Annotated in this window: 59 protein-coding genes; 46 read left to right on the top strand and 13 right to left on the bottom strand. The window is 40.8% G+C overall.

Translation table 11 applies throughout. The annotated features are described in order from the left end of the window. The first annotated feature begins 63 nt into the window (after window positions 1-63). The 3 genes from FTU35_RS03320 (at window position 64) to FTU35_RS03310 (ending at window position 3,557) form a co-directional block, all read left to right on the top strand. A complete protein-coding gene (locus tag FTU35_RS03320; RefSeq protein WP_179991320.1) occupies window positions 64-1,047 on the top strand; it encodes an ion transporter in 984 nt (327 codons plus the stop codon). A gap of 283 nt (window positions 1,048-1,330) precedes the next feature. Then, window positions 1,331-2,251, top strand: coding sequence for a LysR family transcriptional regulator (locus tag FTU35_RS03315; RefSeq protein ID WP_131261626.1), 921 nt, complete (start codon window positions 1,331-1,333; stop codon window positions 2,249-2,251). A gap of 130 nt (window positions 2,252-2,381) precedes the next feature. Then, the gene (locus FTU35_RS03310) at window positions 2,382-3,557 is read left to right on the top strand and encodes a CynX/NimT family MFS transporter (protein ID WP_154320808.1); all 1,176 of its coding nucleotides are present in this window, start codon (window positions 2,382-2,384) and stop codon (window positions 3,555-3,557) included. An 85-nt stretch (window positions 3,558-3,642) separates the two neighbouring features. On the opposite strand, the gene FTU35_RS03305 is transcribed toward FTU35_RS03310, so the two are convergent. Then, window positions 3,643-4,098, bottom strand: coding sequence for a DUF441 domain-containing protein (locus tag FTU35_RS03305; protein ID WP_004976854.1), 456 nt, complete (start codon window positions 4,096-4,098; stop codon window positions 3,643-3,645). Between the two features lie 159 nt (window positions 4,099-4,257). On the opposite strand from FTU35_RS03305, the gene FTU35_RS03300 reads away from it, so the two are divergent. Continuing rightward, window positions 4,258-4,980: a pseudouridine synthase gene (locus FTU35_RS03300; protein ID WP_131261624.1), complete on the top strand. Its 723-nt coding sequence runs from the start codon at window positions 4,258-4,260 to the stop codon at window positions 4,978-4,980. Between the two features lie 101 nt (window positions 4,981-5,081). On the opposite strand, the gene FTU35_RS03295 is transcribed toward FTU35_RS03300, so the two are convergent. The 3 genes from FTU35_RS03295 to FTU35_RS03285 all read right to left on the bottom strand — a co-directional run bounded on the left by FTU35_RS03295 (window position 5,082) and on the right by FTU35_RS03285 (window position 7,000). After that, window positions 5,082-5,525, bottom strand: a complete 444-nt coding sequence (locus FTU35_RS03295) for a GNAT family N-acetyltransferase (RefSeq protein WP_004976850.1) — start codon at window positions 5,523-5,525, stop codon at window positions 5,082-5,084. Between the two features lie 93 nt (window positions 5,526-5,618). Next, complete coding sequence (locus FTU35_RS03290; RefSeq protein WP_004976848.1) at window positions 5,619-5,975, bottom strand: type II toxin-antitoxin system RelB/DinJ family antitoxin; 357 nt, start codon at window positions 5,973-5,975, stop codon at window positions 5,619-5,621. 110 nt (window positions 5,976-6,085) lie between these two features. Then, entirely contained in the window at window positions 6,086-7,000 is a 915-nt protein-coding gene (locus tag FTU35_RS03285; RefSeq protein ID WP_154320807.1) for a pseudouridine synthase, read from the bottom strand. 216 nt (window positions 7,001-7,216) lie between these two features. On the opposite strand from FTU35_RS03285, the gene tsaE reads away from it, so the two are divergent. The 4 genes from tsaE (at window position 7,217) to hfq (ending at window position 11,230) form a co-directional block, all read left to right on the top strand. Further along, window positions 7,217-7,693, top strand: coding sequence for a tRNA (adenosine(37)-N6)-threonylcarbamoyltransferase complex ATPase subunit type 1 TsaE (gene tsaE, locus FTU35_RS03280; RefSeq protein WP_096901184.1), 477 nt, complete (start codon window positions 7,217-7,219; stop codon window positions 7,691-7,693). Further along, complete coding sequence (gene mutL, locus FTU35_RS03275) at window positions 7,686-9,668, top strand: DNA mismatch repair endonuclease MutL (RefSeq protein ID WP_154320806.1); 1,983 nt, start codon at window positions 7,686-7,688, stop codon at window positions 9,666-9,668. The genes tsaE and mutL overlap by 8 nt, the downstream gene beginning before the upstream one ends. Before the next feature lie 6 nt (window positions 9,669-9,674). Continuing rightward, entirely contained in the window at window positions 9,675-10,619 is a 945-nt protein-coding gene (gene miaA, locus FTU35_RS03270) for a tRNA (adenosine(37)-N6)-dimethylallyltransferase MiaA (RefSeq protein WP_154320805.1), read from the top strand. 92 nt (window positions 10,620-10,711) lie between these two features. After that, window positions 10,712-11,230 carry an RNA chaperone Hfq gene (gene hfq / locus FTU35_RS03265; protein ID WP_154320804.1) on the top strand — a complete coding sequence of 173 codons (519 nt, stop codon included), beginning with the start codon at window positions 10,712-10,714 and terminating at the stop codon, window positions 11,228-11,230. Between the two features lie 169 nt (window positions 11,231-11,399). On the opposite strand, the gene FTU35_RS03260 is transcribed toward hfq, so the two are convergent. Further along, window positions 11,400-12,698: a peptidylprolyl isomerase gene (locus tag FTU35_RS03260; RefSeq protein ID WP_104851883.1), complete on the bottom strand. Its 1,299-nt coding sequence runs from the start codon at window positions 12,696-12,698 to the stop codon at window positions 11,400-11,402. Continuing rightward, window positions 12,698-15,142 (bottom strand): LPS-assembly protein LptD, encoded by a 2,445-nt coding sequence (locus tag FTU35_RS03255; protein WP_180064501.1) that lies wholly within the window; start codon window positions 15,140-15,142, stop codon window positions 12,698-12,700. The genes FTU35_RS03260 and FTU35_RS03255 overlap by 1 nt, the downstream gene beginning before the upstream one ends. Window positions 15,143-15,262: 120 nt before the next feature. Between FTU35_RS03255 and FTU35_RS03250 the strand changes: the two genes are divergently transcribed. From FTU35_RS03250 to pyrF, 28 genes are all read left to right on the top strand, one after another. Then, window positions 15,263-16,276: an aminoglycoside phosphotransferase family protein gene (locus tag FTU35_RS03250; RefSeq protein WP_180064500.1), complete on the top strand. Its 1,014-nt coding sequence runs from the start codon at window positions 15,263-15,265 to the stop codon at window positions 16,274-16,276. Further along, complete coding sequence (gene murU, locus FTU35_RS03245; RefSeq protein WP_131261486.1) at window positions 16,277-16,966, top strand: N-acetylmuramate alpha-1-phosphate uridylyltransferase MurU; 690 nt, start codon at window positions 16,277-16,279, stop codon at window positions 16,964-16,966. 84 nt (window positions 16,967-17,050) lie between these two features. Continuing rightward, window positions 17,051-17,683, top strand: coding sequence for a 16S rRNA (guanine(527)-N(7))-methyltransferase RsmG (rsmG, locus tag FTU35_RS03240; RefSeq protein WP_131261485.1), 633 nt, complete (start codon window positions 17,051-17,053; stop codon window positions 17,681-17,683). Window positions 17,684-17,705: 22 nt separating this feature from the next. Further along, window positions 17,706-18,488: a ParA family protein gene (locus FTU35_RS03235; protein ID WP_096901175.1), complete on the top strand. Its 783-nt coding sequence runs from the start codon at window positions 17,706-17,708 to the stop codon at window positions 18,486-18,488. After that, the gene (locus FTU35_RS03230; protein ID WP_180044047.1) at window positions 18,485-19,372 is read left to right on the top strand and encodes a ParB/RepB/Spo0J family partition protein; all 888 of its coding nucleotides are present in this window, start codon (window positions 18,485-18,487) and stop codon (window positions 19,370-19,372) included. Before FTU35_RS03235 ends, FTU35_RS03230 begins: the two co-directional genes overlap by 4 nt. A 31-nt stretch (window positions 19,373-19,403) precedes the next feature. Further along, a complete protein-coding gene (locus tag FTU35_RS03225) occupies window positions 19,404-20,051 on the top strand; it encodes a MotA/TolQ/ExbB proton channel family protein (protein ID WP_004976814.1) in 648 nt (215 codons plus the stop codon). Between the two features lie 9 nt (window positions 20,052-20,060). Then, window positions 20,061-20,483, top strand: a complete 423-nt coding sequence (locus tag FTU35_RS03220) for a biopolymer transporter ExbD (protein ID WP_004976812.1) — start codon at window positions 20,061-20,063, stop codon at window positions 20,481-20,483. Beyond that, window positions 20,483-22,210 (top strand): lipid A export permease/ATP-binding protein MsbA, encoded by a 1,728-nt coding sequence (gene msbA, locus FTU35_RS03215; RefSeq protein WP_096901171.1) that lies wholly within the window; start codon window positions 20,483-20,485, stop codon window positions 22,208-22,210. Before FTU35_RS03220 ends, msbA begins: the two co-directional genes overlap by 1 nt. Window positions 22,211-22,213: 3 nt before the next feature. Next, a complete protein-coding gene (gene lpxK, locus FTU35_RS03210; protein ID WP_180064499.1) occupies window positions 22,214-23,227 on the top strand; it encodes a tetraacyldisaccharide 4'-kinase in 1,014 nt (337 codons plus the stop codon). Window positions 23,228-23,238: 11 nt separating this feature from the next. Then, the gene (kdsB, locus tag FTU35_RS03205) at window positions 23,239-24,000 is read left to right on the top strand and encodes a 3-deoxy-manno-octulosonate cytidylyltransferase (RefSeq protein ID WP_004976805.1); all 762 of its coding nucleotides are present in this window, start codon (window positions 23,239-23,241) and stop codon (window positions 23,998-24,000) included. 14 nt (window positions 24,001-24,014) lie between these two features. Next, entirely contained in the window at window positions 24,015-25,004 is a 990-nt protein-coding gene (locus tag FTU35_RS03200; protein ID WP_004976804.1) for a DNA polymerase III subunit delta' C-terminal domain-containing protein, read from the top strand. A gap of 10 nt (window positions 25,005-25,014) precedes the next feature. Then, entirely contained in the window at window positions 25,015-25,356 is a 342-nt protein-coding gene (locus tag FTU35_RS03195; protein ID WP_168419015.1) for a PilZ domain-containing protein, read from the top strand. Window positions 25,357-25,380: 24 nt separating this feature from the next. After that, window positions 25,381-26,154, top strand: a complete 774-nt coding sequence (locus tag FTU35_RS03190) for a TatD family hydrolase (protein ID WP_180064498.1) — start codon at window positions 25,381-25,383, stop codon at window positions 26,152-26,154. A 97-nt stretch (window positions 26,155-26,251) separates the two neighbouring features. After that, a complete protein-coding gene (locus FTU35_RS03185) occupies window positions 26,252-26,866 on the top strand; it encodes a TetR/AcrR family transcriptional regulator (RefSeq protein ID WP_168419013.1) in 615 nt (204 codons plus the stop codon). Between the two features lie 7 nt (window positions 26,867-26,873). Further along, complete coding sequence (locus FTU35_RS03180; RefSeq protein ID WP_180064497.1) at window positions 26,874-27,425, top strand: prepilin-type N-terminal cleavage/methylation domain-containing protein; 552 nt, start codon at window positions 26,874-26,876, stop codon at window positions 27,423-27,425. Continuing rightward, window positions 27,415-27,795 carry a type II secretion system minor pseudopilin GspI gene (gspI, locus tag FTU35_RS03175; protein ID WP_180064496.1) on the top strand — a complete coding sequence of 127 codons (381 nt, stop codon included), beginning with the start codon at window positions 27,415-27,417 and terminating at the stop codon, window positions 27,793-27,795. The genes FTU35_RS03180 and gspI overlap by 11 nt, the downstream gene beginning before the upstream one ends. Continuing rightward, window positions 27,792-28,421 (top strand): type II secretion system minor pseudopilin GspJ, encoded by a 630-nt coding sequence (gene gspJ, locus FTU35_RS03170; protein WP_180064495.1) that lies wholly within the window; start codon window positions 27,792-27,794, stop codon window positions 28,419-28,421. The genes gspI and gspJ overlap by 4 nt, the downstream gene beginning before the upstream one ends. A gap of 15 nt (window positions 28,422-28,436) precedes the next feature. Beyond that, window positions 28,437-29,417, top strand: a complete 981-nt coding sequence (gene gspK / locus FTU35_RS03165) for a type II secretion system minor pseudopilin GspK (RefSeq protein WP_180064494.1) — start codon at window positions 28,437-28,439, stop codon at window positions 29,415-29,417. Window positions 29,418-29,595: 178 nt separating this feature from the next. Continuing rightward, window positions 29,596-30,192 (top strand): 6-carboxytetrahydropterin synthase, encoded by a 597-nt coding sequence (locus FTU35_RS03160; RefSeq protein WP_168419009.1) that lies wholly within the window; start codon window positions 29,596-29,598, stop codon window positions 30,190-30,192. Window positions 30,193-30,229: 37 nt separating this feature from the next. Further along, window positions 30,230-30,943, top strand: coding sequence for a uracil-DNA glycosylase (gene ung / locus FTU35_RS03155; protein ID WP_168419008.1), 714 nt, complete (start codon window positions 30,230-30,232; stop codon window positions 30,941-30,943). Continuing rightward, window positions 30,940-32,061 carry an enoyl-CoA hydratase/isomerase family protein gene (locus FTU35_RS03150; protein ID WP_180064493.1) on the top strand — a complete coding sequence of 374 codons (1,122 nt, stop codon included), beginning with the start codon at window positions 30,940-30,942 and terminating at the stop codon, window positions 32,059-32,061. The genes ung and FTU35_RS03150 overlap by 4 nt, the downstream gene beginning before the upstream one ends. 28 nt (window positions 32,062-32,089) lie before the next feature. Then, a complete protein-coding gene (gene tadA / locus FTU35_RS03145) occupies window positions 32,090-32,617 on the top strand; it encodes a tRNA adenosine(34) deaminase TadA (protein WP_180064492.1) in 528 nt (175 codons plus the stop codon). A 66-nt stretch (window positions 32,618-32,683) separates the two neighbouring features. Then, window positions 32,684-33,115, top strand: coding sequence for an SRPBCC family protein (locus FTU35_RS03140; protein ID WP_168542463.1), 432 nt, complete (start codon window positions 32,684-32,686; stop codon window positions 33,113-33,115). 17 nt (window positions 33,116-33,132) lie between these two features. Beyond that, window positions 33,133-33,825 carry a (d)CMP kinase gene (cmk, locus tag FTU35_RS03135; RefSeq protein ID WP_180064491.1) on the top strand — a complete coding sequence of 231 codons (693 nt, stop codon included), beginning with the start codon at window positions 33,133-33,135 and terminating at the stop codon, window positions 33,823-33,825. A gap of 119 nt (window positions 33,826-33,944) precedes the next feature. Further along, window positions 33,945-35,621: a 30S ribosomal protein S1 gene (gene rpsA, locus FTU35_RS03130; protein ID WP_004976774.1), complete on the top strand. Its 1,677-nt coding sequence runs from the start codon at window positions 33,945-33,947 to the stop codon at window positions 35,619-35,621. 159 nt (window positions 35,622-35,780) lie between these two features. Beyond that, window positions 35,781-36,086, top strand: coding sequence for an integration host factor subunit beta (locus FTU35_RS03125; RefSeq protein WP_004976773.1), 306 nt, complete (start codon window positions 35,781-35,783; stop codon window positions 36,084-36,086). Between the two features lie 17 nt (window positions 36,087-36,103). Continuing rightward, complete coding sequence (locus FTU35_RS03120) at window positions 36,104-36,469, top strand: lipopolysaccharide assembly protein LapA domain-containing protein (RefSeq protein ID WP_004976771.1); 366 nt, start codon at window positions 36,104-36,106, stop codon at window positions 36,467-36,469. 182 nt (window positions 36,470-36,651) lie between these two features. After that, window positions 36,652-37,332 carry an orotidine-5'-phosphate decarboxylase gene (gene pyrF, locus FTU35_RS03115; RefSeq protein ID WP_019836519.1) on the top strand — a complete coding sequence of 227 codons (681 nt, stop codon included), beginning with the start codon at window positions 36,652-36,654 and terminating at the stop codon, window positions 37,330-37,332. A gap of 121 nt (window positions 37,333-37,453) precedes the next feature. On the opposite strand, the gene FTU35_RS03110 is transcribed toward pyrF, so the two are convergent. Continuing rightward, window positions 37,454-38,359, bottom strand: coding sequence for a lysine exporter LysO family protein (locus FTU35_RS03110; protein ID WP_004976767.1), 906 nt, complete (start codon window positions 38,357-38,359; stop codon window positions 37,454-37,456). A 67-nt stretch (window positions 38,360-38,426) separates the two neighbouring features. Beyond that, window positions 38,427-39,905 (bottom strand): NAD(P)/FAD-dependent oxidoreductase, encoded by a 1,479-nt coding sequence (locus FTU35_RS03105; RefSeq protein WP_154320792.1) that lies wholly within the window; start codon window positions 39,903-39,905, stop codon window positions 38,427-38,429. 169 nt (window positions 39,906-40,074) lie between these two features. Between FTU35_RS03105 and FTU35_RS03100 the strand changes: the two genes are divergently transcribed. From FTU35_RS03100 to FTU35_RS03080, 5 genes are all read left to right on the top strand, one after another. Further along, a complete protein-coding gene (locus FTU35_RS03100) occupies window positions 40,075-41,082 on the top strand; it encodes an AraC family transcriptional regulator (protein ID WP_171501106.1) in 1,008 nt (335 codons plus the stop codon). 89 nt (window positions 41,083-41,171) lie between these two features. Beyond that, the gene (gene zapE / locus FTU35_RS03095) at window positions 41,172-42,326 is read left to right on the top strand and encodes a cell division protein ZapE (protein ID WP_004976758.1); all 1,155 of its coding nucleotides are present in this window, start codon (window positions 41,172-41,174) and stop codon (window positions 42,324-42,326) included. Between the two features lie 358 nt (window positions 42,327-42,684). Next, window positions 42,685-44,850, top strand: a complete 2,166-nt coding sequence (locus FTU35_RS03090) for a malate synthase G (RefSeq protein ID WP_154320790.1) — start codon at window positions 42,685-42,687, stop codon at window positions 44,848-44,850. A 199-nt stretch (window positions 44,851-45,049) separates the two neighbouring features. Continuing rightward, complete coding sequence (locus FTU35_RS03085; protein ID WP_131261472.1) at window positions 45,050-46,492, top strand: aldehyde dehydrogenase family protein; 1,443 nt, start codon at window positions 45,050-45,052, stop codon at window positions 46,490-46,492. 115 nt (window positions 46,493-46,607) lie between these two features. Then, entirely contained in the window at window positions 46,608-47,285 is a 678-nt protein-coding gene (locus FTU35_RS03080) for an SOS response-associated peptidase family protein (RefSeq protein WP_154320789.1), read from the top strand. A 54-nt stretch (window positions 47,286-47,339) separates the two neighbouring features. On the opposite strand, the gene FTU35_RS03075 is transcribed toward FTU35_RS03080, so the two are convergent. Continuing rightward, window positions 47,340-47,804: a MarR family winged helix-turn-helix transcriptional regulator gene (locus tag FTU35_RS03075; RefSeq protein ID WP_004976754.1), complete on the bottom strand. Its 465-nt coding sequence runs from the start codon at window positions 47,802-47,804 to the stop codon at window positions 47,340-47,342. Window positions 47,805-48,581: 777 nt separating this feature from the next. Here FTU35_RS03075 and FTU35_RS03070 point away from each other — a divergent pair. After that, the gene (locus FTU35_RS03070) at window positions 48,582-50,105 is read left to right on the top strand and encodes a TerC family protein (protein ID WP_004976753.1); all 1,524 of its coding nucleotides are present in this window, start codon (window positions 48,582-48,584) and stop codon (window positions 50,103-50,105) included. A 267-nt stretch (window positions 50,106-50,372) separates the two neighbouring features. Here FTU35_RS03070 and FTU35_RS03065 read toward each other — a convergent pair whose 3' ends face one another. Next, a complete protein-coding gene (locus tag FTU35_RS03065; protein ID WP_179991324.1) occupies window positions 50,373-51,233 on the bottom strand; it encodes an alpha/beta fold hydrolase in 861 nt (286 codons plus the stop codon). Window positions 51,234-51,373: 140 nt separating this feature from the next. Between FTU35_RS03065 and FTU35_RS03060 the strand changes: the two genes are divergently transcribed. After that, window positions 51,374-51,826: a hypothetical protein gene (locus tag FTU35_RS03060; RefSeq protein WP_179991325.1), complete on the top strand. Its 453-nt coding sequence runs from the start codon at window positions 51,374-51,376 to the stop codon at window positions 51,824-51,826. A 173-nt stretch (window positions 51,827-51,999) separates the two neighbouring features. Here the strand turns inward: FTU35_RS03060 and FTU35_RS03055 are convergent, their stop codons facing one another. Beyond that, complete coding sequence (locus FTU35_RS03055; protein WP_004976747.1) at window positions 52,000-52,236, bottom strand: hypothetical protein; 237 nt, start codon at window positions 52,234-52,236, stop codon at window positions 52,000-52,002. A gap of 572 nt (window positions 52,237-52,808) precedes the next feature. Further along, window positions 52,809-54,101, bottom strand: coding sequence for a branched-chain amino acid transport system II carrier protein (gene brnQ, locus FTU35_RS03050; protein ID WP_154320787.1), 1,293 nt, complete (start codon window positions 54,099-54,101; stop codon window positions 52,809-52,811). 366 nt (window positions 54,102-54,467) lie between these two features. Here brnQ and FTU35_RS03045 point away from each other — a divergent pair, with 366 nt between their 5' ends. The 3 genes from FTU35_RS03045 to map all read left to right on the top strand — a co-directional run bounded on the left by FTU35_RS03045 (window position 54,468) and on the right by map (window position 57,209). Beyond that, window positions 54,468-55,082: an IS607 family transposase gene (locus FTU35_RS03045; RefSeq protein ID WP_004976741.1), complete on the top strand. Its 615-nt coding sequence runs from the start codon at window positions 54,468-54,470 to the stop codon at window positions 55,080-55,082. Further along, the gene (locus FTU35_RS03040) at window positions 55,079-56,236 is read left to right on the top strand and encodes an RNA-guided endonuclease TnpB family protein (protein ID WP_154320786.1); all 1,158 of its coding nucleotides are present in this window, start codon (window positions 55,079-55,081) and stop codon (window positions 56,234-56,236) included. The genes FTU35_RS03045 and FTU35_RS03040 overlap by 4 nt, the downstream gene beginning before the upstream one ends. 178 nt (window positions 56,237-56,414) lie before the next feature. Continuing rightward, complete coding sequence (gene map / locus FTU35_RS03035) at window positions 56,415-57,209, top strand: type I methionyl aminopeptidase (RefSeq protein WP_004976729.1); 795 nt, start codon at window positions 56,415-56,417, stop codon at window positions 57,207-57,209. A 266-nt stretch (window positions 57,210-57,475) separates the two neighbouring features. Here the strand turns inward: map and FTU35_RS03030 are convergent. Then, window positions 57,476-57,671, bottom strand: a 196-nt coding sequence (locus FTU35_RS03030; protein WP_031971408.1) for a transposase domain-containing protein, incomplete at its 5' end; no start/stop codon positions are given.

Raw genomic sequence — 57,671 nt, 5'->3', positions numbered from 1 at the left:
TCGTTTTGAGAAAAACTTCGGTTAAACTGCCATCACTGTAAGCCTTAAAATATAATATTCGGTATGGCATTTACACCGTGGTACACATTTCGAAAATTTGTCTATAACAACTTACACGACGATGACTATGAAACATGGTTTAGTCGTTGCATTAACTATTTTTTAATTTTACTGATTTTAGGCAATGCCAGTGCGGTTATTTTAGAGTCGGTGAATGATGTCTATCTTGCCTATCAGGTATTTTTTGACCATTTTGAAAACTTTTCCATCGCAGTGTTTACGCTTGAATATTTGCTGCGGATTTGGAGTATTGCCGAAAAAGACCCGTTTATTTCGCCGTGGAAACAGCGTGTAAAATGGCTTACCAGCGGTGGGGCAATTATAGATTTGTTGGCGATTCTACCTGCTTATATTAACTTCTTTGTGCATCTAGATTTACGGTTCCTAAGAATTTTACGTTTGCTGCGTTTGTTAAAACTGACACGTTACTTTGTATCATTGCAAATTTTATTAAGAGTGATCAAACGGGAAAAAGGATCATTTCAGGCAGTCATTTTTATTCTCTCTATTATGATTGTGATGTCTGCCGCAGGTGTGTATGTGGTGGAAAGCAAGGCACAGCCTGAAGCCTTTAGCTCAATTCCCGCTTCGATGTGGTGGGCAGTGGTGACTTTAACCACAGTCGGTTATGGCGATGTCACACCAATTACCCCTTGGGGCAGAATTTTAGGTGCGTTAATTACGGTATTGGGTGTCGGCTTGGCAGCATTGCCTGCAGGTATTTTAGCCACAGGTTTAGCCAACGAACTTGAACAACGTAAGCAGCATTTAGGGTTGAAATTTAGAGAGCTATTGCAAAATAGTGAGATTGATCTGTTAAATGATCAAGAAAAAATTGAAGATTTACGCAAACAAGTCGGTTTAACCATTGAGCAAACCCAAGATATTTTATTGCAGTTAATTCGTGAGCGTCGTGAAGAAGAGCTGCGTTTAGAACAGGAGCCTTATAAATACTGCCCACATTGTGGAGAGAAGTTGTCGGAGTAAGCGAGGCTTGGGTTAAGAATTTCAATTCTAGTTTGGCTCTGCACGTTGGAAGCCTAAAACATGCTTGCTGAAAGCCATATTATTTTTATGGAATTGTATTGATTTCGTAGTAAATATCATCGAATAAAAACTAAGATGAAGAAAACTCATTATTTACATGCTAAGATTAAATTAATTCATTATTAAATTGAATCATGTTTGGCTTTGTTTCTTATTTTGCAAAATAAAAATGCGACCTAGGTCTAAACATGCAGTCAATAACTTGAAAAACTAGGAACAAGCAATGCTTGAAATTCGCCACTTAAAAACGCTATCAGCCCTGCGTGAACATGGTTCTTTGGTTGCTGCCGCCAATGATTTATGTCTGACGCCATCTGCCATTTCTCATCAACTCAAAGAACTAGATCATTGGTATGGCGTAGAAGTGGTGAACCGTCGTAGTCGCCCTGTGACATTTTCCAATGTCGGACAGCGTTTATTGAAACTGGCGGATGATGTCCTGCCACAAATTCAAATCACCCAAACTGATATTACCCGCATTGTGCATGGTCAAACGGGGCGAATTATTTTTTCTTCGGAATGTCATAGTTGCTTTGACTGGTTGATGCCGCTGCTGAATCAATATCGTCAGCAATACCCTGATGTAGATTTAGATTTTGCTTCAGGTTTTGAAGCCAATCCGCATGAATTATTGCAAAACGCAGAATTTGATTTATTGATTACCGCAGACCCGATTGCCTTAAAAGGTATCGAATATTTTCCAATTTTTGAATATGAATCGCGTTTGGTGTTGTCAAATACTCATCCTTTAGTACGTGCCGAGCGCATTACCGTACAGGAGTTGGCAGAAGAAACCCTGATTACCTATCCTGTCGATAAACACCGTTTAGATATTATGTCTAAGCTATTCATTCCAGCCAATATTCAGCCAAAAGCTATTCGTACTACAGATTTAACCCAAATGTTGATTCAACTGGTGGCGAGTGGGCGAGGGATTGGCGCATTGCCAGATTGGGTGGTGAATGAATATGAGCAAAAAGGCTGGGTAACTTCACGTCGTTTAGACTGCGTTGCTGCGGGAGGATTACGCCGTACCTTGTATGCGGGTTATCGTAGCGAAGAAAAAGAAAAGTGCTATTTTGAAGGCTTTTTGAAGCAATTAGAGAAATTTTCCCAAAAACGCACGCAGTATTATTCAAGTTAAAAATCGTACGATCAGCATCGTAAAGAGAATGCTAATTTATCGCTAAAAACACTAAGCTCATCTAAATCTCCACTAAAAACAGTGAGATGTTCTTGCTAAGCTTGCCTTGCGAAAATTAAGGGAGAGCGCAGTGAGTTCGGTACGTTGGCTGACAAAGGATTTGTGGATTGTTGCTGCGGGTTTTATGGCAGCAATGCATATTGGCAAGTTGCCACCGACTGTACCCATCCTACAAGCTGAACTCGGAATTAGTTTGGTTCAGGCAGGTTTTTTGCTGTCTTTGGTACAAGCTGCGGGCATGTCTTTGGCGTTGTTGCTAGGCAGTTATACTGCAAAAATTGGCTTAAAACGCTGTGTACTTTTGGGTTTGTCTTTATTGGCAGGTGCAAGTTTTGTTGGTGGTTTTGTACATAGCTTTTCCGCACTATTAAGTCTGCGTGTAATTGAAGGTTTTGGCTTTTTACTGATTACACTCAGCGGCCCTGCATTTATTCGTCAACTGGTTGCAGTGGAGCAGTTGCCTGCCAAAATGGGGCTGTGGAGTGCCTATATGGGCGGTGGGATGGGTATTGGTTTACTAAGTACGCCGTTTTTACTGCCCATCTTGGATTGGCAAGGCGTGTGGATGTGTTTGGGATTGTTATCCTTTGCGCTCGCAATCATCATTTATAAAGCCGTACCAAGTGTGCAGATCAGCACGCAAGCCATTGCCATCTTTGAACTGATTAAAAGCACTTTGAGCCATCCACCCGCATGGATATTGGCTTTGGTTTTTGGTGTTTATGCAGGGCAGTGGTTCAGTTTGGTGGGTTTTTTGCCGACCATTTATCAGCAATATCAAATATCTTTACAAACCGCAGGTGTGCTCACAGCTATGGTTGCAATGGCAAATGCGGTGGGTACATTTGTATGTGGGTTGTTATTACAGCGTGGGCTGAGAGCGCAAGTGTTGATGCAAATGGGTTTTGCGGTATTGATGCTATGCGCACTGAGTTTTTATATTTTGCGTGATGTTTTACCATTCATTGTGCAGTTTTTATTGGTCATCCATTTCTCTTTATTTGGTGGTTTAGTCGCAGCTGTGGTATTTGCGCAAGTACTTAATTTTGCACCACAACCGATTGCGATTAGTACCACCGTAGGTTTGGTGTTGCAGTGCTCGGCAATTTCACAATTTTTATTGCCGCCTGTGGTCGCAGCTATCGTATCTGCCACAGGAACATGGCTTTGGGTTGGTATTTTAATGGCCGTTTTATCTGCAATGGGAATGATATTAACATCTATCTTGTTTCGCAAAGTGGCTTAGATTTGGATGGTTTTTATTGAAATTGGTTGATACAAGACGATGAATTCAAGCAAAACCATCTAAACCAAGCGTCCCTAAATCTATGTTAAGAATAGCCAATAAACAAGGTGAGAATTCCTGCTGCAATCAGTGGTCCCACAGGCACGCCACGTAGCACAGCAACACCTGCGACTGTACCAATCAATAAGCCTGCGACCACATCAGGCTGATTGGTCATGAGCTTGACACCACGCCCGCCTAACCATGCCACAAAAACACCAATTGCAATCGCAAGTAAAGATTTCCAACTCAGGAAAGATTTTAGAATTGCTTCGCCTGGAAGTTTGCCACTGGCAATGGGTGTCAGTACGCCAATGGTGAGAATGATAATGCCCAGATTTAAGCCATGCTGCTGCAATAGTGGGAAAAATTCACTTAGCGGCGTAATTCTAAAAACAATCAGTACTGCTGCGGCAATGGTCACAGCCGTATTTTGGCTAAAAATACCGCATGCGAGTAGAACGATCAGCACCATCAGGTTAAGGTCTAATTGAGAGAGCATGGTGATCCATAAAAGGGGAAATAAATTGGAAAAGTGCAGTTATTGTAACTGTTTTGCACTACAAGCGGGCAAGGTACGCAATGTGTTCAGAATTTACGGTGTATTTGGTTTAGAATAGCAGCAAATATATTTATACTTTTTATCATTAGGTCGCTCATCATGTTGTTGGAAAAAATGTTGCAATCACAAGGCTTTGGATCACGTAAACATTGCCAACAACTCATTAAAAATGGTGCAGTCACCATTATGGGCGAAACCCAGACCAATCCTAAATTCGCGATAAAAATTGCGCCTGAAACGGTTTTGCAATTTTCGGTGTATGGGGAAAATTATCAATATCGTGAAAAGGTCTATATCGCCTTACATAAACCACAAGGCTATGAGTGTTCGCATCAGGCGACCCATCATTTTAGTGTGTTTGACTTGTTTGATGATGTATTGCTGAATCGTGGTTTGCAGTGTGTTGGACGCTTAGATCAGGACACCACAGGGCTGTTATTGCTGACGGATGATGGACAGTTTTTACAAGCATTGACCCATCCTAAAAAGCATGTGGCAAAAGTGTATGCTATGCACACCGCAGACCCGATTAATGCAACACAAATCCAGCAACTTGAGCAGGGTGTCGCATTGCGCAATGAATCAGGGACATTTGCTGCAACAGAGGTACAACAGCTTGCTGAACATGAATTGCAGATGACCATTCATCAAGGTGTTTATCACCAAGTTAAACGTATGCTGGCAGCAGTGGGCAATAAAGTAGAACAATTACATCGTCAGCAAGTTGGTGCATTAAACTTGACTGATTTGGCTTTAGATGTGGGTGAATGGATGTATTTAAGCCCTGAACATGTCGAGTTGGCAAAAAGCCGTATGGAATAACATGAGTTTAGCTGAGCTTTCATCAATAGCTTATGAGCAATGGCTTGGGCTAGGTTAAATTTAAATCCATTGTCTAACTCTGCAATCGTCAGATCAGATGACTATTTTAAAAAGCAGTGATAGGTTTGAAATTCATCATCTTTGACAAAACCCATCTTTTCATACAATTGGTGGGATTGGTAATTACTTTTCTGTGTTTCAAGGCTAATCCGTAGCGCATTTTCATGTCGTGCAAATAAAATTGCAGTATCAATGAGCTGTTTGGCCGAACCTTGTCGTCTAAAAACAGGGGTGACATAAACGTCATCTAAAATATAGTAGGTCGAGCAGGCAACCGAAGAAAAGCCTAAATAAAGTAATACAAATCCAGTGATTTTTTGATCTTTGATATGAATGAAAATCACACTTTCCTGATTTTCAAAACGCTGTTTTAAGAATGCTGCTGAAAGGCTTAAATTCGAGGATGCACCATAAAACTGACGATACTCATCGAACAATACAGCAAGCTGGTCTAAGTCTTCTAAAGTGGCACGTCTTACAATCATTACGATACTCCATGCTTTTTTATTGTCCTTGCATGAAGCATAGCTAAGTTTTTAAAGTAAATTTTTAAAGAATTGTTTAAAAATGCAACACTGTTAATTTTTGTCAGTTTCACCCAAAATTGCATTGAGTTCATCAAACAAGTCTAGATGTTCATCATCCAGTTCAAAATCTTCAACACTATTATTGCCAGTTACAGATGCTTCATTGCTTGGGGTTGCATCCACTAGCGTTGCTTTTTGCTCTTGTTTTAATTTGCGTAACTTAATCAATTGTTCCAGATTAATATTCTGATTTTCAATTGAAAAGGGAATTGATTTAGTCAGCACGACTTGCTTAAAAAACAAACGTACCGCTTGCGCAGGCGTAATCCCCAACTGTTTAAACACAGCAAAGGCTTGTTTTTTCTCTTGAGAGTCCAAGCGTACTTGATAGACTTCAGTTTTTCTCATAATTTTTAATAGAAGGAAGTAGATTTAAATTTTAGCAATATTGTAAACAATTCATTTGTAATTTCAATATGACTACAACGAAAATCCACTATTTTGTAATGACAAACATATTACAATGTCAATTCTTGCTGTGCGCTAAAGTGGAATTGTTGCTGGCTAATCGGGTCAAAAAAACTTAAATGCTTGGCAAGCAATTGTAGCGGTGCAGAAAAATCATCTGCTTGTTTGTGCTGTAAAATGGGGTAAAACGGGTCGTTCTTAATCGCAATACCTAAGCTATTTAAATGCACACGCAGTTGGTGCTGCTTGCCTGTTGTAGGCTTTAATTCATATTTTGCCCATGTTTGATTATGTTCAAGCAAACGAATTTCTGTTTCGCTGTTAGGTGTGCCTGCCACGACGTGCATCAAATAAAAAGGTTCACCTTTTTCCATGCGTAATTGCACAGTACATGGTAGTGACAAATTAGCTTGATAAGGCGCAATGGCATGGTAGGTTTTTTGCACCTGACGTTCTGCAAATAATTGCTGATACACCGCCCGAGTTTCTGGTTGTTTGGAAAACAGCACCACACCCGCAGTTTCGCGGTCTAAACGATGAATAGGTGTGAGCTGCTCATTCTGTGTTTGTTTTTTTAAGCGTACTAATAGGGTTTCTTGTACATATTGCCCTGTAGGGCTCATGGTCAAAAAATGTGGTTTATCTACAACCAATAAGTGTTCATTTTCAAATAAAACTTGATGCTGAAAAGGCACGGCAACTTCATGCGCTAAAAAACGATAATAAAAAATATCCTGATGTGCGCTATAAGGTGTATCTAAATCTAAACGCTTGCCTTCGGCATCATAAACCAGACCATCCTCAAAGCGTTGCAGCCATTCCTGTGCAGAAATATGGGCAAACTGGGCACATAAATAACGAAAAATTGATTCAGGCTGTGTGCTTAATTTGGGTAAATGCAATTTGCTGGCGCTCACACCATCTAGCATGGGTGGAACAAAGGTGTTGGGATGAGTCGACTTCATCTGCAAATTGCTCATATTCAGGTGGGAGAGTTTCTTTTTCATCATATTGAAAATAGCCTAAGCAGTTTGGGTGCTAAGCTTAATAATCTTGATTCATTGCCTTGTCTAAACTTGTTATAAATTGTCCACATTTACACAGTTTTATCCATCAGTACATAGGCTTTAAAGCAGTGCGATGCTATCATAATTGGTCTTTTGAATCATGTCGTGAGCGTTATGCAGTATTCATTTAATTTGGCTTTAAATAATGAGCAAGATACCCAAAATCTGGCGCAGGTTTTGGCAACGCATTTTCGGTCGGGTGTGATTTATTTAATTGGTGATTTAGGCGCAGGAAAAACCACTTTATCGCGTTATTTTCTACAGCATTTGGGGCATCAGGGCGCGGTTAAAAGCCCGACTTACACCTTGGTGGAACCTTATCAAATACAAGGACAAGATATTTTTCATTTTGATTTATATCGTTTAAATGATCCTTATGAATTAGAGCTGATGGGCATTCGTGATTATTTAGAAACCCCAAATGCCTTGTTTTTATTTGAATGGCCATCAAAAGGTGGCGATGAAATTCCGCCCGCAGACCTGATCATTGAAATTAAAAAATCGGAAGATGAATTAAGCCGTACTGCAACGCTAAGTTCGTCTTCGGTTGCATTACAACAAGCTTTGGAGCAACAATTTAATCATGCCTAATGATGTGTTAAATCTACGTCGGATCCACACGCTTGAACCTGCCTTAGCCAACCAAATTGCTGCAGGTGAGGTGATTGAACGTCCTGCCTCTGTGGTCAAAGAACTACTAGAAAACTCCATTGATGCAGGTGCAACCGAGCTAATTATTCGGGTGGCACAAGGCGGCAGTACACTCATTGAAATTATTGATAATGGTCGTGGCATTCATGCTGAAGATTTGCCTTTGGCGGTGACTCGTCACGCGACCAGTAAAATTCAAACGGCTGATGATTTACATGCTATTGTCAGTTTAGGCTTTCGTGGTGAAGCACTGGCATCAATTGCAGCAGTATCGCGTTTGACTTTGGTCAGCAGCCAAACTGAAGATGGTGTTGGTTATCAGGTTGAAGTCAATGGCACTGCCTTTGACCATCAAGATATTCAGGCCGTTGCTGCACAAAAAGGCACACATATTCGGGTGCAGGATTTATTTTTTAATGTGCCTGCACGACGTAAGTTCCTGAAAAAAGCAGGTACAGAATTTGGACATATTGAAGAAATTGTCCGTCGTTTGGCGCTGACACATTTTGATATTCGTTTTGTTTTGGAACACAACGACAGCATTAAACTGAATTTACCCATTGCAGACAGTGGCGAATTGCGTTTTCAGCGCGTGCAGCAACTTTTAGGACGAAACTTTGTCGAAAATGCCTATTGGATTGATGCTGATAGTGTCACCATGCGCTTATCGGGTTGGTTGGGGCATCCTTCCGATGCACGTTCACAAGCCGATTTACAGTATGTGTATGTGAATGGACGTATTGTAAAAGACAAGACCATCTCCCATGCTTTGCGTATGGCATACGAAGGTATTTTGCATGGACATCAACATGCTGCATATTTGCTATTTTTAGAAGTAGAACCTGAAAATATTGATGTCAATGTGCATCCGACCAAGCATGAAATTCGCTTTTTAAATCAGCGAGAAGTTCATGAGTTTGTAAGACATTACGCCAAAGAAACCTTAGCGCAATTTCAAACTGCAACTGCAGATTTAGCTACAGCCATGAAAGCCGATCCTATCGAACAAGCTGCGCCTTATGTGGTGCAACCGCGTTATCAGGAACAATTTTTACTGCACAAACATGCCGAGGCAAATCCTTACAATTCCGCTGACGATGCAGTAGATGCGTACACGATGCAGCCTGCTTCACAAGCGGGAAGTGAGTTACTTACCGATTTTAATCAGAGTCAGCCGCAGACAGTTCAATATAACCGACCTGTGCAGAGTAATTATCAAGGTTCGCAACAGCTCAACAATGCTTTAAAAAGCTATCTCGCGCCTTTACGTGATCTAGATCAAGACTCAGCCAATCTTACGCAAACAAACACAACACCTGCGGTGGATGAGCATCCGCTCGGCATTGCAATTGCGCAATTGCATGGTATTTACATTCTGGCGCAAAACAGTGAAGGCTTGATTATTGTAGATATGCATGCCGCCCATGAACGAATTGTGTTGCAACAGATGAAAGCCGCTTGGGATAAACCTGAGTTTTGGACTTCGCAGCAATTGCTGATCCCCAAAGTTATCAGCATTAGCCGCATGCAAGCCATGCGGGTGGATGATTTAAAAGAACAATTGGCACGACTGGGCTTGGAAATAGACCAATATGGCGATGAACAGGTCATTGTGCGCGGTGTGCCCGCGATTTTGCATAAGGCAGATTTTGCCGAATTAATTCCTGAATTACTTGATGATTTAGACCCGAATGATGAGGCGCAAGCCTTGTTGCAAAAGCGTGATCATATTTTGGCGGGAATGGCATGTCATAGTGCAGTACGTGCACATCGGATGTTAAGTCTTTCTGAAATGAATGCCTTATTGCGTCAAATGGAACAAACCGAATTTGCTAGCCAATGTAATCATGGTCGCCCGACTTGGCGTGCCTTTCCATTGGCACAACTAGATAAACTTTTTGCTCGAGGAGAGTAGCGTTACATGTCAAATCAATTGCCGGTCATCAATTTAATGGGACCAACTGCAAGTGGTAAAACTGCTTTGGCATGTGAACTCTATGAACTAGGTCATTTTGAGCTAATTTCAGTCGATTCTGCGCTGGTTTATCGAGATATGGACATTGGTACAGCCAAGCCGACTAAAGCGGAGCAGGCGCGTTATCCGCACCATTTGATTGATATTATCAGCCCGCTTGAAGTTTATTCTGCTGCACAGTTTGTGGAAGATGCTTGTGCCTTAATTGATGATATGCACGCGCGTGGCAAAACCCCAATTTTAGTGGGTGGAACCATGCTGTATTTTAAAGCTTTGCTTGAAGGACTATCTTCCAATTTACCCAGTGCCAATTACGACGTCCGTGCAGAAATTGAAGATAAAGCTGCACGCGAAGGTTGGGAAGCGGTCTATGCAGAGTTGTGTGCAGTAGATGCACTGGCGGGTGAAAAATTTAAGGTATCAGATAAACAACGTATTATTCGTGCACTAGAAGTTTATAAATTAACAGGAACGCCAATTACCCAGCTTCAGGCGGAACAACCCAAAAATGTACCATATCGTTACACTTTTCATAACCACGCCTTGATGCCTGATCGGGTAGAATTACATCAGCGTATTCAAAAACGCTTAGAGATTATGTGGGAAATGGGTTTTTTGAATGAGGTGCGACATCTTATTGAAAATTACGATTTAGATGCTAATTTACCCTCTATGCGTTCAGTTGGCTATCGTCAAGCTTTAGAGTTTTTGCAAAACGGTGATGAAAGTCGCGAAAAAATGCAGGAAATGGAGGATAAGGCGCTATTCGCGACACGACAACTCGCGAAACGTCAATATACTTGGCTCAGATCGTTGCAAGAATCGCATAAATTTCACACATATTTTACGATAAAGCAGGCTCAAGAAGACTTGCGAAACTGTTACGGATAAAGCAAAATTTACCTACTGTCTTTTTTATAATTTTTAATTGAAAAATAGAGATAGTTTTTGCGCTGATTTTTAATTATTTTTGGAGTTATAACATGTCTAAAGGTCAAACTTTACAAGATCCGTTCTTGAATTCTCTCCGTAAAGAACGTATTCCTGTTTCTATCTTCCTTGTGAACGGTATTAAGCTACAAGGCCATATTGAATCTTTTGACCAGTATGTTGTTTTATTAAAAAATACGGTAAGCCAAATGGTTTACAAACATGCAATTTCTACAGTTGTTCCTGCACGTAATCCACGTCCAGCGGGTGCACCAGCAGGCGGTCAAGGCGCAGGCTTTGGTGGTCAAGGTGGCGGCTTCGGTGGTCAAGGTGGTGGCTTCGGTGGTCAAGGCGGCTTCGGTGCTCAAGGTGGTGGCTTTGGCGGTCAAGGTGGCTTCGGTGGTCAAGGTGGTGGCTTCGGTAGTCAAGGTGGTTTCGGTGGTCAAGGCGGTGGCTTCGGTGGTCAAGGTGGCTTCGGTGGTCAAGGTGGCTTCGGTGGCGGTCAAGCAACTGGCGGTTTTGACAACGATTCTAAATTTGAAGAATCTTCAGAAGACGATAACAACCGTTAATTGATCTTCTTAAAAAACCTCTCGAAATGAGAGGTTTTTTTATGTCTATGGTTTTTTTATCAAAGTCGTATTTTGGTAGTGGCTAAGATGAAGTGCATATGGTAAAAAAGCATAAAAAACCAGTGTTGCTACACTGGTTTTAATTTTGGAAATAGCAGAAAACTTAAGCTTAGTTTTTCTTGCGGTCTAAGCTTGGGTCTTTAATTTCTACAAAAGCATTGTTACGTGTTTCACGTAACCAGCTATCCAATTCAGTATCAAACTGGCGTTCACCTAGTATTTGACGTGCCATACGTTCTTGGTATTCACGAGTCATATCTTGCTGGCGTGTATCGGTCACTTGCAGTACATGCCAACCAAACTGGGTTTGGAATGGTGCGCTAATTTCACCTTTTGCAGTATTTTTCATTTGATTTTCAAATTCTGGCACCATCACGCCAGGATTCACCCAGCCTAGACTGCCGCCATCACGTGCAGAGCCAGCGTCATTAGAGAACGTCGCTGCTAAGGTTGCAAAGTCTTCACCCGCTTTTAAACGGTTGTGAATACTGTCAATCATGTGTTTCGCATTTTCAGGGCTTACGACTTCACTTGGCTGAATCAAGATATGTCGAGTTTGATATTGTGGAACTAGTGCACGTTGCTCAGTACTTTTGCGCTCCAGTAATTTTACGACATGAATACCATCACGGACTTCAATCAGTTCACTGGTTTGCCCCACATCTAATGGCGTAATACGTGCAGCAAGTTCCGCGGGAATATCGGTCAAGTTACGTAAACCCATGTCTGCAGACTGAACGGTTACACCATTGCCTGTATATTTTTTACTAATGGCTTGAATGTCATTGTTCTGCGCCAATTCAGCTTTGACTTGTTGCGCAACTTGTGCGGCATTTTCTGCTCCAGAAACACGCACATGCAAAATATGTACTTGATTGCCTAAGGCAGCCTGACCTTGTGGTGTTTTCAGGAAATTATCAACATCTTGGTCGCTAATTTGAATACGTGACATCACCACTTGCTGACGCAAACGATTCATAGCTAAATCTTCGGCAATACGATTACGTAAAAACGCATAACTGCCTGGTGCAGATTTATCTAATTTTTGCTGAAAAGTTTCTAGGCTGTTTGCGCCATTTTGCTGTGCAACTTTTAAAACTGCTTCATTTAAAGATTTTTCATCAGCTTTAATGTTGTAGCGTTTGACTTGCTCTAATTGCGCTTGGCGTACAATCAGTTGTTCTAAAGCTTGTTGTTCTAAAATGTGTTGTGGTGGAACAGGGCGCTTTTGCATCTCAAGTTGTTGTTTGAGTTCAACCACGCTTTGCGCTAAATCACTTTTTAAAATGACACTATTGTCAACTACAGCCACAATTTGATCATTCGCAGCAAATGCAGGCAGCGCTGCTGTCATGCAAAGTGCCAAGGTAGATGCTTTTAAAAATCGTTTTAACTGTTCTGTTTTCATTAACGTTGTGTCCAAGATTGATTAATTTTATTAAAACCTAAAATACGGTTTTCAAGTAAAGATGCAAGTTTATTATTGAAACTGCCTAAACCTTTTAAATTTAACTCTGCCATAATGGCACGTTTGGGTTTAACGCCCGCATCCGTCACATCATCCAAGTCGTTATAGTAAGAGCGTCCATAGACTGAAATGCCCCAACAGCAAGATTCATAATTCACCCCTAGCAAATATTCACGGGCGACGCTATGGTCTAGGTCGTATTGCGCATGACCTAAAATACGCCAGTTGTTGTGAATCGGCTGAATAAACGATGCCACAACTTGATCATAATGATCTTGACGGTTTGGAATAACACGACGGTTAATATAACCAAAGCTATATAAGTTGCCTTGATCACCCGTGTAAAGCATATTGACACTGCGCTGTGCATTGTCGCCATTTGACATCCATGCAGCATTGGCACCCACACTAAGGTTTTGGCTTAGCTGACTGGTTAAGCTCACAATTGGCCCAGTACGGTTTTCCGTATTAAATTCGTCTTCGGTATTATCCAGCGTGACACGACGATCTTCAAAGTAAAAACTTTGACCAATTCCTGCTCTAAGGCGTTCTAAACCAATTTCATCAAATAGGCTATAGTTTAAACCCAAAGACAAAAAGTTGTTGTCTTCTAAACGGTCATGACCATAGAAACGGTTTGGACTGAACAACTGGTCATAATTAATCGAAGCTGTTGCAGAGTCAAAGTTTGGGTGGTCGTTTTGATTGCGGTACGGTGCATAGGCATAGAACGCGCGCGGGGTAATGGCTTGCAAGAAGCGACCATCTTTTTCAAAGGTAATCCCTGTGTCTAAAGTGAATTGCGGAACAGTAACCGACTCACTTTTACTTGAAGATTTATACGTGTCTGTACTTAGAGTTTCTTCATAGAAGGTGTTGATGTTGCGTAACGATACTTCTGGAATCACAAATGACCACGGGTTACGGTAGTTGTAACGCACTGCAAAGTCATTATAAATACGCGTACCACTTGGTTCCCCATCTTGCGCAGCTAGATCTTTTTTGAAGTAAGCTGTGTCGTTATTAAATTCGACTTGGAAGCCTTGAGGATTGCCCGTTTTATAGTTCAATAAAAATTGTGGTAGGCGTGCATAAGGGCGATCCACAGATGGAATCGTCTTATCCAGGGTTTGGAAATCTTCAACTTTGAGCTGTGCTTTTAAACCCGGTATGCCGTTACGATAATTCAACTCCCAAGCACGACGTAAATTTAGGTCGGTTTTAGAGTTCGGGTTGTTATTTAAATCGGCAAAGTAGTCTTTGTCCGATGCATAGTTATATTCTAAGTTGGTTGAAAATTGTTCGTTGATTTGCCAACCGTGTAAAAAATGTAAGTCTTTACGGTCTTGGTCATCATATTTGGCATCCGATGCTAAATAACCGCCCCAAATTTTACCTGAACCAAAATTTTCAGTTAAATAACGGAATTCACCTTCTAGCATCGCGCCACGATCTGCAATATAACGTGGGCTAACGGTAGCATCAAAATTCGGTGCAAGGTTTAAATACACAGGCACAGATAGCTCGACACCACCATCATTGGTAAAGCCAAAACTAGGCGTCAAAATACCTGTGGTACGGCGGTCATCAATTGGGAAATTGAAGTAGGGTACAGCCAAAACTGGTACATTTTTCACATACAATTTGGTGCCACGTGTTTCACCGCGTCCCGTTTCCTGATTCAGCTTAATTTCATTGGCTTGAATTTTCCAAGTCGGGGCTTGTTCAGGCGGGCAAGTACTGTAAGTGGCATTATTGAGTACCATGGTATTGGTTGAGGTACGTGCAATTTTTTCTGCCATGCCATGCGCATGCTGTTCTTCAGCAATATAAAAACTGTTATTTAAATCGCCTTGCTGAGTTTTAAGGTTGTAGTTAATTTCATCACTTTGCGCAAGTAAACCAGCTTGTGCCATTTGTACACGACCTTCGGCTTTGGCAAAGGTTTGGGTTTGATCAATGGTAATTTTATCGGCGCGAATTTGACGGCCTTGCTGGTCAATCAGGACATTGCCTTCCAAGACGGAATCGCCATTTGGGTCATAGTGACCATAATCGGCAGTAACGGTAGAGGTCGCTTCTGCAGCATCTACGGCAACGGTGCTTGAGCTGATTGGCGTTAGCCATGCACCTTCACAATAGGCAGAACTTTGAGTGTGCCCAAATTGTTGTTGTGCTTCAGGTGCAGCTTTATCAACATAATATTGCTCAAAGAACTGCTGCCCAGGATAAGCTTCCTGAATGGTGTGCTTAAGCTGCTGGTTATTGAGATTTGTGACAGATGAAGTCTGATCTGTGGTCTGCGCATAGCTGGAAACAGAGTGACCACATAACAGAGTTAAGACCGCAGTCGCTAAAGGATTAAATTTAAACTGATGCTTCATTTATCTCATCAACCAAGAATGCTTAATCGCAATTAATTATTGTCGCATCATAGAGAAAAAGCGCAGAAGTAGCTACACTTAGCACTTTAAAAACTCAGCCTGTATTAGAATTTATTGCAAATGAATACACAACGCGAACAATTGATACAAACATGGATAACATCTGTACTTGGTTCAGATCAATTTGAAACTCATTTTTTAGCAGGCGATGCAAGTTTTCGTCGTTACGCACGAATCAAGTTGAATAATAAAACATTTATGCTCATGGATGCACCACCAGAAAAAGAAGATTGTGGTCCTTTTGTGACGATTGATGAATTTTTTGCTGCCCATGGCGTGCGCGTGCCAAAAATTGTAGCCAAAGACCTGACACAAGGCTTTTTGTTGCTTGAAGATTTTGGTGATGTCTTGTTATCCACCTTGCTGAATGATCAGACTGTAGATGACTACTATGCGCAGTGCTTTAAGCAGTTAATTCAATTACAAGATATTGATGGCACTGCACATTTCCCTGAGTATTCCTATGACAAACTCATCAGTGAAATGGAGTTACTCACCGATTGGTTATTGCCTGCCTTACAGATTCAGCCAAGCGCAGAAGAAAGTGCCTTAATTAAACGTACTTTTGCTATTTTAGCCAATGCAGCTGTGGCACAGCCACAAGTGATTGTGCATCGCGATTTTCATAGTCGTAACTTAATGAAAATTAATGATGATACCGAGCTAGGTGTAATCGATTTTCAGGATGCAGTGATTGGTGCAGACACCTATGACCTGATTTCAATTACGCGTGATGCTTATGTACAGTGGAATGCTGAGCGTGTGTATCGCTGGTTTAAAATGTTTTATGACTTGTTGCCGGCAGCATCTAAGCAAGACCGTGATTTTGAACAATTTAAAAAAGATGCCGATATGATGGCGATTCAGCGTCATATCAAAATTTTAGGTATTTTTGTGCGTTTATTTGAGCGTGATGGTAAATCGGGTTATCTCAAGGATTTACCGCGCGTAATGTGGTATTTACTTGAAGAAAGTAAACCTTATCCAGAATTACAACCATTTATGCACTTTATTCACACGACAGTAATGCCAAAATTTACAGCCAAATATGGTCAGTATGAGGTGGTTGCCTAAATGAAAGCCATGATTCTTGCTGCAGGCATGGGTAATCGTATGCGTCCTTTAACGTTGCATACACCTAAGCCATTATTGGAAGTCGGTGGTAAGCCTTTAATTGTGTGGCACATCGAAAAATTACAAAAGATGGGTGTGCAGGAAATTGTCATCAATACGGCATGGTTGGGTGAAAAACTTGCAGATGCTTTGGGTGATGGTTCGCAATTTGGTGTGAAAATTTTGTGGTCGCATGAAGGCGAAGGCTTAGAAACTGCAGGTGGCATCATCAATGCGTTGCCATTATTGGGCAATGAACCTTTTATATTGGTGAATGGCGATGTTTGGACCACCATGGATTTTGCGCCACTATTAAATGTGCAGCTTCAAGACGACTTGGCACATTTGGTTTTGGTGGAAAACCCTGTGCAGCATCCGCAAGGTGATTTCACTTTGGCTGCAAACAAAGCCTATACTTTTGAGCAAGCACGCTCAGGTGAAAATCTGACTTATAGTGGCGTGGCGGTGATGCATCCGCAAATGTTTAACGGTTTGGAATCGGGCAAACGTCCGCTTGCGCCATTGCTCAAACAAGCCATGCAGCAAGAAAAAATTTCTGCACAGAAATTGCAGGGTGTTTGGGTGGATGTTGGCACTCCTGAACGATTAAATACGCTAGATCAACAAATTCAGCAGGGTGTGTACGCTTAAGTGCATATTCACTAAGCATTCGCCCCTATGACTGCAACTATAAATCGGTATACTTCCATTAACTTTTTCGAGATGTGAATTGTGATGCATTCGTTTTTTCAGGAACTCAAGCAAGGTAGTCAGGCTTTAGGTTTAGAGCTCAGTGATGAGGCTTTAAATTTATTACTCAAATACCAAGATGCTTTGGTGCTATGGAACAAAGCGTACAACCTCACTGCAATTCGTGACCCGAAAGAAATGCTAGTGAAGCATTTGCTAGATAGTCTGAGCATCCTCAAAGATTTGCCTGCAGGTCGTTTACTGGATATTGGTACTGGCGGTGGTATGCCGGGCATGATTATTGCCTTGTGTCAGCCTGAGCGCGATTGCGTGTTATTGGACTCGAATGGTAAAAAGATTCGTTTCTTAAAACAGTTTATTGCCGATTTAAAACTGAAAAACGTCGTGGCAGTTCAGACCCGTGTTGAAAATGAAGACAGCATCCGCGAGTTAGGTCAGTTTGATGTAATTACCAGTCGTGCTTTTGCATCTTTAACTGACTTTGTAGCCGCGTCAAAACCATTTATGCATGAGCAAAGTATTATTGCATCTATGAAAGGTTTGATTCCTGCCGATGAAGTAGAGGCATTGAAAGATGAATTCAGCTGTGAAATTATCGAGCTTAAAGTTCCGCGCTTAGACGAACAACGTCATTTACTTTTATTAAAACGTATCTAATTTTCAAAGGACTGGGGTGATCATGGCACAAATTATTGCGATTGCGAACCAAAAAGGTGGTGTCGGAAAAACCACAACCGCAGTAAATTTGGCAGCATCTTTGGCTGTTTTGAAAAAGCGCATTTTATTGGTCGATATGGACTCACAAGGCAATGCCACCATGGGTTCAGGCATTCAAAAAAATGATTTGCTGTATTCAGTGACCGATGTATTGTTGGGCGAAGTGCCGATTGAAACCGCAATTAGCAAGGCAGAAGTTGGTTATAAAGTCTTGGGTGCCAATCGTGATTTGGCAGGGGTTGAATTGGTGATTGCTGAGCAAGAAGGGCGCGAGTTTATTTTGCGCAATGCCTTGCAAGAAGTTGCCAAAGACTTTGATTATATTATTGTCGACTGTGCACCAAGTTTAAGCTTAATTACAGTAAACGCTTTAGCAGCAGTGCAAAGTGTGATCATTCCAATGCAGTGTGAATATTACGCACTTGAAGGTTTGGCTGACCTGACGCAAACCATTGACCGTATTCAACAAGCACTCAATCCTGATTTAGAAATTATTGGTGTATTGCGTACCATGTATGATGCGCGCAATGCCTTAACCCGTGACGTGTCGGAAGAATTATCGCACTATTTTGGTAAAAAATTATACGATACCGTGATTCCGCGTAATGTACGCTTGGCAGAAGCACCTGCACACGGTTTACCCGTCATTTATTTTGAAAAAAGCTCGAAGGGTGCAGTTGCCTACCTGAATTTAGCAGCTGAAATGTTGAAAAAAAGCAAAGTGAAAAAAGGAAGTAAAGCATGACCACAAAAAAACGCGGATTAGCCAAAGGTCGTGGTTTGGATGCCTTATTGGGGTCAATCCAGAAAGAAAAATTACAACTTGAAGTGCAATCTTTAGATCATGGTCAGCTAAAACAAATTGATGTCAATTTATTAAAACGTGGTGAATATCAACCGCGTCGCTTTATTCAAGAGCAAGATTTACAGGAATTGGCGGCATCTATTGAAAAACATGGTGTAATGCAGCCAATTGTGATTCGTCCGATAGATGACGAACAACATCCTTATGAAATTATTGCAGGTGAGCGTCGCTGGCGTGCTGCACAGTTGGCAGGTTTAACTGAAATTCCTGCAATTGTGCGTGATTTGACCGATCAGGTCGCGATTGCTTTGGCATTAATTGAAAACATTCAGCGTCAAGATCTCAACCCAATTGATCAGGCAATGGCGCTGCAACGCTTTCACGATGAGTTTGGCTTGAGTCATCAAGAAATTGCCGAAACAGTAGGTAAAGCACGTACCACGGTCAGTAATTTATTGCGTTTACTCACTTTGGCTGAGCCTGTTAAAGAGTTGATGCAGCAAGGCTTGCTAGATATGGGTCATGCACGTGCTATTTTAACTTTGAAAGCTAAAGATCAGCTCAAAGTCGCGCAGCATGTAATTGAAAAGAATTTATCGGTACGTCAAACCGAACAGTTGGTACGTGACTTTAATGCGCCAAAACAAGAAAAGCCGAAAACGGCTATTGCGCCTGATATTCAACAACTCACGCAACGTCTTTCTGAGCGTTTTAGTGCAGATGTTAAAATTGATTATAACAAGCAAGGTAAGGGCAAATTGACCATCAGTTATCACTCTCTGGAAGAGCTGGATGGTATTTTAAATATTTGCCTGTCCGATTAATTTTAATTCGTATTTTATTGGGGAAAAGCGAATGTGGGAATTGGTAAAAGCAGGTGGCTGGCTGATGCTGCCGTTGGTATTGTGCTCGGTATTTACCGTTGCAATTACCATTGAGCGTTTTATGCGTTTAAAGAGAGCAGGTATTTTGCCCAATGCGTTGTTGCTCAACCGCGGGCAAAGTTTAGCGACTGTGTTGCAACAACTGAATCAAAGTGCCAACTTAAAAAACAGTACATTAGGCCGTATTTTTGAGGCGGGTGCGCGTAACAAACAACAATCAGAACACTATGCGCGTGCACAAATGGAAGCGACAGCTTCACAAGAAATTGGTTATTTAGAAAAAAATATCAACTTCTTGGGTACGCTCAGTGCAGTTGCGCCATTATTGGGTTTATTGGGTACAGTGCTTGGGATTATTGAATCATTTTTAGTGATTGATGTGGGTGCAAGTAATCCAACCTTAATGATTCCAGGGATTTCTAAAGCCTTAATTACCACTGCTGCAGGTATGTTAATTGCAATTCCAGCCTTATTTGCCTATCGTTATTTTCAGCGTTTGGTGCAAGAATATACTGCTGAGTTAGAGCAGCAAGCGACTTTGTTTCACGCAGGATTATTTCATCAGAGTCAACCTCATCAGCTTGATGCGGATGTGCAAGATGTGAAAAAAGTAAGCTAAGGTGAGTTTATGAAATTCAAACGCTCGCAAGTTGAAGATATTCATATTAACCTGACTCCAATGATTGACTGTTTACTGTTCATCTTGGTGTTTTTGTTGCTTTCGACCACATTTAACCAATTTAGCCGTATGAATTTAACTTTGCCAGATGCGCAAGGCGTACCACCAAAATCTTATGAACATAAAATTGAAGTCGTGGTAGATTCTTCAGGGCATTATTCTGTCAATGGTCAGGCACTTTCGACTAAGGAAGTGGCAGATTTAAGCACAGCAATTAAACAAATTTCTCAAGATCGACGTGATTTAATGTTTATCATTGCTGCAGATGCCAAAGCCACTCATCAAGATGTGATTCGAGTGATGGATGTCGCAGGACAACTTGGTTTCGTCAACATCAATATCAGTACGAAAGTCCCAACTCGAGGTTATTAGTGAAGAAGGATTTACAGGTCTATCGCCGTCTTCTGAGATATTTGCTCCCATTTTGGGGCTTGGCAATCTTGGTGATTATCGGTTTCGCCATTAATGCAGCCACAGAAGTATCTGTGGCAAAACTCTTGGAAAAAATTATTAATGCCATTCAGGAGCGTGACCAATCTTTCACCACACTATTTCCGCTATTAGTCATTGCACTGATGTTTTTCCGTGGTTTGGGAACTTTTATTGGCGGTTACTATACCGCAGTGATTTCACGTAATTTGGTATTCAATATCCGTCAGGAAGTCTTTGCTAAATTGCTGCGTTTACCTGCACAGTATTACTTAGATAATACCAGTGGGCACATTACTGCCAAAATTATGTATAACGTAGAGCAGTTGACCGCTGCATCTACAGAATCGCTGCGTACATTGGTACAACAGGGTTTGATTACACTCGGCTTGCTCGGCTATTTGCTGTATACCAACTGGCGTTTGACCCTCTGTATTTTGGTATTTGGCCCATTAATTGGCTTGCTGATTCGTAAAGCTGCAAAACGCATGCGTCGTTTATCTATTCAAGTACAAGACACCATGGGGGATGTAAACCACGTGGTGCAAGAAACGGTGAATGGTAATTTGGTCGTCAAAGGTTTTGGTGGTCAGACCTATGAACAAAGCCGATTTAAAGAAAACTCTTTAGAAAACCTGCGTCGTGGTTTAAAGATGGTGGCAGTGCAGCAATTGAACAGCCCTGTGGTGCAGTTCATTATGTCCATTGCTTTGGCAATTATTATCTGGATTGCCTTACGCCCAGAAATTCTACGTGATATTTCAGCAGGCGAGTTTGTAGCCTACATTACTGCCGCAGGTATGTTGAGCAAACCAATTAAAGCCCTTACCGATATTAATGAAAAATTACAACGCGGTTTGGCAGCAGCGCATTCGGTTTTTGAATTGCTCGATATGCCTGAAGAAGATAATCACGGGACGCTTACACCAGACCTAAAAGGCAATTTGCAATTTAAAAATGTGAATTTGGTGTATTCCGATGGACACCATGCCATTCATGATTTCAATCTAGATGTCAAAGCAGGCGAGACAGTGGCTTTAGTTGGGCGTTCAGGTGCGGGTAAAACCTCATTGGTCAATCTGTTGGTACGTTTTCAGGAAGTATCTTCAGGGAAAATTTTGTTTGATCAGCATGATATTCGTGACATTGAGCTGAATAGCCTGCGTTCACAAATTGCTATGGTCAATCAGCAAGTGGTATTGTTTAACCGTACGGTGCGTGAAAATATTGCCTATGGTCAGCTTGAAGGTGCGAGTGATGAAGCAGTGATTGCTGCAGCCAAAGCGGCTTATGCACATGACTTTATTATGGCTTTACCGCAAGGCTACGACACAGCATTAGGTGCGCAAGGCTTGAATTTGTCTGGTGGTCAGCGACAACGTATTGCCATTGCACGTGCAATCTTGAAAAACGCACCAATTTTAATTTTAGATGAAGCCACCAGTGCTTTAGACAATGAATCTGAATACTTTATTCAACGTGCATTTGATGCGGCCATGCAAGACCGTACCACCATTGTCATTGCACACCGTTTATCTACCATTGAAAATGCTGACCGTATTGTGGTGATGGATCAAGGACGTATTTTAGAACAAGGAACTCATCAGGAACTCATAGCGCAAAAAGGCGCGTACTTCCAGTTGCATCAACGTAACTTCGAGGAACATTAACTCATGGCTTTGGCACAATTTATTCAGGACGCTTGGCAGCAACAGGCCAAATGGCTGGTTGTGCTTAGACCCTTGTCTTTATTGTACCGTGGTTTGAGTTTGCTCAATCAAAACTTATATCGTTCAGGTATTAAAACCGCTTATACCGCGCCCGTACCTGTGATGGTGATTGGCAATATTACTGTGGGTGGCAGCGGCAAAACCCCTTTGCTGATTCACTTGGTCAAATATCTACAAAGTTTAGATGTTTGTGTTGGCGTGATTAGCCGTGGTTATGGCGGAAAAGGCCCATTTCCAGCCTATGTCAGCATTGACGCTAATGTTGACGTAGTGGGCGATGAACCGACTTTGATTGTGCAATCTACAGGCGTACCGATGGCTGTGGGGCCAAATCGTCAAAAAAGTATTGAATTGTTACTTGCACAGCATGAATTGGATTTAATTATTAGTGATGATGGTTTGCAGCATTTGGCTTTAAACCGTCAATTGGAATGGATTGTTTTAGATAATAATCGTGGTTTGGGTAACGAGAAAATATTGCCCGAAGGTTATTTGCGTGAACCAAAATCTCGATTAGAGCATGCCACGGTGATTGAACATGCAGCGCAACCGAGTTCTGAATTAAATATGCATTTGGCCGTTGCAGCGCCATACTTATTGCATCCCGCACAAGAATTAATTTTTGATCCGACCCAAAATTTTTATGCTGTCGTGGGCATTGGCTTTCCTGAGCGGTTTTATAAAACTTTAGAGTCGATGGGTGTGACCCAATTTCAATGCCATGAGTTTCCAGACCACCATGACTATGAAATTACCGATTTGCAGTTTGAAGATTCGCAACCGATTATTACCACAGAAAAAGATGCAGTAAAGTTATTGCCTCTGTTAAAACAATATTCAGATTTTCAGCGTGAAATTTGGGTTGTACCTGTAGATGCAGTATTGTCATCGGCCTGCTATGTCACCTTACATCAACAATTGAAACAATTGGGTTTAAACCTGCCTGAAAGACCATGATAAGGAAAATTATGAAGCACATTGTTATCCCTGCACGTTATGCTAGTTCACGCCTGCCAGGCAAACCTTTACTGGAAATTCATGGTCGTGCCATGATTTTACGTGTGGTTGATCAGGCAAAAAAAGTGGCAGGTTTTGATGACTTGTGTGTGGCGACCGATGATGCTCGTATTGCAGAATTATGCCGTGCCGAAGGTGTAGATGTAGTGCTGACTTCGGCAGACCATCCATCAGGTACAGATCGTTTAAGTGAAGTGGCGCGCATTAAAGGTTGGGATAAAAACGATATTATCGTCAATGTGCAGGGCGATGAGCCACTTTTGCCTGCGCAATTGGTGCAACAAGTGGCGCAGTTGTTAGAAGCTCAACCTGAATGCTCGATGTCTACGCTATGTGAGCCGATTCAGCAACTAGATGAATTTACTCGCGACAGCATTGTTAAAGTGGTCATGTCTAAACACAATCAGGCTTTGTATTTTAGCCGTGCCACGATTCCTTATGACCGCGATGGTGCAAAAGCAGCGACACCACAATTGCATGCACATGCTTATCGTCATTTAGGCTTGTATGCGTACCGTGTGGAATTGCTACAAGAATATGTGACTTGGGAAATGGGAACATTGGAAAAGCTGGAAAGCCTAGAGCAATTGCGTGTATTGGAAAATGGACATCGTATTGCCATTGCAGTTGCAGAAGCCAATTTACCACCGGGTGTAGATACCCAAGCAGACTTAGACCGTTTGAATGCAATGGATATTGCGCATTTTGAGTAAGTGAAATACCTACCATGCAACGTGATGTAATTGGACAAGTATATCCATGGCAGCAACAAGTTTGGGAAAACCTGACAGGGCGATTTCCCAAAATGGGGCATGGTTTGTTATTTTTTGGCAAACAGGGTTGTGGTAAAGAAGCCTTCGCACAGCAATTTGTGGCTTGGATTTTGTGCCAACAGCGTGATGTGCAATCACAGCCTTGTGGTGAATGTAGTAGTTGTCAGTGGTTAAAATCAGATACACATCCAAATTATGTCTATATCAGCACCGATGAAGAGAATAAAAAGCAAAACGCGAAAATTAAGATCGAGAAGATCCGTGATTTATTACCTTTTGTCCAGCAAACGGTAGATGGCTGGCGGGTGATTGTGATTGAACCTGCTGAAGCCTTAAATATTGCATCTTCCAATGCGTTGCTGAAAACCCTCGAAGAACCGGGTGATCGCATCGTGATTATTTTGCTGGCAGATCATTATCTTAAATTACCTGCAACCATTCGTAGCCGTTTGCAGCATTTTGCTTTAGACCGTATTGATGCTGCACAGGCTACGGCATATTTGCAGCAGCATTTGCCCGATTTAGATGCGAACAAACAGCAATTGTTGATGAATTTGTCTAATCAAATGCCATTGCAGGCTTTGCAGTTGGCACAGGCAGAATGGCTGGAACAGCGTACAGATTTTCTGAAAGACTGGTATAAACTGGTGACGCAAAAAAATATGCCGATGGCAATCGCAACCAAGTGGAACAAGGCGCTGAGCTTTACTGATTTTAGTCAGATGTTTGAATACTTGTTGTGTGATTTAATTTGTGTCAAGCTAAATCAAAGCATTAAAAATTTGGATTTAAGCACCGCTTTGCAGCATTTGGCTGAACAATATGACTTAGAAAGTCTGTTTGGTTTATATGCAGAATTACAGCAAGCCAAGCCAATGCTTGAGCAAAACGTGCAAAGTAATCTAGTGCTTGATCAATTATGCATTAAGTTAATGAATATTTAAGGGGAACATCATGCAACCACGTATGGGTGGTATTATTCAGGCCAATATTCCTGATCTTGAAACGCTATATTTAAGTTATATGCCATACGTTGTGGGCGGTGGCTTATTTGTACCCTCAAAACAACCTGTAAAAATGGGCGAAGAAATTTTTGTACTCGCGACTTTACCTGAGCAATCACAAAAAATTCCCCTAACAGGCAAAGTGATTTGGATTTCCCAAAAGCAAAATGGTATCAAATTGCAGGGCTTTGGTATTCAGCTCAGTGGTGAAAAAGGTGTTTATTACAAATCAGAAGCTGAAAGAATCCTTGCGGGGCTTAAGTCTGACAACCGTACAAGTTACACTATGTAGGTAGTTTGCTTTTAGGAAAAAATCGTGTTTGTAGATACACATTGTCATTTAACCATGTTGGATTTAAGCCCTTATGATGGTGACTTAGATGCAGCAATTGCACAGGCACGTCTCGCAGGTGTCTCTAAAATAATGGGTATCTCGGTTGAGTTAGACGATCATATTGGCTTGGCTGCAATTGCAGCTCGTCATGCTGATGTAGGTTATAGCGTTGGTGTACATCCCTGTGAAAATGCAGAAAATATGGCACGAGCTACCACAGAACAACTGATAGCTTTGGCACAAGCAGACAAAGTCTGGGCTTTGGGCGAAACAGGTCTAGACTATTTTCACAGTACCGATTTTGTTGCGGAGCAAAAAGCCTGTTTTGCGCGCCATATTCATGCCTCGCAAGCTGTGAAGAAACCAGTTGTAGTGCATACCCGCGCTGCCAAGCAAGATACGGTGGATATTATCCGTGCTGAAAAATCGACCCATGGCGTTTTGCATTGCTTTACTGAAGATTGGGCAACAGCCAAAGCGGTGCTAGATTGCGGTTATTATGTGTCATTTTCGGGCATTGTTTCTTTTAAAAATGCACAAGATTTACGTGATGTGGCCAAACAAGTGCCTTTAGATCGTGTGCTTATTGAAACAGACAGCCCATATTTGGCACCTGTGCCATATCGCGGTAAGACAAATGAGCCAAAATACGTTCCGTATGTAGCCAAAGCCCTAAGTGATGTATATGATAAGTCCTTAGAGGAAATGGCTTTCATAACAACACAAAACTTTGAAAACCTGCTCAAAGGACATTAATTTACACGCTGGATGTGTGTAAATGTGGCGCATGTCCACGTGAAATATGAAAAATTTTAATTGATAGAATAGTGAAAAGAGAGTTTATCGGGTGAAGATGGATCGTCAGGCTCAGTTTCGAGCAAGAGAAACGTTAATTTTCCAAGTAGCAGAGCAATTGCTTTTGGAAAATGGTGAAGCAGGAATGACCCTTGATGCTTTGGCAGCAGAACTGGATTTGGCCAAAGGGACTCTATATAAACACTTTCAAAGTAAAGATGAGTTGTATATGTTGCTCATTATTCGTAATGAGCGCATGTTGCTAGAAATGATTAAAGATGCTGAAAAGCAGTTTCCAGAACATTTAGCATTTTTTATGCTGCATCACTTGCATCATCCTGAGCGCACTGTGCTTTTTCATCAAATCGAAGAACGTCTTTCTACCACAGGTGTCGGAATTGGATTGTTGTTCAGTGAGCTGTATCAAGTCCGTAAAAGCCGATTACGCATCATTATCCGTATGACTGAACAATATTTAGAGTCTATTCATAGTCACATGGAAGTACGTGATTATTTGGCTTCCATTTGGGCATTGACGCATGGTGCTGCAGCAATTCTAAATTCAAGCTTCTATCAGCGTTATTTGGGTTCGCGAGATACTTTACGTGTGGCCTATATTGATCAGGCTTTGGCTATGCCAAAGCAAGCACAGTCTTTTGAACAATTGACCTAATTAAAATATGAACACTCCACTGTCTTCGGTACGCGGTTTCACGCTCATTGAATTGATGGTGGTGATTGTGATTATGGCAATCATGGCATCACTGGTTTTAATGAATATTGGTGGTGTCGATCAGCGTAAAGCCATGCAGGCGCGGGAAGTGTTTTTATTGGATTTGCGCAAATTGAACCGTGAAGCCAATGATCAAGCACGAATTTTTGCTTTAAATTTGCATACCGCAACAGATGTTTCTCCTGCACGCTATGAGGTATTGGAATATCAGCCTTACGCCTCAGAGCAGCAATTAAGCCTGCAAAATAATCAAAAATGGCAAACTTATACAGAATTTAAAACGAGAATTTTGCCTGAACAAGTTTCTATCCAAATTTTATCTTTAGAGCAAAATTATCCGCAAGCGAATCAGAGTGAGTTATTGCAAAGTAATGCGCCTGCCTTGATTTGGTTAGGAAATGGTGAAGCTAAACCTGTGCGGATTCAGTTTTATTTTGAACAACGTCCTGTAGGTGCGGAAATAGAGGTCGATCATTTAGGGAAAATCCATGAAAGTTAACGGATTTACACTGCTTGAAGTGATGGTCGCTTTAGCTATTTTTGCAACGGCCGCCATGGCCATGACCAAAGTAGCCATGCAGTACACTCAATCTACCGCAAACGCTATTTTAAGAACCAAGGCACAATTTGTGGCCTTGAATGAAGTGGCATCTATGGAAATGAATCGCCAGTGGTTAAGTGGCACCGAGTCAAAACAGGTTACCCAGCAGGGCGAAACATGGCAAATTGACAAGTCTACTCAAGCAACCATTAGCCCAAATGTACAGCGTGTGGATATTCTAATCAGTTTATATGATACAGAGATTGGACAGGTTGAAGCAGGGGTAACGTCTTTGGTGTTTTTTAATGCACGTGAGCAAAACCCATGAGTGCAAGAAAAGGCTTTACCCTAGTTGAGTTATTGGTTGCGATTGCCATTTTTGCTGTGCTGTCTGCATTGGGTTGGAAAGTATTTGACTATTTATCTAAAGTCAAAGACCGTAATGCCATGCATGAAGCTAATTTAGAACAGTTACAAGAAAGCTATCAGCAAATCTTACGTGATACATTACAGGCTGTGCCTTTGGCTGCGAATGTCAAAGGGCAGCAACAACCTGCATTGGTCTTACAGAATGGACGTTTTAATTTTAGTAAAACAGGTGTGACTGATCCTTTGCAACAAGGTATTTCACCGAATGAACGTGTTGAATATCAATATCGTGCCGATGAAAAAAAGGTGTATCGTTTAAAATATCGTAATTTGCATCAAACAGGGCATGACCAGCCTGAATCGAGCGTGTTGTTGGATCAGGTCGATGCGTTTGAAATAGTGGTTTTAAATCCTCAAACATTAAATAGCTGGCCAGAAAACCCGATCGATCCAAACCAAACCGAGCAGCTTCGAATTTTACCCAAAGGCATAAAAATTAATTTGACTGTGCGTGATGTACAGTATGAATGGGTTTTTAGCTTATTACAGACTGATTTTTTAAATAAAAATAACCAAAATAAATAAAGACAAAGGGCGGCCATGCGTTTACACCATACACAGACCTCACGCATTATCAAATCACAGCAAGGCATTGCCTTAATCACGATTTTGATGTTGGTTGCCTTGGCTACAATTTTGGCGGCGACCATTGCTAAACGCCAAATGTATACTAGCGAGAATACAGCTTATTTAATGCGACAAAATCAGGCGCTTTTGTATGCCAAAAGTGCTGAAGTATTTTTTTTGGAATTGCTGCAAGATGATGCTAAAAATGCAGGGCAGGTCGATCATTTACAAGAAAACTGGGCGAAACCGATGCCGCCATTTCCAGTCGAAGATGGCTATGTGTCAGGTGTGCTACAAGATGAGTCGGGTAAATTTAATTTAAATAGTTTGCTGACACCTGAAAATCAGATCAATGAAAAAGCGAAAAAGTATTTTGAAAAATTGTTGCAGCGAGTTGGTTTTCCTGCGCAGTTGAGTGAAGCAGTAATTGACTGGCAAGACCCAGATGATGAGCCGAGTGGCGCAATGGGTGCAGAGTCAAGTTATTATCAAGGTTTACCGCTGCCATATTTGCCGCCTAATAATTTATTCCACAGTGTTGAAGAATTAAAACAAGTCCGAGGTTTCGAGGGCGCTAAGTATCAGTTACTTATGCCTTATGTGAGTGCATTGCCAAAACGTGACACGACCATCAACATCAATACTGCACCAGCATTAGTGTTGGCGAGTTTAGATGAAAAGCTGGATGTTGCTGCTGTACAAAATTTATTAGACCGTCGCAATGCCAACTTAGAACATTTTAGTAATGTGAATGCGTTGTGGGAGTTGGAAGACTTTCAGAGTGTAGATGCATCAATACGCAACGAGTTTTCAGGTTTGCTGGGTGTGCAATCCAATTATTTTAAAGCGAAAATAGAAGTGGTGTTGAGTGAGCGTAAACGACAATTTAGCAGTGAATTGGTACGTAGTGAGAAAACGGTTGATGTGGCATATCGAAGTTTGACACCTTTTTAATTGGTTTTAATTGAGCGAGGATTGCTGAGCTTTTGATCTTAGCCCAAATTGACATGAGAACGCATCTTTAAATACTGTTATTGTCAGGCAATCTGAGGGCTAAAATTAGCTTATTGTTCACGTTTTGCATTATAATTATAAGGAGTATCCCCCAAATATTGTGATGACCTAACGACACATGATAATTCGTAAGTTATTTAAGTTTGAAAATGCGCATATTGTGCGTAATTGCACTTCAGACCGTTGCAAGCGCTCGATTCATGGTCATAGCTATAAAGTAGAATTGTTACTGAAAGCTTCAAAACTTGATCATGGTCAAATGGTGTATGACTTTGGCTTACTCAAAGGCGTTATTAAAGAATTATTTGATGCCTTCGATCATGCAATTTGTTTTTGGGAACATGATGACCCTGAGTATATTCAGGCCTGCAAAAAATTTAGTGCACGTTGGGTCTCTTTGCCAGTGTCACCATCGGCAGAGCAGTTTTCTCGCATTTTCTTTTATTTGGCACAGCAGGTATTGGCATCGACCATCACACAAAATGGGGAAGGTGATGTAGAGGTCTATTCTGTGATTGTGCATGAAACCGATACTGGCTATGCACAAAGCTTTTTAGAAGATATTGAAAATGCACAAATGGGTGAGTTGCAGTTAGCGCAAATCCATTTTTCTGATCAAGTGCAGGCAGAGTGGTCAGACCCTCAAATGTATGAAAAATTAAAACAGGGGATGAAGTTTCAAAACCCTAATGTTGAGTTACAAGTCAAACTTTAAACCAGACCATTAGACATCTACAAGGATTGATACAAGCATGTCTTTTACTGAGCAGCAATATGCGAGCTTAAACAAAGTCCAGTTGGATGACAGTTGGAAATACAGCTTGGCTGAATTTTTATTAAGTCCTCAAATGGATGCGCTACGTGAGTTTTTGTTGCAAGAAAAACAACAGAATAAGGTGATTTATCCACCAAGTTCGCTGATATTTAACGCTTTAAATACCACCCCTTTAAATCAGGTGAAAGTGGTTATTATTGGGCAAGACCCTTATCATGGGCCAAATCAAGCGCATGGACTCAGCTTTTCTGTGCAAAGAGGGGTTGCATTACCCCCATCTTTGCGTAATATTTTCCATGAGTTACATACAGATTTAGGTATACCTGTTCCACGCCACGGCGATTTAACCCATTGGGCGGAACAAGGGGTGTTGTTACTCAACAGTGTGTTAACTGTACAAGCAGGACAACCAACCTCGCACCAAAAGCAGGGTTGGGAAGATTTTACAGATCATGTGATTGATGTGTTAAATCAACAACGTGAGCATATTGTGTTTATTTTATGGGGCGCATATGCACAACGTAAGGGACAACGTATAGATCCGAATAAACATCTGATATTGAAGGCAGCACATCCATCGCCACTGGCAGCAAATCGTGGTGGTTTTTTTGGGTGTAAAGTATTTTCAAAATCAAATAATTATCTTAAACAAAATGGCATTGAGCCTATAGACTGGCAGCTGGACGCATGACACATTCTCCCATTTCAAAAGAATACCACCCAGATTTAATTGTAGAAGAAGCAAAAAATGGCTGGCGCATTGTGCGTTTGAATCGCCCAAAATCATTGCATGCTTTGGATGAATCAATTGTTTCTGCATTATTGGCAGTATTTGAAGACTTTCATACCGATGACAGTGTGAAAGCAATTTGGCTGGATTCAACTACACCTAAAGCGTTTTGTGCAGGCGGTGATGTGCGTAAGTTACGCCAGTTGGTTATTAATGATGAAGTTGCAACCGCCAATAAATTCTTTGAGCAAGAATATGCACTGGACTTGTTGTTGCATAACTATGCCAAGCCAGTGTTGGTTTGGGGTGAAGGTTATGTGATGGGCGGTGGTTTAGGTCTCTTCATGGCTGCGCCATTCCGTTTGGTAACACCATATTCACGTTTAGCGATGCCAGAAATTAATATTGGCTTGTACCCAGATGTAGGTGCAACCCGCTTCTTGGCAGACCGTGGTGCGATTGGTTTGTTCACTGGTTTAACAGGTTCAATCATGACTGCAGCGGGTGCCTATGGTATTGGTTGGGCAACCCATATTTGTGATGCACAACGCACTTCTGTATTAGAAAAAGTCATTAATATTGACTGGAATCATTACCCTGCAGGTGACTTCCGTGCCATTGATGACACCTTGAACAGTATGCATCGCCCAGTAGGTCCAGGGCCATTACAAAACTCTTTGGATGTGATTCAAAGCGTGTGCCGTGGTGTGAGTTTTGAAAGTGACTATGAGTCGATTATTGGTTTGAGTGATGCGCGTAGTGACTGGTTGCGTCAAGCCAGTGAAAATCTGCAAAAAGGTTCACCAACCACAGCGGCTTTAACTTGGTTGTTATGGCAATGGGGTAAGCAAGTTCATTCTTGGAATGAAGTATTTGAACTAGAAACGCAAATTTCTGACTGGAAAATCCGTCACGCAGATTTTGTAGAAGGTGTGCGTGCGCGTTTAGTTGATAAAGACTTGGCACCTGCATGGCAACAAAACGGCAAGATTAATCTCAAAAATATTTTTGTAGATAATCCACCTGTGACCACTATTGAAAGTTGGAATGAATTGTTAAAGCAATACGAAATTATTTAATTTTTCATTCTATTTTGCTGTTATTTTGATGTCAGAACAACACTATAGTGATGAAGATTGGATGCAGCTTGCTTATGCGCAGGCTGCATTGGCTGCAGCGCAGGGGGAAATTCCTGTCGGTGCAGTGATTGTGAGTCAAAACCAAGTGATCGGTGCGGGCTATAACGCACCTATTTCTTTACATGATGCAACCGCACATGCTGAAATTGTGGCTATTCGTGCCGCTTGCGCCAATCTTCAAAACTATCGTTTACCCGAAGACGCTACCTTATATGTCACCTTAGAGCCTTGCACCATGTGTGTGGGGGCATTGATTCATGCGCGAATTAAACGTGTAGTGTTTGGTGCGACAGAACCCAAAGCGGGTTCATTAATCAGTGCCAGAAAGCTTTTAGAATCTGGGTATTACAATCATATTTTTGAATATCAATCAGGTTGTTTAGCGCAACAATGCTCGAGTCAGTTAAGTGATTTTTTTAAAATGCGTCGTGCACAAAAGAAACAACAAAAGCAGCAACAGCTAATAAATGACCTAGATGATCAAAAGCAAACCTGAGTTTTACTGCTGATTTGCGTTAAACTGAATGACAGATCATTTAATAATTTATTCTCAGGTCTTACCATGAATGCCATTCAAATCAAAAAAGAATTTAATGCGCCTGTGTCGCAGGTTTTTGAATTACTGTCTAAACATGCGACATATAACATTGCCTTTGCGCCTATGCAGGTAGTACGTGTGAAAGATTCAGCTGATCCTGAGCGCCCTGATGGAGTAGGTTCTGTACGTCGCATGGGTATTGGGCCAATTAAGCCTTTGCAGGAGCAAATTACTTTGCTCGAACCGAATCAGCGTATTGAATATAAAATCATTAAAAACCCATTGATCAAACATCATTTGGGGGTAATTGAATTTCAGGATATGGCTGATAATAAAACTTTGGTGACCTACAGCATTGAGTTGCAAACTCGTGTGCCATTTGTGAGTAAGGCTATTTTGGCTCAACTAAAAACTGCAATTAAAATTGGCTTGTCTAAACTGGCCAAATCTCTCTAAATCATTACGGAAACATCATGACCGTTCAAATTATTACCATAGATGGCCCAAGTGGCTCAGGTAAGGGTACCTTAGCTGCAAAACTGGCAGCACATTATCAATTTCATTTACTTGATTCAGGTGCTTTGTATCGTTTGCTTGGTTTGGCTTTGCATAAGCAAAATCTGCTAGATCGTTTAGATGCAGAGCTGCAAGCGTGCGTCGATATCGCAACGCACTTAAACATTCAATTTGTAACCCAGTCCGATGCAACTCAAGTGCTATTGGATGGTGAAGATGTTAGCCAAACTATTCGTACTGAGCGTGTAGGTGAGTATGCTTCTAAAGTGGCAGCTGTGCCAGAACTAAGAAGTGCATTGCTTGCCCGCCAGCACGCTTTTGCCCAAGCACCAGGCTTGGTGGCAGATGGGCGTGATATGGCAACCAGTATTTTTCCTGCAGCACAGGCCAAAATCTATTTAACGGCTTCGGCGGAGTCACGTGCACAAAGACGTGTAAAACAGTTGCAGGGTATGGGGCTGGATGCTAAAATAAGCGACATTTTAGCGAATATCCAAGCTCGCGATAAACGTGACATGGAGCGCACTGTTGCTCCGCTTAAGCCGGCAGATGATGCTTACATCATTGATAGTTCTGAACTGAACATTGATGAAGTATTTGCATTAATGACGGCTTATGTCGATCAGAAGCTTGGTATTAGCCGCGCTTAATAGGCGTGAACCAATATATTCAGCGAACGCATAGCTTGATCAGTTTTATACGGACTATGTAGACGCTTAACTAAACCGGCCTTGTCTGATCCAAGACCGCTGACTTTATCAGGTATATCATGACCGAATCTTTTGCAGCCCTCTTTGAAGAAAGCGAATTAAACCTCAACGTTGAAAAGGGTGCTGTCATCCAAGGCGTTGTAGTAAGCATCGACTCTGACTGGGTAACAGTTGATACTGGCCTTAAATCAGAAGGCGTTGTTGACCGCGCTGAATTCTTAAACGAACAACGCGAACTTGAAGTTCAAGTTGGTGACACCGTTGATGTTGTTGTTGAAGCACTTGACAACGGTATGGGCCAAACTGTTTTATCACGTGAAAAAGCGAAACGTGCTGAAACTTGGACTAAACTTGAAAAAATCTTTGAAGACGGCGAAATCGTTACTGGTGTTATCTCTGGTAAAGTTAAAGGCGGTTTCACTGTAGACATCGGTCCAGTTCGTGCGTTCTTACCAGGTTCTTTGGTAGACACTCGTCCTATCCGTGACACAACTCACCTTGAAGGTAAAGAGTTAGAGTTCAAAGTTATCAAACTTGATGCTAAACGTAACAACGTTGTTGTATCTCGTCGTGCAGTTATGGAAGCTGAATCTTCAGCTGACCGTGAAGCGCTTCTTGCTCAGCTTGAAGAAGGTCAAACTGTTACTGGTACGATTAAGAACCTTACTGACTACGGTGCATTCGTTGACCTTGGCGGTATTGACGGTCTTCTTCACATCACTGACATGGCTTGGAAACGTATCAAGCATCCATCAGAAGTGGTTGAAGTGGGTCAAGAAGTTACTGTTAAAGTACTTAAATTTGACAAAGAGCGTAACCGCGTATCTTTAGGTCTTAAGCAATTAGGCGAAGATCCATGGTTAGCGATCATGAGCCGTTATCCTAAAGGTTCTATCGTTAAAGCTCGCGTAACAAACTTAACTGACTACGGCTGTTTCGCAGAAATCGCTGAAGGCGTTGAAGGTTTAGTACACGTTTCAGAAATGGACCACACTAACAAAAACATCCACCCATCTAAAGTTGTTCAGATTGGTGACGAAGTTGACGTTATGGTTCTTGAAGTGGACGAAGAGCGTCGTCGTATTTCTCTTGGTATCAAACAAACTCGTGCTAACCCATGGGAAGAGTTTGCTAAGAACCACGACAAAGGTGAAAAAGTTTCAGGTACAATCAAGTCAATCACTGACTTCGGTATCTTCATCGGTTTACCAGGCGGTATCGATGGCCTAGTTCACTTGTCTGACATTTCTTGGAACGAGCAAGGCGAAGAAGCTATTCGTCGTTACAAGAAAGGTGACACTGTTGAAGCGGTTATCCTTTCTGTAGACGCTGAAGGCAACCGTATCAGCCTTGGTATCAAGCAATTGAACAGCGATCCATTCAACGATTTCTTAGCTGCTAACGAACGTGGTGCTTTGGTTAAAGGTACTGTAACTGCTGTTGATGCTCGTGGCGCAACTGTTAAGTTAGCTGACGAAGTTGAAGCAACACTTAAAGCATCTGAAATCAACCGTGATCGCGTTGAAGATGCAACTAAGTTCTTGGAAGTTGGTCAAGAAGTTGAAGCGAAAATCATCAACGTAGACCGTAAATCTCGCTCTATCAACTTGTCTATCAAAGCGAAAGACGAAGCTGAAGAGAAAGAAGCTGTTGCTAACTTGAAAACTGCAACTAGCGGTCAAGACAATGGTCCTAAGACAATTGGTGACTTGATCAAAGCTCAAATGGGCAACTAAGTTGCGGGTAAACTGTATGGTTAATGTAAATTAGCACATACTTTTTACACAAATACTGTAAACGGTAGCGTAGTATTCAATTATTACGCTACCGTTTTGTATTTAAACAGGTTATTATCAGTTTAGGTAAAAGTAGCTTGATAATTAAAGAGGTCGCAGATGACTACTGAAGCACTTAATAAGTCTGATTTGATAGAACGAATTGCTTTGAAAAATCCACATTTGGCTGAGCCATTGGTGGAAGAAGCTGTGAAGATCATGATTGATCAAATGATTGCATCACTATCGGCAGATAACCGAATTGAAATTCGTGGATTCGGTAGTTTTGCATTGCATCACCGTGAACCACGTGTAGGTCGTAACCCAAAAACAGGTAAGTCTGTAGAAGTTGCGGCTAAAGCTGTACCGCACTTTAAACCGGGTAAAGCACTACGTGATGCAGTAAACGAGTCTGTAAATAAATAAAATTCCTAGGGGTGTTTATGCGTTACGTTCTAGTCGCTATTTTAGTTATTCTATTTGGATATTCTCTGGCATTGGTTTTGCAAAACGGCACTGAACTTTCAGTTGACCTGTTATTTACTCAAGTGCCTGCAATGCGTTTGGGTCTATTGCTACTGATTACATTGGCACTTGGTTTGGTGCTAGGGTTATTGTTGGGCGTGCAGGTTTTCCGTGTATTCCAAAATAGTTGGGAAATTAAGCGACTACGTAAAGATATTGAATACCTACGCAAAGAGCAAATTCATGCAGCTCAACTGGCTGCTGCTGAAGCTGCTGCGCATACTCGTCATGAAAAAACGGTATTAGATGTGCATACTGAAGATCGTTCTTCTAATGCACTTTAATTTGCTCTGTTGAGCGAATTGATCATCAACACCTCAAGGTTATCTTGGGGTGTTTTTTTATGTGTGCCTTTGACGAATGGCTGATTATCGCTGCGATGGGGGATAAGCTGTCATTTTGACTATCTGCTTGGCACGAATCACTTTATAATAGCGACTCTTTGTCAAATCCATAGGTAATTCTCTTGAGTATCATTGTTGCCCTCGATGCTAAAAGCCAATATGACGCCTTAACCATTGCAGAACAATTAGACCCTGCATTATGTCGAGTAAAAGTTGGTAAAGAGTTATTTACCCATGAAGGTCCTGCAGTCGTGAAAGCCTTGCATGACAAAGGTTTTGAGGTTTTTCTAGATTTGAAATTTCACGATATTCCAAATACAACGGCTCAGGCTGTATGTGCTGCAGCAGATTTAGGCGTATGGATGGTCAACGTGCATGCCTCAGGTGGTCGTAAAATGATGGAAACCTGTGTGGAGCGTTTAAAAGCAGGGAATTATCAGACTCAACTGATTGCAGTGACTGTACTAACCTCTATGGGGCGTGAAGATTTAAAAGATTTAGGTTTAGATATTGAGCCTTTTGAGCAAGTTCAGCGTTTAGCTAAACTCACTCAAGAAAGTGGTTTAGATGGTGTGGTGTGTTCTGCGCAAGAAGCCAAAATGTTGCGTGAAATCTTAGGGCAGGATTTTGCCTTAGTAACTCCAGGGATTCGTCCTGAAGGCTCAAATGCCGATGATCAAAAACGTATTGTGACTCCCAAACAAGCTATGCTGGATGGTTCTACGCATTTGGTGATTGGTCGTCCAATTACAAAATCTGAAAATCCACGTCAGACTTTGAAAGATATTTTAGCGACGCTTTAATTTTACTATCGCTGACTCTCTAAAAGGGAGATAAGCCCTCTCTCTAACTCTCGCCTAAATAGAGCGCAAACCCTCTCTCCAACTCTCTCCCAGAGGGAGAGAGGACAATTGTTGATTCTTTTTAAATAGCAGCCAATACACTTACAGCAATGGGTGCAAGGATTGACAATACAAATCCACTGACCATGGCATGTGGAATAAAATCGTTGCCACAGGCTTGTTTTACCATGGGCAAAGTGACGTCCATGGCAGTTGCGCCTGCGGCAGAAATTGCAGCACGTGGATAACGCCATCCCAAAATATACATCAGCAATATCGCAAAAATCTCTCTGAATAAATCATTCATTAACGCAATACTACCCAATTCGGCATTGCGAAGTTCCGACACCACAATCCCGCTCATGGAATAAAATCCATAACCTTGTGAGAGCATAAGCAAATCTTGTAGAGCGATGGGGAGCCAAAGTGCGCAAAGTAGTACCCCTGCAACTGAACCGAAAATACAGCCTACGGGCACCATTAAAATTTTCCAATTCAGCCAAGAACGATCTAAAGGCGAATAAGCGAGATCGAGTCCAATCATCCACATAAACAGCAACAGTAAATACCAAGTGTTGATCTGAACTTGGAAATCCATAGCACTAAAAAGTAGATGCAGCACGTAGCCTGCCAAAAGTGCAAAAAAGGCATAACTGATGTTGATGCAGGATTGAATCAACAACTGTAATGAAACTTTGCCTTGCGTTGCTTGCAGCCCCAAACCTTTGTAAAGCAAATAACAACACAGAAAAGCACCAATTGATGTAGCAAATGCAATCTGTAAAGCTGTAGATAGAATATGCGATGGCTGCTGTAGTGAACCGAGCGTTTGTGAAAATTCCATCGCAATTGCAATTAGCAGGATATAGCTAAAATATGGAAGCAGTTGAAACGCAATTTTTTCGATTATTCGAGGGAGGCGTTTTGCCAGTACAAAGCCTAGACATAAACAGCAGAGTAATTGGAAAATCAGCCAAAGAGATTGCATGAGATCAACAGGTGGGAGATAGATAAAAACCTGTTGATTATGCCAGTTTGCTTTTAAAAGCGGAAATTTATGCCGCTTTACTGATTAATCTGAAATCACTCGGATGCAGCGACTTGGTTTTTAGCCAATATTTCCAAGTATAGGTTGGCCAAAGTGCAAAGTTTTTTCCACCATCTTGTTGATACCAACTTACACAGCCAGATTGCCAAACCGTGTTATTTAGCATGTCTTGCACATCGTGGTTAAATTGATCTTGTACTTGATCTTTTACTACAATTGCATTGCTCTGTGATTGTGCCACCAAATCCATCATTTGCAGAATGTAATCGACTTGCGATTCGATCATAAAAATAACCGAGTTATGCGCCAAAACTGTATTTGGCCCAAGCAACTGAAACAGGTTCGGAAAACCTTTGTGGCTAATGCCGTAATAGCTTTCTGCGCCATCTTTCCATGCCTGTTTTAATTCAACGCCATGTTCACCAATGCAGCTAAATGGCTGTAGATAGATACGCGGATCGGTAATAAAGCCTGTGCCATAAATCAGACAATCAATTTTTCGCATTTTACCATCTTTGGTGATGATGCTGTCTGCAGTCAATTCCTGTATTGCATCAGTCACTAATTCGACGTTGTCACGGTTAAAAGTTGGGAAGTATTTATTGGACACTAAAATACGTTTACATCCCATAATGTAGTCAGGCGTGAGTTTTTGTGCCAATTGTTTGTCTTTGACCTGAAAACGAATAAAGGCTTCTGCCAGTTTTTGGGTATATTTCATCACGCTAGGTTGCATGATTGGAATTGCACGTGATTCATTCGACCAATACAAACGCGCACGATGCAATTTTCTAAACCAGTCTGCTTGTTTAAACAGTTTTTTCTCAATATTCAGATATTTGCGTTCATCTCGTGGAATGACCCATGCAGCTGTACGTTGCATGACATATAACTGTTTAACTTGAGGTGCAATTTCAGGAATGTATTGAATCGCGCTGCCGCCTGTGCCAATAGATGCCACAACTTTGCTATTTAAGTTGTATTGATGATCCCATTGAGACGAGTGAAAAACCTTGCCCTGAAACTTTTCAATGCCTTTAATGTGCGGGATTTGTGGCACATGCAGTGGGCCAGAAGCAAAGACTAAATATTGGCAACTCAATTGTCTGCCATCTTTTAACGCAACATGCCATACACAGTCTTTTTCATGGTATTCGGTATGCACCACTTCGCTGTTAAATTGGCAATATTCACGCAGATTAAATTGTTGCACCACATCTTGAATATATTGAAAAATTTCTGGTGCTTCGGCATAGCGTTTTGACCAGTCAGTTTTGGGTGCAAATGACAATGAATACAGATGCGACTGCACATCACAAGCCGCACCAGGGTATTGATTTTCACGCCAAGTACCACCCACTTCATCAGACTTTTCTAAAATCACAAAGTTATGAATATTGCGTTGTAGTAAACGAATCGCCATGGCTAATCCGCCAAAGCCTGCACCAATAATTGCGACTTGATAATACGCTGCTGCATCCTGCATGAAGATATCCTTATATTTATTTTGTTTGATTTGAGTTTGTTTGAGTCAGGATAGAATAAGCCAGCATGCGGTAACATGATCGTGCTGACATAAAAATTGATATTTTCGGCAATTTCTATCTGTGGACGAATCGGGTAAAAAGGATATTCCGTTTCGCACTGTTCATTTTATGAAAAGATCCATACTTGGCTTAATGTATTTAATACAAGGCATGCGTAAAGCAGGCGTTGATGTCGATGCAAAATTGCAAAGTATCGGCTTGCGTGCAGATGCGCTAGATACCAGTTCAATCATTCATCCGAGTTTGGAATGGGATATTCTAAAAGTGATTGGTGAAGATGTAGAACCTGAAATGGGGCTGTTTATTGGACAGCATTATGCTTTGGCAGGTTATGGTCCTTTATTGATGTTATTGGTGACCAGTCCAGATATTGCCACTGCATTAGAAAAAGGGATTCAATATCAGGGATTGACGCATTTAAGCGGGAAACTAAGTTTACAACATAGCACGCGACATATTGCATTGTGTTATCAACCCAATGATTTACATAGTAGTTTAGGTGTATTACGTGCGCAGTGTGAAATTTCAGGCACATTCAAATTTATTCAAGACCTATATAAAATGATGGGGATGAGTGCGCCACGTATTCGCATAGAATTGCCATTTGTACAGCCGCAGCAAAGTGAAGTTTTGCAAACTTTTTATGATTATTACGGTCAAGATATTGTTTTTAATCAATCACAAGCAGCATTTTGGTTTGATGATGCAGTTCTCACAGCACGTATTCCCTCTGCCGATGCAGTCACTTTTAGCAGTTATGAAGCCAAGTGTGTGATTGAGTTAGAGCGACTTAAACTTGAAGATGATGCGCCTTCGGTAGTGCAGCGCGTAAAAGATTATTTGGAGTTACAACAGGGCAGTATGCCGAGCATGGCAGAAACAGCACATGCTTTGCAAATTCCTGAACGGACATTGCGCCATCAACTGCAACAACTGAACACCAGTTATAAACAAATTCGTGAAGATCTCATCAAAGATAAAGCATTGCGATTAATTGAATATCAGGAATATTCAATTGAAATGATTGCAGAGTTACTTGGTTATTCAGAACCCGCAGCATTTAATCATGCCTTTAAGCGGTGGTTTGGACAAAGTCCACGCCAATATACAAAATAGCCTAAGTATTTTGCAAACTATGCCAAAGTGCTATATCTCGTGATTCGATCTTCGTTATAATCTATTTGCCCAAATAAGTACTGATGAATATGTCTGATTTTAATTCGCCACAAACCACAGCCTTTACTCCATTATCGCCTGCGGAGCGTTATGCACAAGCGTTAGCCTCTGGACAATTTATGCCAGATGATGCGCAGGCGCAGGCTGTACACGAACTTGAGCGTGTGTGGCAGGAATTAATTCAACGCTATAAAGCATCAAAAAAAGCGTTCCGCCGTTTCCGCCGCCAAACAGCACCACAGGGTGTTTATATGTGGGGTGGTGTAGGTCGTGGTAAAACATGGCTCATGGATCAGTTTTACGACTCGATTCCATTTAGACGTAAAACACGTATGCACTTTCACCACTTTATGCAGCATGTGCATCGTGAACTGAACAAACTTTCAGGGCAGCGTAACCCGCTCGATTCTGTTGCAGACCAAATTTATAAAGATGCAGTGGTGATTTGTTTCGATGAATTTTTCGTATCTAACGTGACTGATGCGATGATTCTGAGTGACTTGTTCCAAAAATTATTCCATCGTGGCATTACTTTGGTGGCAACATCTAACATCGCCCCAGACGGTTTATATAAAAATGGTATCCATCGAGATCGTTTTATTCCAACCATTGAAATGGTCAAAAAACATTGCCAAGTGCTAAATGTCGATGCTGGTGTAGATTATCGCTTACGTGTTTTGAAACAGGCGCAATTATTTAAATCGCCTTTAACGCATGATAATCAAAACTGGATGGCACAGCGTTTCAGTGCTTTGAGTAATACACAACATTATTCTTCTGAGCCAATTATTATCAACCAACGTATTGTTGAAACAATTGCGCATACTGAAGATGTGTTGTGGTGTGAATTTTCAGAACTGTGCTTTAAACCGCGTAGTCCTGCAGACTTTATTGAAATTGCCAACATCTACAACACGGTTTTGGTGAGCAATGTACCGCATTTAACAGACTTCTTGTCTGAAGGAACACGTCGTTTTATTTATTTGGTCGATGAATTTTATGATCGTGGTGTCAAGTTATTACTGACTTCTGAAGATTCGATTATTGAAATTTATCAGGGCGAAAAACTGGCATTTGAAATTGAACGCACACGTTCACGTTTATTGGAAATGCAGTCTGATGATTACTTAAATGAAGAACATCGACAGATACAGGCCACCGAAGCCAAACATCAAATCAGTTGATCTTTTAAGCGCCTAGAACTAGGCGCTTTTTTATGATAGAAAAGATGTGACTGTTGGTTTTATCGACATTTTGTCATAAACATGGCTTAATCTTGAAGGGTTGCAATAAGACTGACGCCGATTTTTACAACAAAATCTGAACTTAAGTCTAATTTCGACATTTCAAAAACTTTATACACTGTAAAAGTGTATTTAGATGAGTAATAGTGTCGTGTTTCTGATCAGGATTTATGATGATTGTTGTCATTCATCTTGTAATAAATGATCGTTATTTTGAAATGTGATAATACTATTCAGCTAAATATAAATCAGTATACTAGAATCTCTTGTATAAAAAGTAGCAATATCAGGAAAGACAATGACTGCACGTATTCAAAAAGGCAAGTTAGCGATTGCTAAAGAACTTTACGATTTCATCGAAAATGAAGCATTACCAGGTTCTGGTTTGGACAGTGATACATACTGGAAAAACTTTGAGCAAGTCGTTGTCGATCTTAGCCCTAAGAACAAAACATTACTCGCAAAGCGTGATGAGCTTCAGGCTAAAATTGATGAATGGCACCGCAATAATACATTTGAATTAGAAGCTTACAAAGCTTTCTTGACTGAAATTGGCTACTTATTACCAGAAGTAGAAGATTTTCAAATTACCACCGAAAATGTTGATGAAGAAATCGCATTATTGGCTGGTCCACAGCTCGTAGTACCTGTACGTAACGCACGTTATTGCTTGAACGCAGCAAACGCACGTTGGGGTTCGTTATATGACGCACTTTACGGTTTTGACGTTATTTCTGAAGAAAATGGCGCAGAAAAAGGTAAAGGCTATAACCCAGTTCGTGGTGAAAAAGTAATTGCATTTGCGAAAAACTTCTTAAATGAAACTTTCCCATTGGCGCAAGGCTCACATGCCGATGCGACTAAATATGCTGTAGATGCAAACAAACTTGTAGTAAGCCTTAAAGATGGTTCTACAACAACACTTGCAAATGAAGCATTATTTGTTGGTTATAATGGCGAAGCTGCTGCTCCAACAGAAATCGTATTCAAAAATAATGGTCTACACGTTGTAGTTCAAATTGATGCAACTAGTCCAATTGGCAAAACAGATGCAGCTGGTGTAAAAGACGTTGTGCTTGAAGCTGCTGTAACGACAATTCAAGACTTAGAAGACTCAATTGCAGCTGTAGATGCTGAAGAAAAAGTTGAAGGCTACCGTAACTGGTTAGGTCTAATGAAAGGTACATTATCAGAGTCAATCGAGAAAAATGGCAAAACCATGACTCGTACATTGAACGCTGACCGTACTTTCAAAAACCTAGAAGGCGGTGAAACTAAAGTTCATGGTCGTTCATTAATGTTACTACGTAACGTAGGTCACTTAATGACTAACCCTGCAATTTTGGTTGATGGTCAAGAAATCTATGAAGGGATCATGGATGCATTGATCACTCCATTATTGACTTTTGCTGACATTCGCGGTGAAAACACGATCAAGAACTCACGTCAAGGTTCTATGTACATCGTGAAGCCAAAAATGCATGGTCCAGATGAAGTTGCATTTGCAGTTGAATTGTTTGAACGTGCTGAACAAGTACTTGGCTTGCCTGCGAAGACTTTAAAAATCGGTATCATGGATGAAGAACGTCGTACTTCTGTAAACTTGAAAAACTGTATTGCTCAAGCGAAAGACCGTACTATCTTCATTAACACGGGTTTCATGGACCGTACAGGTGACGAAATCCATACCTTCATGGAAGCAGGTCCATTCGTTCGTAAAGGCGAAGTAAAAGGTCAAATTTGGTTCCCAGCGTATGAAAACCGTAACGTGATGATCGGTTTGAAAGCAGGTTTACGTGGTAAAGCACAAATTGGTAAAGGCATGTGGCCAAAACCAGACATGCTTTTAGACATGTACAAAACCAAAACTGAACATCCTGAAGCGGGTGCAAGCTGTGCATGGGTTCCATCACCTACAGGTGCTGTGATTCACGCTATCCACTATCACCAAGTGAACGTAGCAGACCGTCAACAAGAATTGTTGGCAACTGAGCCGTTATCTTTAGATGACTTGTTAACTCCACCATTGGCAAAAGACACCAATTGGTCTGACGAAGAAAAAACTAAAGAGCTTGAAAACAACTGTCAAGGTATCTTGGGTTACGTTGTGCGTTGGGTAGATTTAGGTGTAGGTTGTTCTAAAGTTCCAGACATCAACGATGTTGGCTTGATGGAAGACCGTGCAACGTTACGTATTTCTTCACAACACGTTGCCAACTGGTTACGTCACGGTATCGTGACACGTGAGCAAGTTGAAGAAGTAATGCAGCGCATGGCGAAAATTGTAGATCAACAAAATGCTGATGATCCACTATACACGCCTATGTCTAACGACTTTGCTAATAACATTGCATTCCAAGCTGCATCTGACTTGATCTTCAAAGGTGGCGAGCAACCTTCTGGTTACACAGAGCCACTTTTACACGCAGCGCGTTTAAAGTTAAAAGGTTATACAGGTGATTAATCCTTTAGGATTTGATTTACTGATTGTGTAATACAAACAAATGAGCCTCTTCGGAGGCTTTTTTGTTGCCTGTATTTTGCTTATGGTTTTTTGAAAATTTTGCAGCTGAATAGTTACAGGATGTACTTGCTGCTAGAAAAACATCAAGCTGCGGAGTAGAGTGAAAGTCATATATAAAAAGTAGCGCAAGGACAAATACATGCCAGCATATCAAGATTTGAATCAACAATTTATTGGCGGCAAGTGGTCGGTTGGGACATCTACTAAAACCATTCCAAACTTGAATCCATATCATCAAACTACAATTTTTGAGATGCAGGGCGCCAGCGTGGTAGATGTTGATAGTGCCTATAGTACAGCGCAAAAAGCTTTTGATGAACAATTGATTCAATCCACAAGTCTGCGTCAATACATCATTAAGAACTTAGAGCAAGTCATTCAGCAACGACGCGAAGAAATTATCCAGTGGCTGATTGATGAGTCGGGCAGTACCCGTTTAAAAGCCAATATCGAAGTCGATGCTGCTTTAGGGATTATTCAAGAAGCTGCACAATTTCCCGAGCAAATGACCACGACGCAACTGGAAAGCAAAGATCCGAAAGTCCGTAGTGTTGTTTTGCGTAAACCTTTGGGTGTTATTGCTGTGATCAGTCCGTGGAATTTCCCTTTCCATTTGTCTATGCGTTCAGTGGTTACAGCGATTGCTTGTGGTAATAGTGTAGTGCTCAAACCTGCCAGTGATACGCCAGTCACAGGTGGAACTATACTCGGTAAACTGTTCGAAGAAGCAGACTTGCCTGCAGGCGTACTCAATGTGGTGGCGGGTGCGAGTCGTGAAATTGGTGATTACTTTGTTGAGCATGTAACTCCTAAAATGATTTCATTTACAGGCTCTACAGAAGTTGGACAGCATGTAGGGCAACTGGCCGTTGCGGGTGAGCATTTAAAACGTGTCGCCTTAGAACTCGGTGGCAATGCACCTTTAGTCATTTTGGATGATGCAGATATAGATTTGGCCGTAGAACTAACTGTGATGGGGCGCTTTTTGCATCAAGGTCAAATTTGCATGAGTACCAATCGGGTCATTGTCGATCAGTCTATTTATGCAGCCTATCTTGAAAAATTGTTAGCAAGTGTGTCGCAATTAGTAGTAGGTGATCCGAATAAAAATGACACCTTGATTGGGCCAATTATTAATGCAGAACAGGTGAAAAAGCATCAGCATATTATTCAAAAAGCACAGGCGCAGGGTGCAGAATTGGTTTATGCGGGCGGGGTTACGGGGAACTTAGTTGCACCACATGTTTTTGTGAATGTCGCTGCCGATTCAGAAATTGTACAAAATGAAAGTTTTGGACCTATTTTACCGATTCTCAAAGCAGCAGATACCGCACATGCCTTACAGTTAGCGAACGATACACGCTATGGTTTATCTGCTGCTGTATGCACTACAAATGTAGAACGCGGTGCAGAATTTGCAGCACAGTTTGATGTTGGAATGACACATATTAATGGTATTACCGTTGCCGATCATGCCAATGCACCGTTTGGTGGTGAGAAAAACTCAGGCTTAGGTCGTTTTAATGGGCGCTGGATATTTGAAGAATTTACCCGCACGCATTGGCTGACATTGCCAGCTTAACGGTAATTATTTGTCCTGCGTTTTGTTTGAGTAAGAAGGAATGCGTGGGTGCGCACTTACTGTTCATGATCAAAACGCATAATATAGTGCGTGTGTCTAATCATCCAATTTGTATATGTGTGCCAATTTTAAACCAATAAGCATAGCGCAATTATCTGCATTAGGTCTGCCTGAAATTCCGTTTGAATATGCTGAAGAAGCGTATCCAAATTCGAGTGTGCCACTATTGTTTAAGTCTGAACAAGGTTTAGAGTGGCGCTCGGTGAATTTTGGCTTGATTCCCAAATGGGCGGAAGACAGAAGTATTGCGCAAAAAACCTATAATTGCCGTAACGAAACTTTATTAGAAAAACCAAGTTTTAGTGAAGCTGCTTATAAGTGTAAATTTGGCGCGATTGTTGTGTCAGAATTTTATGAATCCAAATATATAGACAGTAAACCGCAGCGTTGGGGTGTACGTCGTAAAGATGGACAGGCCTTTTTTATTGCAGCACTGTATGAAATTTGCCGTTTAAAGGATGGGCAAGGCACGGAAGAAATTGTCCGTTCTGCGAGTATGATTACCATGGACGCAATTGATCACGCGATGATGAAGGAATTTCATGAGCCTGGGCCAGTCAAACGTTCTGTTATTGTTATTCCACATGCACGTTTAGATGAATGGCTAAGTTTGAAAACACCGAACATACACAGCTTTGTGCAGGGCTTTCCTGTAGACGAGTTTGAGTGTTCACATGTACCAAAAGCAAAGATCGAAAAAGTAAGCCCCCAGCTCAATTTTTTCGATCTTTAAGTACATCTTGTGCTTATATAGGATAAGAACAGATGTGGAACAATAACGTGATGTTTAGCGTGCTAAATTATTAAAAATATGACGTAAACTTTCCATCATTTTTTCAATTTGTAGTGGAGTTAAACCATCAAATGACTGCTCTAAAACAACGCTAGTCAGATCATTAATTTTGTTGGTCATCTCATTACCTTTTTCAGTAAGCACGACACGAGTGATACGCGCATCATCATCACAAGAATAAGTTTCAACCAAACCTTCATCTTTTAAACGATAAACAATTTTAGTTGTAGTTGACATTTTTGACACCACCATGTCTGACAAATCAGACACACTCGCATGTGCTTTTGACCTTAATGCCAATAAAATACGACGGCGAGAATTATCTAAACCATACTTTTTAAGTGCCTGATCGACATTCTGTACATATTGAGCATGTACTTGTGTGACCCAATAATACGGAAATTGTTCAATATCATATTGGTCGGCGGATGGTAGAAATTTTGAATATTTCTTGGACATTGCATATTCCCTGCATTGTTTTAATTGTATTTTTGATATTTCACATTTTATGTGAAAACTCATGTGCTTAGCAAGATGCTTTCAGTGGCTAAAATTTGGTTGAAATCTGACGAAATATGATGAATCTCGATTTAGAAGCTGGCTTTGAAATGGCTATTTTTCCAAGCGCGTAGGCATTTGTTTAAGTTCAATCCATATTCATGTGTCATATCAATTAATCCTATAGAATTGTTTTAGTTTGGATTAGTAGTGAGTTATCTGGTTTTATAAGTTGAATTATCAATTTAACCATCAACTTAGGCTGCATTTTAGTTAAAAAAATACATTTGTACACTTGGCTTTTAGGTAAAAGTGCGGGTTATTGCGTTGAATTTTGCAAAAAAATTATAAGCTTTGGTCTAATCTTTTAACAATAGTTGTTTTTTATCAATATTTTAAGTTTAGATTAAAGTGTGGGTTGGCTTACAGTTGTAATCTATGACTAATGCGTCTAAAAATACATTACAATTCATTTGACATTTTTAATCCATTCTCACGGCTTTTGTTTGGCTGTCATCGCTCTAAAAAAATTAAGAATGTGAAAAATAAAGTAAAAACCTTCTTATAGATCGTACTGTTTAGTTTTATTCAAAAAAATTAAAAATTTAATTACAAATGTTCAAGATTGTGCATAATTAAGCTATCTATTGCTAAAAAGGTTACTTTTATGGATCCGTCGCCGTGCGCAGGTCTACTTTATATTTCGATTTCTGCTAACTATCTCGGAGCTATGAACTAATGGAGTTTTTATTAGATCCGGGAATATGGGTTGGTTTAATTACACTTATTATTCTAGAAATCGTATTAGGTATTGATAACCTAGTCTTTATTGCAATTCTTGCAGAAAAATTACCCCCAGAACAGCGTGATAAAGCCCGTGTGATTGGCTTATCTTTAGCGTTGTTTATGCGTTTAGGATTGTTATTTGCAATCTCTTGGTTGGTTACTTTAACCGAACCGTTAATTACCTTATTTGAAAAAACCTTTTCAGGGCGTGACCTCATTCTCTTGGGTGGCGGTTTGTTCCTCGTCTATAAGGCGGTAGGAGAGTTGCATGAGAAGATGGAAGGCAAACCCGAAGTCAAAGTCACGACCAATGTGGTTTATGCAAGTTTTGCCGCAGTTGTAGCACAAATTGTTGTTCTAGATGCAGTTTTCTCTTTAGACTCAGTCATTACCGCAATTGGCATGGTCGACAACATCTATGTGATGATGGTTGCCATGGTGGTTGCAATGTTGGTGATGTTACTTGCATCTAAGCCATTAACTGCTTTTGTGAACCGTCATCCAACAGTGGTGATTTTGTGTTTAAGCTTCTTACTATTAATTGGTATCAGCTTGATTGCAGAAGGTTTTGGCTTCCATATCCCTAAAGGTTATATCTATTCGGGTATTGGTGTTGCGATTGCTATTGAAGCGTTTAACCAATTTGGTCAGCGCAATGTTGCAAAACATGAAGCAAAAATTCCGTTACGTCACCGTACTGCAGATTCAATTTTAAAATTGATGGGGGGGCGAGTTGAAACCAGTAGCCCTGATTTGCATAACGAAGCGCAAGAAGCGTTTGCAGATGAAGAACGCTACATGATTGGTGGTGTCTTGACCTTGGCAGAGCGTTCAGTCGCATCAATTATGACGCCACGTAGCCAAATTTCATGGGTCGATATTGAAGATTCACCTGAACAAATCCGCGAACAGATTCTATCTGTACCACACAGCTTATTCCCAGTGTGTCGTGGTAGTTTAGATAAAGTCATTAGTATTGTACGTGCCAAAGAGTTGTTGGATGTATTGGACGAAGAAGAAGAGCTTAAAGCTTTAATTAAACGTCAGCGTCCAATTTACATTTTTGAAAAAATGAAAGTGATTGATGCGATCAATACGTTACGTACCTCTAAAGGTTCTTTGGTTTTAGTCAGCGATGAGTTTGGTAATGTTCAAGGTTTGATTTCACCGCTTGATGTGTTTGAAGCGATTGCAGGTGAATTCCCTGATGCAGACGAACAGTTAGATTTGGTTAAAACCAATGAAAACGAATGGAAAGCAACAGGTATGCTGGATTTATACCAGCTTGAACTTGAACTGGGTATGATGGATCTGATTGAAGAAGATGCAGGCTACATTAGCGTTGCAGGTTTGATTTTAGATAAAACCCAAGGTGAAGTTCAGGTCGGCACGCAGTTGGATTATCAAGGTGTGCACTTTGAAGTGACGGAACTTGATGGTAACCGTATTAAAACTGTGATGATTCGCTTACGCTAATTACTAAGCTTTGAATTAAATCACTCAAAAAGCTCTACCGAAATGGTGGAGCTTTTTTATGGTGTAATAAAAAGATTGTGATGTTTCATCCTGAAAATGTGTATCAGCGATAAGTCTGGATTTTAAAAGCTGAACATGAAATGTGGCATGGAATAGAAAAAAAGAAACAACCAAACAGGATTACAAATTTGGTTGCTTAAACAGGGAAAAGAAAAAGCGAGAAACTAAAACAAATGTTTAATTTGTATGTGACTTCGCCACTAAAAATTAAACTGCCAATTGATTTTCAATCACATTCCATAAATTTCGATGTGACTTTTTAAACATCGCCATATGCCCAATGGCTTTATGCTGATAACGCTTTGGTTTAAGTTCAATCATATTAGTCGATGCATGGGGATAGAGACGGAGTAAATCTTTCACATTGGCTTCGGTGGCAATCTCATCATCCGAACTCCAAATAGCAGTAATCGGGCAACGAATTTCATCGTGATAATGCTGTGAAACTGTTTTGCCTATAGCATTGATGACATAGCCGGGTTTGCTACAAAACTGTGCCCATTGTTGGACCACATTTTTAGGTAGGTTTTCGCCCATGCCAATTGCATTGGTTGGGCCATAACCATGTGTGATTCTGGCAAGTGGAAAAATAACTTTAAACATCACAGGGGCAAGTAGGCGAGTACGACCTTTTAAACCTTTTGTGTGGCCTGTAGAGCCTGAAACAGCTACGACTTTTGCCACTTTATGATATTCAGGATTAATCCCCAGTAATTGTCCGCCTGCGCTGTGTCCCAATAAAACCACTTGTTCAGCTTGCGTTTTTTGCAGCAAAGTATTTACTGCTGCAGGAATATCTAACTGCCCCCAATCAACAATACTGGCTTCACATTGTTTCAATGGTTCGTGTAACGAATCACCAATACCACGAAAATCAAAACACAGCACAGCATAGCCTTGTTCATTTAGCCATGTGGCAAAAGCGTGATAAAAATTCTTGGTAATGCCTGTCGCGGGACAAATCAAGACGGGTAGACGCTGTGCTTGTGTATATTGATTTGGATAATAACGGGCAGCGAGGGCATAACCATCTGCACATATAATATTTAAGCTTTCAAATGTGCTCATAATGTTTTAAGGATGATGAGAATAAAGTTACTTTACACGAGTTCCAAAAAGAAACTTGTATTTATTCTGACTCTAAAGTCAAGCTTAGTAGTCTGCGAGTGTAGTTAAATAGCCACACGAAAAATAAAAGAGTGTTAAACATGGAAAGTTTATCTTTGGCAGTGCGCCTTGCGATTATTTTCAGTGGAATATTTTTGTGGGTGGGGATGCTTACAGGCGTGTGGAAATATTGGCAAATTCGTGCTTCTGCCCAAGCGCGTGCTCATTATTATGTGGATATCGCACATCGCAGTAGTTTGTTATATGCACCTGCAAGTTTAATTTTAGCGGTCTTGGCTTATTTTTGTATTTGGGATGCCACTGTAATTTTAATTTGTGTGATTCTAAATTTAGTATTTTTTAGCTTTTCTATTCTGAGTTATATCTTGCATGGATTGCTTAAAGATACCACTAATCAATTTAAACAACCGCATCAAATTGCAGCATGGACATTGCCAAGTTGGTGCATGAGTTTGGTGATGCTGTTATTGATTGTGGCTGAATTGGGTGGGACTAGTGTGTTATTGCTTGGCGCAATCTATGGATTGTTGTAATTTTAATTGCTCAGTTTAATTTTTTCTTGGTAGCCCGTAGAAGATTTTGAGATTTTTGCTGTAGATCAGGAATGATGATTAGAATCTACTTTTTGAGTTTGGCGGCAGAGGAGTGATCCATCTGCCGCAAAGTGAAAGCGAAAAAGCTAAAATGAGTGGGTGCTAGGGTATGATTAATGAACTTCTACGTTTTTATGTTCACGAAACTTTTGGTCAATGGATGTCCAAATCGCAAAGGCTATACATACCAATAAGGCATATAAAAAATAGGTTGGTTTCAAGTTGCCTTGAATTGAGCCTTGGAGCAATAGGGTCAGCATCAGTGCAAAAGTGGTGCTTAAAAAAGTAACTAGATTTTGGTTAGCCTTCAGAGCGTTAATGAAGACTTGCGTATTGAAATGTGAAAACATCTCCATCCCTCCTTGTTATAAATCACTAAAATCAGAGCATTTTAGTCAGATTGGTTTTATTGTTCTACCTTGTTTAGCAAACTATTTCAAGCCCTTATAGTCATATTTTGATAAAAAACATCATTTTCATATGAAATACTACTATTTGTTATCATTTATTTACAAAATAATAAAAAGTAGTGTGTTTTTTAAGCCATTTAAATACGATTTCAATCGTACTTGCATATTTTATGCCAGCTAATTTTGAGGGCGACTATACGACTTTAGCGTTAATTTGAGCTCTGCTTAAAATGGGTGAATGATTTATTTTGTTTTAGTTTTTTATTGAAAATATTTTAATTTCATTTGTTTATTTATACCAAATAATTATTTGGGTTGCTATTATCATGACTGATAAATTGCCTTAAAAAGAGGCAGTTTTAGCACAAGAAACAATAAGTGCGGGTTTGGGTAAAACCTGACAATTATTGTCTAACTTAAATTCGTATTTGGATAAAACACGACTTTAATACAATACAGCTCGAAAATAGAGCATGACTTGAAAAAATAGCCGAGCTCGAAGTCCGTACTGGCTATTTTTTCATTCGATCATGAATTGTAGCGAATACAAAAATCAGTAATGCAGGAATCAACCAAGCGAGGTTTTGTTCACTCAGGGGAAAATTGGTCAGTGTGGTTGGCAAGAATCTAGCTAAGTCTGCGGCCTTCATTGCATCAATGATGCCAAAGAGCAATGCAACTGCGGCAGTAGGTGCAATCACGCGGGTTGGAATACGGAATAATCCCCAGAAAAAGCTGAGTAGAATGACCACAATTGCAGGTGGATAAATCGCGCTTAAAATAGGCACTGAAACTGCAATGAGTTTGGTGAGTCCAAGATTGGAAATAACAAAGGCAAAGCCCACTAAAATAAATACCCAACGGCGATAATGAATTTTAGTAATTTGCTCAAAATATCCAGCACATGCGCATGTCAGTCCAATTGCCGTAACCATGCAGGCAATAAAAATCATTGCAGCTAAAAATACCGAGCCAAATCCGCCAAAAGCATGTTGCACATAGGCATGTAAGATGACTGCACCATTACTGGCATTGGCGGCAACATCGTGACTGCCCATCCCCAGTTTAAATAGGCTTAGATAAACTAAAGTTAAACCGATCCCTGAAATTAAACTTGCCCATACCGCATAGCGGGTGATGAGTTTTTTATCAGTTACGCCACGTGAACGAATCGCATTAATAATCACAATCCCGAATACCAATGCACCTAAGGTATCCATAGTGAGATAACCGTTAATAAAGCCTTCAGATACAGGACTGTTCACATAATTGTGAATGGCAGGTGAAATTGTACCTGTCGGAATAATAAATGCAGTGATGCCTAAAATTAGTAATGACAGAATTTTAAGCGGGGAAAGTACATAGCCCACTGTATCTAAAATTTTGTGTGGATACAGTGAAACTAACATCACCAAGGCAAAATAGATGGCGCTATAAATGAATAAGGTGCTCGCGGAATCGCCAAAATAGGCAGAGAAACCAATTTCATAAGATACGGTAGCGGTACGTGGTGTGGCGAAAAGCGGGCCAACCGCTAAATAACAGACGACTGTTAAAATTAAGCTCGCGATTTTGCCTAAAGGCGAACTTAAAATTTGTATAGAACCTTCGACACGTGACAACGCCATAATGGTAATCACGGGTAAGCCAACTGCGGTAATGAGAAAACCGAGCGCAGCAAGCCAGACGTGCTCGCCCGCTTGCTGTGCCACGATAGGTGGGAAAATAATATTACCTGCACCAATAAACAGCGCAAAGGTCATAAAACCCAAGGCAATAATATCCCGTGTGCGTAAATTCGTCATGGGAGAGAAATAAGATGTAAACAAAAGAAAGCGATTTTAGTAGATCGAGCTATGATTTTCTAATTTATTTTATAGGTCATATGAATATTTTTTATGATATGTGTTTGTAGGCTATTTTAATCTTCACTATAAAAATTAAATAACTTACTGTTTATCTGATGTATTTTTGAAAAATGCTGATCCCACATAGTATAGATGGCTTATCTAGTATAAGTTTTGGTTGCTATTTTAAATGCGCAGTTCTTAAACAAAACTGTTGGTCGCATGACGATGGATACTTGTTTGGCAGCTTGAGCTGATTTTACAAGCCGAAAGGGTTAATAACTGCTAGTTGAAATCTACCTATTTCTATATTATTATATACAAATGAGTAGATATGTTAGTATTGGCGTTGCAGCTAAAACACTGGGTGTTTCCATCCAAACCCTAAGAAGATGGGATGAGGAAGGCACTTTAGTCGCAGATAGAACCCCAAAAAATCACAGACGTTACGATCTAAGCAAGATCACACCTGAACTTATCCATGATCTATCAATTCAGAACAGCCGAAAAACTATTGCTTATGCAAGAGTATCTAGTCACGATCAAAAGGCTGATCTTGAGCGACAAAAACAAGTTTTGGAAATGTACTGTGCCAAGCAGGGATGGACATTTGAGATTATTAGTGATTTAGGCTCAGGGATGAATTATCACAAAAAAGGGCTTAAGGCTCTTTTGGATGGAATTATTAATAATGAAATTGGTCGATTGGTTTTAACCCACAAAGATCGATTATTACGTTTTGGTGCTGAATTGGTTTTTGCTTTATGTGAAGCTCGGAATGTTGAAATTGTAATTATTAATCAGGGTGAAAATTTGAGTTTTGAGGAGGAACTGTCTCAAGATGTCCTGGAAATTATCACTGTATTTTCAGCACGATTATATGGAAGCCGAAGTAAAAAGAACCAAAAGCTAATACAGGTGGTCAAAGAAGCACTATGAGTCGATTTATACGAGGGCATATCATTGAATTGATGCCCAATAATAAACAAGCAAGCCATTTTGCTCAGGCAAGTGGTGTTGCTCGTTTGTCGTATAATTGGGCTTTAAGAGAGTGGCAGCGACAATACAAGGCTGATAAGGAATATCGAGATCAGTGTGAGTATTATGATGTTGCGGTGAATGAAATGCTTCTTAATAGACCTAAAGAGAGTAAATTAAGAAAGCACCTAAACACTTTTAAATTTGAAAAATATCCTTTCATGAAGAAAGTGACTAAGTGCGCACCACAGTTGGCGATTAAGCAGTTGGGTAGTGCTTTTGATAGATTTTTTAACGGCAAATCAGGATACCCCAAGCCAAGAAAAAAAGGCAAGGATGACCGTTTTTCATTATCAAATGATCAATTTAGCGTAAAGGGTCGGTCTATTAAAATCCCTAATTTGGGTTGGGTGAAAATGACTGAGAATCTGCGCTATAAGGGTAAAATTCTCTCGGCCAAAATATTTAAACAAGGTGGTAAGTGGTTTGTATCAATCGCTGTCGAACTCACCCAGATCGAAAAGCTTAAACCGAAAACAGGTTTAAGTATCGGTGTTGATTTGGGTGTCTCTAATCTTGCCACCCTTTCAAATGGTGAGGTTATTCCTTCTAACGCACCACTTAAAAGACAGCTTGCAAAACTAAGGCGACTCAACAAGTCTTTTAGTCGTAAGAAAAAAGGTAGTCAGAATCGAGAAAAAGCAAAAGCCAAGCTATCTCGCCTGCACTATAAAATTGCCTGTCTACGCAAGAATAATCTTCATCAAGTCACAACGGATTTGGTAACACGTTTTGATGTGATTGCGATTGAAGATTTGAATGTTAAAGGCATGTTGAGGAATCGTAAACTCGCAAGAGCTATATCCGATATGGGTTTTTATGAGTTTAAAAGGCAGTTGATTTATAAAGCCAAACAGCATGGAAAATCGGTACTTTCGGTTGGTCGATTCTTCCCAAGTAGTAAAATGTGTTCGTGCTGTGGTGAATTAAATCAATCTCTCACACTTTCTGCGCGAGAGTGGAAGTGCTTAGTTTGCCAAACCATCCAAAATCGTGATGTTAATGCATCAATTAATATCCTGCGATATGCGGATAAAGATTTAATCACTGCATAAGTGGTGATTAAGGCGGTGAGTTACACCGTGACAGCCTATGGAATTGAGGTAATCCCTAAAGCAAATGTTTTAGGTTCTTGATGGTGAAGTAGGAATTAAACATCAAACCCACATTGAGTAGGTTTGAGTAGGTTTTAAATAACGGCTATAATCTCAGGCTTCAGGTCAGGAGTTCATCATGCGCGCCCTTAAAGTCAGCATTAAATCAGAGCAAGATATTGAGAAATTACGCATTTCGGGGCGTTTGGCTGCTCAGGTGTTGCAGATGATTGGCGAGCATGTCAAACCCGGAGTCACGACAGAATACTTAGATGATTTGTGTCACGATTATATTGTAAATACCTTAAAAGTCATTCCTGCCAATGTGGGCTATCACGGTTATACCAAAACCACCTGTATTTCACCCAATGAAGTGGTCTGTCATGGTATTCCATCATCCAAAACCATTTTAAAAGATGGCGACATTATTAATATTGATGTGGCAGTGATTAAAGATGGTTTTTATGGTGATACCAGTCGTATGTACTATGTGGGTCAGGTGAAACCAGAAGCGAAAAAACTGGTCGATACCACTTATGAGGCGATGCGCGCAGGGATTCATGCGGTGAAACCGGGCGCGACTTTGGGCGATATTGGCTATGCCATTCAAAGTGTGGCGCATCGTGAAGGGTTTAGCATTGTGCGTGAATATTGCGGACATGGTATTGGGCAGGTGTATCACGAACAACCAAGTGTGCTGCATTATGGTCAGCCTGGACAAGGCTTGGTGCTTAAAAAAGGCATGGTATTTACCATTGAGCCAATGGTGAATGCGGGCAAAGCGCGTGTGAAAGAACTGAAAGATGGCTGGACGGTGGTGACGACAGATAAATCACTTTCTGCACAATGGGAACACATGGTTGCTGTGACTGATACAGGCTTTGAAGTGTTATCGCCGTGGCCAGAAGGTACGGGGAGTTATCCTGAAATTTAATGCACGAATGCTTTCAGGTTAAGACTGATAGATAAAACATCTTAGACTTTAGTTTTAAACTATTTGTTAAAAAATGAACAATCGCTATAATTGAAGTCAAAGATACTTGCTGTAGTTTCTTTGTTTTAGCTTTCTTATTTTAGATTGTAGTTTTCAAAGCTTATCTGTCTTAGATAAGCTTTTTTTTTTGCTGTTTCGTATCTGAAATCAAAAGATCCTATGTGCTAACGAATGGTTGTAAGCGTCCGCTGAATCCCATACCAATTTTAATTCGATTTAGGTTTCCAGCAGTGTGGCAGTAACTCTTCAATCTGGGTCACTTTATGTGTCGGTAACCTTTTCAGCACATCACTTAAATAGGCATACGGATCCAAGCCATTCAGCTTTGCTGACTGGATTAACGTCATGATGTTTGCCGCTCGCTGACCACTGCGCAGCGAACCTGCAAACAGCCAGTTCTTG

This window comes from Acinetobacter sp. YH12095, from assembly GCF_013419245.1.
GTDB classification, from domain to species: Bacteria; Pseudomonadota; Gammaproteobacteria; order Pseudomonadales; family Moraxellaceae; genus Acinetobacter; species Acinetobacter towneri.
The sequence above is the reverse complement of the archived record's forward strand: the minus strand, read 5'-3'. Positions and strand labels throughout refer to the sequence as shown.

What these genes read in the sequence shown, in the direction of transcription:
- FTU35_RS03320 (WP_179991320.1), top strand. Translation starts at nt 64, where the DNA reads ATGGCATTTACACCGTGGTACACATTTCGAAAATTTGTCTATAACAAC.
- FTU35_RS03315 (WP_131261626.1), top strand. Translation starts at nt 1,331, where the DNA reads ATGCTTGAAATTCGCCACTTAAAAACGCTATCAGCCCTGCGTGAACAT.
- FTU35_RS03305 (WP_004976854.1), bottom strand. Translation starts at nt 4,098, where the DNA reads ATGCTCTCTCAATTAGACCTTAACCTGATGGTGCTGATCGTTCTACTC.
- FTU35_RS03300 (WP_131261624.1), top strand. Translation starts at nt 4,258, where the DNA reads ATGTTGTTGGAAAAAATGTTGCAATCACAAGGCTTTGGATCACGTAAA.
- FTU35_RS03295 (WP_004976850.1), bottom strand. Translation starts at nt 5,525, where the DNA reads ATGATTGTAAGACGTGCCACTTTAGAAGACTTAGACCAGCTTGCTGTA.
- FTU35_RS03290 (WP_004976848.1), bottom strand. Translation starts at nt 5,975, where the DNA reads ATGAGAAAAACTGAAGTCTATCAAGTACGCTTGGACTCTCAAGAGAAA.
- FTU35_RS03285 (WP_154320807.1), bottom strand. Translation starts at nt 7,000, where the DNA reads ATGAAGTCGACTCATCCCAACACCTTTGTTCCACCCATGCTAGATGGT.
- tsaE (WP_096901184.1), top strand. Translation starts at nt 7,217, where the DNA reads ATGCAGTATTCATTTAATTTGGCTTTAAATAATGAGCAAGATACCCAA.
- mutL (WP_154320806.1), top strand. Translation starts at nt 7,686, where the DNA reads ATGCCTAATGATGTGTTAAATCTACGTCGGATCCACACGCTTGAACCT.
- miaA (WP_154320805.1), top strand. Translation starts at nt 9,675, where the DNA reads ATGTCAAATCAATTGCCGGTCATCAATTTAATGGGACCAACTGCAAGT.
- hfq (WP_154320804.1), top strand. Translation starts at nt 10,712, where the DNA reads ATGTCTAAAGGTCAAACTTTACAAGATCCGTTCTTGAATTCTCTCCGT.
- FTU35_RS03260 (WP_104851883.1), bottom strand. Translation starts at nt 12,698, where the DNA reads ATGAAAACAGAACAGTTAAAACGATTTTTAAAAGCATCTACCTTGGCA.
- FTU35_RS03255 (WP_180064501.1), bottom strand. Translation starts at nt 15,142, where the DNA reads ATGAAGCATCAGTTTAAATTTAATCCTTTAGCGACTGCGGTCTTAACT.
- FTU35_RS03250 (WP_180064500.1), top strand. Translation starts at nt 15,263, where the DNA reads ATGAATACACAACGCGAACAATTGATACAAACATGGATAACATCTGTA.
- murU (WP_131261486.1), top strand. Translation starts at nt 16,277, where the DNA reads ATGAAAGCCATGATTCTTGCTGCAGGCATGGGTAATCGTATGCGTCCT.
- rsmG (WP_131261485.1), top strand. Translation starts at nt 17,051, where the DNA reads ATGCATTCGTTTTTTCAGGAACTCAAGCAAGGTAGTCAGGCTTTAGGT.
- FTU35_RS03235 (WP_096901175.1), top strand. Translation starts at nt 17,706, where the DNA reads ATGGCACAAATTATTGCGATTGCGAACCAAAAAGGTGGTGTCGGAAAA.
- FTU35_RS03230 (WP_180044047.1), top strand. Translation starts at nt 18,485, where the DNA reads ATGACCACAAAAAAACGCGGATTAGCCAAAGGTCGTGGTTTGGATGCC.
- FTU35_RS03225 (WP_004976814.1), top strand. Translation starts at nt 19,404, where the DNA reads ATGTGGGAATTGGTAAAAGCAGGTGGCTGGCTGATGCTGCCGTTGGTA.
- FTU35_RS03220 (WP_004976812.1), top strand. Translation starts at nt 20,061, where the DNA reads ATGAAATTCAAACGCTCGCAAGTTGAAGATATTCATATTAACCTGACT.
- lpxK (WP_180064499.1), top strand. Translation starts at nt 22,214, where the DNA reads ATGGCTTTGGCACAATTTATTCAGGACGCTTGGCAGCAACAGGCCAAA.
- kdsB (WP_004976805.1), top strand. Translation starts at nt 23,239, where the DNA reads ATGAAGCACATTGTTATCCCTGCACGTTATGCTAGTTCACGCCTGCCA.
- FTU35_RS03200 (WP_004976804.1), top strand. Translation starts at nt 24,015, where the DNA reads ATGCAACGTGATGTAATTGGACAAGTATATCCATGGCAGCAACAAGTT.
- FTU35_RS03195 (WP_168419015.1), top strand. Translation starts at nt 25,015, where the DNA reads ATGCAACCACGTATGGGTGGTATTATTCAGGCCAATATTCCTGATCTT.
- FTU35_RS03185 (WP_168419013.1), top strand. Translation starts at nt 26,252, where the DNA reads ATGGATCGTCAGGCTCAGTTTCGAGCAAGAGAAACGTTAATTTTCCAA.
- FTU35_RS03180 (WP_180064497.1), top strand. Translation starts at nt 26,874, where the DNA reads ATGAACACTCCACTGTCTTCGGTACGCGGTTTCACGCTCATTGAATTG.
- gspI (WP_180064496.1), top strand. Translation starts at nt 27,415, where the DNA reads ATGAAAGTTAACGGATTTACACTGCTTGAAGTGATGGTCGCTTTAGCT.
- gspJ (WP_180064495.1), top strand. Translation starts at nt 27,792, where the DNA reads ATGAGTGCAAGAAAAGGCTTTACCCTAGTTGAGTTATTGGTTGCGATT.
- gspK (WP_180064494.1), top strand. Translation starts at nt 28,437, where the DNA reads ATGCGTTTACACCATACACAGACCTCACGCATTATCAAATCACAGCAA.
- FTU35_RS03160 (WP_168419009.1), top strand. Translation starts at nt 29,596, where the DNA reads ATGATAATTCGTAAGTTATTTAAGTTTGAAAATGCGCATATTGTGCGT.
- ung (WP_168419008.1), top strand. Translation starts at nt 30,230, where the DNA reads ATGTCTTTTACTGAGCAGCAATATGCGAGCTTAAACAAAGTCCAGTTG.
- FTU35_RS03150 (WP_180064493.1), top strand. Translation starts at nt 30,940, where the DNA reads ATGACACATTCTCCCATTTCAAAAGAATACCACCCAGATTTAATTGTA.
- tadA (WP_180064492.1), top strand. Translation starts at nt 32,090, where the DNA reads ATGTCAGAACAACACTATAGTGATGAAGATTGGATGCAGCTTGCTTAT.
- FTU35_RS03140 (WP_168542463.1), top strand. Translation starts at nt 32,684, where the DNA reads ATGAATGCCATTCAAATCAAAAAAGAATTTAATGCGCCTGTGTCGCAG.
- cmk (WP_180064491.1), top strand. Translation starts at nt 33,133, where the DNA reads ATGACCGTTCAAATTATTACCATAGATGGCCCAAGTGGCTCAGGTAAG.
- rpsA (WP_004976774.1), top strand. Translation starts at nt 33,945, where the DNA reads ATGACCGAATCTTTTGCAGCCCTCTTTGAAGAAAGCGAATTAAACCTC.
- FTU35_RS03125 (WP_004976773.1), top strand. Translation starts at nt 35,781, where the DNA reads ATGACTACTGAAGCACTTAATAAGTCTGATTTGATAGAACGAATTGCT.
- FTU35_RS03120 (WP_004976771.1), top strand. Translation starts at nt 36,104, where the DNA reads ATGCGTTACGTTCTAGTCGCTATTTTAGTTATTCTATTTGGATATTCT.
- FTU35_RS03110 (WP_004976767.1), bottom strand. Translation starts at nt 38,359, where the DNA reads ATGCAATCTCTTTGGCTGATTTTCCAATTACTCTGCTGTTTATGTCTA.
- FTU35_RS03105 (WP_154320792.1), bottom strand. Translation starts at nt 39,905, where the DNA reads ATGCAGGATGCAGCAGCGTATTATCAAGTCGCAATTATTGGTGCAGGC.
- FTU35_RS03100 (WP_171501106.1), top strand. Translation starts at nt 40,075, where the DNA reads ATGAAAAGATCCATACTTGGCTTAATGTATTTAATACAAGGCATGCGT.
- zapE (WP_004976758.1), top strand. Translation starts at nt 41,172, where the DNA reads ATGTCTGATTTTAATTCGCCACAAACCACAGCCTTTACTCCATTATCG.
- FTU35_RS03090 (WP_154320790.1), top strand. Translation starts at nt 42,685, where the DNA reads ATGACTGCACGTATTCAAAAAGGCAAGTTAGCGATTGCTAAAGAACTT.
- FTU35_RS03085 (WP_131261472.1), top strand. Translation starts at nt 45,050, where the DNA reads ATGCCAGCATATCAAGATTTGAATCAACAATTTATTGGCGGCAAGTGG.
- FTU35_RS03080 (WP_154320789.1), top strand. Translation starts at nt 46,608, where the DNA reads ATGTGTGCCAATTTTAAACCAATAAGCATAGCGCAATTATCTGCATTA.
- FTU35_RS03075 (WP_004976754.1), bottom strand. Translation starts at nt 47,804, where the DNA reads ATGTCCAAGAAATATTCAAAATTTCTACCATCCGCCGACCAATATGAT.
- FTU35_RS03070 (WP_004976753.1), top strand. Translation starts at nt 48,582, where the DNA reads ATGGAGTTTTTATTAGATCCGGGAATATGGGTTGGTTTAATTACACTT.
- FTU35_RS03065 (WP_179991324.1), bottom strand. Translation starts at nt 51,233, where the DNA reads ATGAGCACATTTGAAAGCTTAAATATTATATGTGCAGATGGTTATGCC.
- FTU35_RS03060 (WP_179991325.1), top strand. Translation starts at nt 51,374, where the DNA reads ATGGAAAGTTTATCTTTGGCAGTGCGCCTTGCGATTATTTTCAGTGGA.
- FTU35_RS03055 (WP_004976747.1), bottom strand. Translation starts at nt 52,236, where the DNA reads ATGTTTTCACATTTCAATACGCAAGTCTTCATTAACGCTCTGAAGGCT.
- brnQ (WP_154320787.1), bottom strand. Translation starts at nt 54,101, where the DNA reads ATGACGAATTTACGCACACGGGATATTATTGCCTTGGGTTTTATGACC.
- FTU35_RS03045 (WP_004976741.1), top strand. Translation starts at nt 54,468, where the DNA reads ATGAGTAGATATGTTAGTATTGGCGTTGCAGCTAAAACACTGGGTGTT.
- FTU35_RS03040 (WP_154320786.1), top strand. Translation starts at nt 55,079, where the DNA reads ATGAGTCGATTTATACGAGGGCATATCATTGAATTGATGCCCAATAAT.
- map (WP_004976729.1), top strand. Translation starts at nt 56,415, where the DNA reads ATGCGCGCCCTTAAAGTCAGCATTAAATCAGAGCAAGATATTGAGAAA.